Origin of the sequence: Bradyrhizobium sp. NBAIM14 (assembly GCF_020193895.1) — a bacterium.
GTDB lineage: Bacteria > Pseudomonadota > Alphaproteobacteria > Rhizobiales > Xanthobacteraceae > Bradyrhizobium > Bradyrhizobium yuanmingense.
Window position 1 is genome coordinate 1 of sequence record NZ_JADYVQ010000028.1, and the last position, 53663, is coordinate 53663.

General features: G+C 65.4%; 47 protein-coding genes and 2 pseudogenes. 18 read left to right on the forward strand and 31 right to left on the reverse strand.

Annotated features, from left to right (window positions below; genetic code table 11):
- The 6 genes and pseudogenes from I6F28_RS34465 to I6F28_RS34490 all read right to left on the reverse strand — a co-directional run.
- A pseudogene (locus I6F28_RS34465) lies at positions 1-226 on the reverse strand (hypothetical protein); the annotation flags it as partial.
- A gap of 212 nt (positions 227-438) precedes the next feature.
- Positions 439-534: pseudogene (locus I6F28_RS37670) on the reverse strand (sulfite exporter TauE/SafE family protein); the annotation flags it as partial.
- An 89-nt stretch (positions 535-623) separates the two neighbouring features.
- Positions 624-1880, reverse strand: coding sequence for a CCA tRNA nucleotidyltransferase (locus I6F28_RS34475; protein WP_225143181.1), 1257 nt, complete (start codon positions 1878-1880; stop codon positions 624-626).
- A gap of 10 nt (positions 1881-1890) precedes the next feature.
- Entirely contained in the window at positions 1891-2154 is a 264-nt protein-coding gene (locus tag I6F28_RS34480) for a DUF6111 family protein (protein WP_036013774.1), read from the reverse strand.
- Positions 2151-2822 carry a CoA pyrophosphatase gene (locus I6F28_RS34485; RefSeq protein ID WP_057026264.1) on the reverse strand — a complete coding sequence of 224 codons (672 nt, stop codon included), beginning with the start codon at positions 2820-2822 and terminating at the stop codon, positions 2151-2153. The genes I6F28_RS34480 and I6F28_RS34485 overlap by 4 nt, the downstream gene beginning before the upstream one ends.
- Before the next feature lie 2 nt (positions 2823-2824).
- Positions 2825-3436: a DUF1285 domain-containing protein gene (locus I6F28_RS34490; protein ID WP_225143183.1), complete on the reverse strand. Its 612-nt coding sequence runs from the start codon at positions 3434-3436 to the stop codon at positions 2825-2827.
- Between the two features lie 268 nt (positions 3437-3704).
- Here I6F28_RS34490 and I6F28_RS34495 point away from each other — a divergent pair, with 268 nt between their 5' ends.
- From I6F28_RS34495 to I6F28_RS34520, 6 genes are all read left to right on the forward strand, one after another.
- Entirely contained in the window at positions 3705-4703 is a 999-nt protein-coding gene (locus I6F28_RS34495; RefSeq protein ID WP_225143339.1) for an AAA family ATPase, read from the forward strand.
- Positions 4703-5647 carry a DUF58 domain-containing protein gene (locus I6F28_RS34500; protein WP_036013782.1) on the forward strand — a complete coding sequence of 315 codons (945 nt, stop codon included), beginning with the start codon at positions 4703-4705 and terminating at the stop codon, positions 5645-5647. Before I6F28_RS34495 ends, I6F28_RS34500 begins: the two co-directional genes overlap by 1 nt.
- The gene (locus I6F28_RS34505; protein ID WP_225143340.1) at positions 5644-8454 is read left to right on the forward strand and encodes a DUF4159 domain-containing protein; all 2811 of its coding nucleotides are present in this window, start codon (positions 5644-5646) and stop codon (positions 8452-8454) included. The genes I6F28_RS34500 and I6F28_RS34505 overlap by 4 nt, the downstream gene beginning before the upstream one ends.
- A gap of 7 nt (positions 8455-8461) precedes the next feature.
- Positions 8462-10525 carry a hypothetical protein gene (locus I6F28_RS34510; RefSeq protein ID WP_225143342.1) on the forward strand — a complete coding sequence of 688 codons (2064 nt, stop codon included), beginning with the start codon at positions 8462-8464 and terminating at the stop codon, positions 10523-10525.
- Between the two features lie 143 nt (positions 10526-10668).
- Positions 10669-11076 carry a DUF2946 domain-containing protein gene (locus tag I6F28_RS34515; RefSeq protein WP_225143343.1) on the forward strand — a complete coding sequence of 136 codons (408 nt, stop codon included), beginning with the start codon at positions 10669-10671 and terminating at the stop codon, positions 11074-11076.
- 144 nt (positions 11077-11220) lie between these two features.
- Positions 11221-13623, forward strand: a complete 2403-nt coding sequence (locus tag I6F28_RS34520) for a TonB-dependent receptor (RefSeq protein WP_225143345.1) — start codon at positions 11221-11223, stop codon at positions 13621-13623.
- A gap of 279 nt (positions 13624-13902) precedes the next feature.
- On the opposite strand, the gene I6F28_RS34525 is transcribed toward I6F28_RS34520, so the two are convergent.
- From I6F28_RS34525 to I6F28_RS34535, 3 genes are all read right to left on the reverse strand, one after another.
- Positions 13903-14418, reverse strand: coding sequence for a GNAT family N-acetyltransferase (locus I6F28_RS34525; protein ID WP_225143347.1), 516 nt, complete (start codon positions 14416-14418; stop codon positions 13903-13905).
- A 92-nt stretch (positions 14419-14510) separates the two neighbouring features.
- Positions 14511-15452: a glycosyltransferase family 2 protein gene (locus I6F28_RS34530; RefSeq protein ID WP_225143349.1), complete on the reverse strand. Its 942-nt coding sequence runs from the start codon at positions 15450-15452 to the stop codon at positions 14511-14513.
- Between the two features lie 87 nt (positions 15453-15539).
- Positions 15540-16031 (reverse strand): NUDIX domain-containing protein, encoded by a 492-nt coding sequence (locus I6F28_RS34535; protein ID WP_036013806.1) that lies wholly within the window; start codon positions 16029-16031, stop codon positions 15540-15542.
- Between the two features lie 108 nt (positions 16032-16139).
- Between I6F28_RS34535 and I6F28_RS34540 the strand changes: the two genes are divergently transcribed.
- Positions 16140-17024, forward strand: a complete 885-nt coding sequence (locus I6F28_RS34540) for a metallophosphoesterase family protein (protein ID WP_225143366.1) — start codon at positions 16140-16142, stop codon at positions 17022-17024.
- Between the two features lie 106 nt (positions 17025-17130).
- Here I6F28_RS34540 and I6F28_RS34545 read toward each other — a convergent pair whose 3' ends face one another.
- The 3 genes from I6F28_RS34545 to I6F28_RS34555 all read right to left on the reverse strand — a co-directional run bounded on the left by I6F28_RS34545 (position 17131) and on the right by I6F28_RS34555 (position 19785).
- A complete protein-coding gene (locus I6F28_RS34545) occupies positions 17131-17685 on the reverse strand; it encodes a hypothetical protein (protein WP_225143351.1) in 555 nt (184 codons plus the stop codon).
- Positions 17686-17869: 184 nt separating this feature from the next.
- Positions 17870-18079, reverse strand: coding sequence for a DUF4170 domain-containing protein (locus tag I6F28_RS34550; RefSeq protein WP_036013800.1), 210 nt, complete (start codon positions 18077-18079; stop codon positions 17870-17872).
- A gap of 71 nt (positions 18080-18150) precedes the next feature.
- Positions 18151-19785 (reverse strand): isocitrate lyase, encoded by a 1635-nt coding sequence (locus tag I6F28_RS34555; RefSeq protein WP_036037085.1) that lies wholly within the window; start codon positions 19783-19785, stop codon positions 18151-18153.
- 227 nt (positions 19786-20012) lie between these two features.
- Between I6F28_RS34555 and I6F28_RS34560 the strand changes: the two genes are divergently transcribed.
- Positions 20013-21458, forward strand: a complete 1446-nt coding sequence (locus I6F28_RS34560) for a helix-turn-helix domain-containing protein (RefSeq protein ID WP_036013804.1) — start codon at positions 20013-20015, stop codon at positions 21456-21458.
- Between the two features lie 148 nt (positions 21459-21606).
- Here the strand turns inward: I6F28_RS34560 and I6F28_RS34565 are convergent, their stop codons facing one another.
- The gene (locus I6F28_RS34565; protein ID WP_036013813.1) at positions 21607-21900 is read right to left on the reverse strand and encodes a hypothetical protein; all 294 of its coding nucleotides are present in this window, start codon (positions 21898-21900) and stop codon (positions 21607-21609) included.
- Between the two features lie 227 nt (positions 21901-22127).
- Here I6F28_RS34565 and I6F28_RS34570 point away from each other — a divergent pair, with 227 nt between their 5' ends.
- Both I6F28_RS34570 and I6F28_RS34575 read left to right on the forward strand, forming a co-directional pair.
- The gene (locus I6F28_RS34570; protein ID WP_036024809.1) at positions 22128-22928 is read left to right on the forward strand and encodes a hypothetical protein; all 801 of its coding nucleotides are present in this window, start codon (positions 22128-22130) and stop codon (positions 22926-22928) included.
- 165 nt (positions 22929-23093) lie between these two features.
- A complete protein-coding gene (locus I6F28_RS34575) occupies positions 23094-23444 on the forward strand; it encodes a hypothetical protein (protein ID WP_225143353.1) in 351 nt (116 codons plus the stop codon).
- Between the two features lie 418 nt (positions 23445-23862).
- Here the strand turns inward: I6F28_RS34575 and I6F28_RS37675 are convergent, their stop codons facing one another.
- The 3 genes from I6F28_RS37675 to htpX form a co-directional block, all read right to left on the reverse strand.
- Positions 23863-24255 (reverse strand): DUF3551 domain-containing protein, encoded by a 393-nt coding sequence (locus tag I6F28_RS37675; protein ID WP_346656761.1) that lies wholly within the window; start codon positions 24253-24255, stop codon positions 23863-23865.
- 209 nt (positions 24256-24464) lie between these two features.
- Positions 24465-25106, reverse strand: a complete 642-nt coding sequence (locus I6F28_RS34585) for a tetratricopeptide repeat protein (RefSeq protein ID WP_225143354.1) — start codon at positions 25104-25106, stop codon at positions 24465-24467.
- Positions 25107-25241: 135 nt separating this feature from the next.
- Positions 25242-26180, reverse strand: a complete 939-nt coding sequence (htpX, locus tag I6F28_RS34590) for a zinc metalloprotease HtpX (protein WP_036037078.1) — start codon at positions 26178-26180, stop codon at positions 25242-25244.
- Between the two features lie 368 nt (positions 26181-26548).
- Here htpX and I6F28_RS34595 point away from each other — a divergent pair, with 368 nt between their 5' ends.
- Together I6F28_RS34595 and I6F28_RS34600 are read left to right on the forward strand one after the other, a co-directional pair.
- Entirely contained in the window at positions 26549-27814 is a 1266-nt protein-coding gene (locus I6F28_RS34595; protein WP_370129480.1) for an HlyD family secretion protein, read from the forward strand.
- Positions 27811-29751, forward strand: a complete 1941-nt coding sequence (locus tag I6F28_RS34600) for a glycosyltransferase (RefSeq protein ID WP_074448122.1) — start codon at positions 27811-27813, stop codon at positions 29749-29751. Before I6F28_RS34595 ends, I6F28_RS34600 begins: the two co-directional genes overlap by 4 nt.
- A 39-nt stretch (positions 29752-29790) precedes the next feature.
- On the opposite strand, the gene I6F28_RS34605 is transcribed toward I6F28_RS34600, so the two are convergent.
- Entirely contained in the window at positions 29791-32115 is a 2325-nt protein-coding gene (locus I6F28_RS34605) for an AI-2E family transporter (protein WP_225143356.1), read from the reverse strand.
- Between the two features lie 281 nt (positions 32116-32396).
- Here I6F28_RS34605 and I6F28_RS34610 point away from each other — a divergent pair, with 281 nt between their 5' ends.
- The 3 genes from I6F28_RS34610 to I6F28_RS34620 all read left to right on the forward strand — a co-directional run bounded on the left by I6F28_RS34610 (position 32397) and on the right by I6F28_RS34620 (position 35587).
- Positions 32397-33692 carry a lytic murein transglycosylase gene (locus tag I6F28_RS34610; RefSeq protein WP_225143357.1) on the forward strand — a complete coding sequence of 432 codons (1296 nt, stop codon included), beginning with the start codon at positions 32397-32399 and terminating at the stop codon, positions 33690-33692.
- 111 nt (positions 33693-33803) lie between these two features.
- Positions 33804-34307 carry a DUF1993 domain-containing protein gene (locus tag I6F28_RS34615; RefSeq protein WP_036013837.1) on the forward strand — a complete coding sequence of 168 codons (504 nt, stop codon included), beginning with the start codon at positions 33804-33806 and terminating at the stop codon, positions 34305-34307.
- Positions 34308-34486: 179 nt separating this feature from the next.
- Entirely contained in the window at positions 34487-35587 is a 1101-nt protein-coding gene (locus I6F28_RS34620; RefSeq protein WP_225143359.1) for an alkene reductase, read from the forward strand.
- Between the two features lie 238 nt (positions 35588-35825).
- Here I6F28_RS34620 and I6F28_RS34625 read toward each other — a convergent pair whose 3' ends face one another.
- From I6F28_RS34625 to glpD, 7 genes are all read right to left on the reverse strand, one after another.
- A complete protein-coding gene (locus I6F28_RS34625) occupies positions 35826-37568 on the reverse strand; it encodes an ABC transporter substrate-binding protein (protein WP_036013842.1) in 1743 nt (580 codons plus the stop codon).
- A gap of 130 nt (positions 37569-37698) precedes the next feature.
- Positions 37699-38028 (reverse strand): DUF2160 domain-containing protein, encoded by a 330-nt coding sequence (locus I6F28_RS34630; protein ID WP_036013844.1) that lies wholly within the window; start codon positions 38026-38028, stop codon positions 37699-37701.
- A gap of 10 nt (positions 38029-38038) precedes the next feature.
- Positions 38039-38845, reverse strand: a complete 807-nt coding sequence (locus I6F28_RS34635) for a carbohydrate ABC transporter permease (protein WP_036013847.1) — start codon at positions 38843-38845, stop codon at positions 38039-38041.
- On the reverse strand, positions 38845-39819 hold the full coding sequence (locus I6F28_RS34640) for a carbohydrate ABC transporter permease (protein WP_036024799.1): 975 nt from the start codon (positions 39817-39819) through the stop codon (positions 38845-38847). Before I6F28_RS34640 ends, I6F28_RS34635 begins: the two co-directional genes overlap by 1 nt.
- Positions 39819-40904: an ABC transporter ATP-binding protein gene (locus tag I6F28_RS34645; RefSeq protein ID WP_225143206.1), complete on the reverse strand. Its 1086-nt coding sequence runs from the start codon at positions 40902-40904 to the stop codon at positions 39819-39821. Before I6F28_RS34645 ends, I6F28_RS34640 begins: the two co-directional genes overlap by 1 nt.
- Before the next feature lie 12 nt (positions 40905-40916).
- Positions 40917-42056: an ABC transporter ATP-binding protein gene (locus I6F28_RS34650; protein WP_074448120.1), complete on the reverse strand. Its 1140-nt coding sequence runs from the start codon at positions 42054-42056 to the stop codon at positions 40917-40919.
- Complete coding sequence (gene glpD / locus I6F28_RS34655; RefSeq protein ID WP_128262995.1) at positions 42053-43603, reverse strand: glycerol-3-phosphate dehydrogenase; 1551 nt, start codon at positions 43601-43603, stop codon at positions 42053-42055. The genes I6F28_RS34650 and glpD overlap by 4 nt, the downstream gene beginning before the upstream one ends.
- A gap of 228 nt (positions 43604-43831) precedes the next feature.
- On the opposite strand from glpD, the gene I6F28_RS34660 reads away from it, so the two are divergent.
- Positions 43832-44116: a type II toxin-antitoxin system Phd/YefM family antitoxin gene (locus I6F28_RS34660; RefSeq protein WP_225127867.1), complete on the forward strand. Its 285-nt coding sequence runs from the start codon at positions 43832-43834 to the stop codon at positions 44114-44116.
- Positions 44113-44538: a type II toxin-antitoxin system VapC family toxin gene (locus tag I6F28_RS34665; protein WP_225127868.1), complete on the forward strand. Its 426-nt coding sequence runs from the start codon at positions 44113-44115 to the stop codon at positions 44536-44538. Before I6F28_RS34660 ends, I6F28_RS34665 begins: the two co-directional genes overlap by 4 nt.
- Positions 44539-44541: 3 nt before the next feature.
- Here the strand turns inward: I6F28_RS34665 and I6F28_RS34670 are convergent, their stop codons facing one another.
- The gene (locus I6F28_RS34670; protein WP_036013860.1) at positions 44542-45387 is read right to left on the reverse strand and encodes a DeoR/GlpR family DNA-binding transcription regulator; all 846 of its coding nucleotides are present in this window, start codon (positions 45385-45387) and stop codon (positions 44542-44544) included.
- Between the two features lie 106 nt (positions 45388-45493).
- Positions 45494-46180, reverse strand: a complete 687-nt coding sequence (locus tag I6F28_RS34675) for an HAD family hydrolase (RefSeq protein WP_109145018.1) — start codon at positions 46178-46180, stop codon at positions 45494-45496.
- A 152-nt stretch (positions 46181-46332) separates the two neighbouring features.
- Between I6F28_RS34675 and I6F28_RS34680 the strand changes: the two genes are divergently transcribed.
- Positions 46333-46785 (forward strand): nuclear transport factor 2 family protein, encoded by a 453-nt coding sequence (locus I6F28_RS34680; protein ID WP_036013866.1) that lies wholly within the window; start codon positions 46333-46335, stop codon positions 46783-46785.
- Positions 46786-47034: 249 nt separating this feature from the next.
- Here the strand turns inward: I6F28_RS34680 and I6F28_RS34685 are convergent, their stop codons facing one another.
- The 5 genes from I6F28_RS34685 to I6F28_RS34705 form a co-directional block, all read right to left on the reverse strand.
- Positions 47035-47226 (reverse strand): hypothetical protein, encoded by a 192-nt coding sequence (locus I6F28_RS34685; protein WP_128924065.1) that lies wholly within the window; start codon positions 47224-47226, stop codon positions 47035-47037.
- A gap of 232 nt (positions 47227-47458) precedes the next feature.
- Positions 47459-47866, reverse strand: coding sequence for an acyl-CoA thioesterase (locus tag I6F28_RS34690; RefSeq protein ID WP_036013863.1), 408 nt, complete (start codon positions 47864-47866; stop codon positions 47459-47461).
- A 7-nt stretch (positions 47867-47873) separates the two neighbouring features.
- Positions 47874-49970 (reverse strand): 3-hydroxyacyl-CoA dehydrogenase NAD-binding domain-containing protein, encoded by a 2097-nt coding sequence (locus I6F28_RS34695; protein WP_225143361.1) that lies wholly within the window; start codon positions 49968-49970, stop codon positions 47874-47876.
- A gap of 2 nt (positions 49971-49972) precedes the next feature.
- Positions 49973-51256 carry an acetyl-CoA C-acetyltransferase gene (locus tag I6F28_RS34700; protein ID WP_225143363.1) on the reverse strand — a complete coding sequence of 428 codons (1284 nt, stop codon included), beginning with the start codon at positions 51254-51256 and terminating at the stop codon, positions 49973-49975.
- Positions 51256-53523 (reverse strand): acyl-CoA dehydrogenase, encoded by a 2268-nt coding sequence (locus I6F28_RS34705; RefSeq protein WP_225143364.1) that lies wholly within the window; start codon positions 53521-53523, stop codon positions 51256-51258. The genes I6F28_RS34700 and I6F28_RS34705 overlap by 1 nt, the downstream gene beginning before the upstream one ends.
- Positions 53524-53663 lie beyond the last annotated feature (140 nt).

A 53663-nucleotide genomic window follows, 5' to 3' on the forward strand; every position in this document is an offset into this window, starting at 1 on the left:
CCGTCCCGGTTGCGAGCGCGCCGGGATCGAAGGTCGCCGTCGGATCGCTCCAGCCATAACCGCCATGCACGCCGGCGTAAAAACCGGTCCAGCTGAATGCGACCGGCGCGGGCGGCGCCTTGGTGTAGGCCCTGGCAAGATCGGCCGCGGAGGCGGCGTGGGAGAGACACACAGCCGAGGCCAGAAGGGCAGCAGAGACGATGGATTTGGAGACAATGGATTTCATGACTTCCCTCGAACGCTGTGCGCGTGACAAGGCGGCACCGCTTAAGCCAAGGTATAGAGGTGGTCTCGCAATATTGCTGTAGCGTCGGCGACACAGCGTGGAACTGCGGAACACGGTTTGTGCGCGCGAAGTTCGCCTGACGCGACGCCGCCAGATTTTCGCGACATCAGATGCTCCTCAGACGCCAAGAACGCCATTTTCAGCCGGCGTCGTTAGACCACGAGCTGCCTCGCCGCTGCCGAGATCATCACCAGCCCGCCGGTGATCACGGCGGCATCGAGGATCGCGGTGCGGATGTGCACCGGCATCGACGAAGGCCTTGGCGAAGAACGCCGGGCACGGCCATACCGAAGCAGAAGCTGCAGAAGCGAGATATCGGCGAAGCCCGAGACGATGGTCAATCTTTCTGGCCGCCTCTGATGCGGGCCACGGCTTGATCGGCGAGCGTAGCGAGCGCGGCTTCTTCCAGCGGGAAATCCGCTGCGAGCCAAGCGTCTTCAGCGAGCGCCAACACATGGCCGAGCGCAGGTCCTTCGGCGAGACCGCGGGCGATGAAGTCGGCGGCCTTCAGCGGAAATTTCGGCGCGGTCCAGCGCTGCGGCAGCTCGGCAAGCGCGCGCCAGCGTATCGAGGTGACGTCGCCGCCGTTGCGTGCCCAGCCAAGCAATACGCGATCGTGATAGCTCTCGGGCCCGAGCCGGTACAGCAAGCGCCGTGCATTGGCTTCGTCCTTGGTGGCGAGGCGCCACCAGCGGTGCCCCATCGAATCCAGCGCCTTGGCCTCGGCATTGGAGAGCCGCAGGCGCACGGCGAGGCGCTTGGCGTCTTCGGTGACGGCGACCGAGAGCGCGGCCAGGCGCCGCGTGCTGCTGGGCCTGAGGCCGAGTTCGCGCTCGATCGCGATCATCGTGTCCAGGGGACCCGTATAGACGACGCCGCCAGTCAACGCCTGCAGCAATCCGCCCTCGGCCATGGCTCGCACGGCCGCAGCCGCACCGCCGGCGACCAGCAGCTTGACCATCTCCATGCGCACCCGCTCGGCCGACAGGCTGGCCAGGCCCGCGCGTCGGCGGATGCAGGCGAGATAGCCGTCCGGGTCGGGATCGCCGGCGCCGAAGGCGGCATGGATGCGGAAGAAGCGCAGGATGCGTAAGTAATCCTCGGCGATGCGCTGGTCGGGATCGCCGATGAAGCGCACGCGCCGCGCTTTGGCGTCGTTGATGCCGCCGACATAATCGTAAACCACACCGCGTGCATCGACCGACAGGCCGTTCATGGTGAAGTCGCGCCGCTCGGCATCCTTCACCCAGTCGCGGCCGAACGCGACCTTGGCCTTGCGGCCGAAGGTTTCGGTATCCTCGCGCAACGTCGTGACTTCATAGGGGTGGGCATCGATCACCAGCGTAACGGTGCCGTGGTCGATGCCGGTCGGCACGCTCTTGATGCCGGCAGCCTTGGCCCGCCGTATCACCTCGTCGGGCAGCGCCGTGGTCGCGATGTCGATGTCACCCGGCGCAAGGCCGAGCAGCGCGTTGCGCACGGCGCCGCCGACCACACGCGCCTCCTCGCCATCGGTGCCGAGCAGCGCCAGGACGCGCGCGGTGCCGCCTGCGGTCAGCCAGGGCGCATCGGCGAGTAAAGGCTCCGCGCTCATGGACCCGCCCCTACTTTTCCGTGCCCGGCACGAGCTTGCCGTCCTCGATATGGGCGGGGACGTAGGTCGAATCCGGCGGCGCGCCGGAGAACTCCGCCAAGCCGATGAGGCCGGCGATGACCAGCACGATCGCCACCAGCGCAAGACGCGCGACGATCGCGACCGGCCATGAGGAGCGTGCGAACACACCGGACCGCGTCGCCGCCAGGAACAGCGCATAGACGGCAAAGGGGATGAGGAAGATTCCGATCTCGGTCAGAACCGTCCGGATCATGACGAATAGATCCGCTCATACAGCACACGCAGCATGCCCGCCGTCGCCCCCCAGATGTAGCGTTCCGCGAACGGCATCGCGTAGTAGGACCGCGGCGTGCCGCGGAATTCCTTGCTGTGCACCTGGTGGTTCACCGGATTCATCAGGAAGGATAGCGGCACCTCGAAGGCATCATCAACCTCGGAATGGTTGATGCTGAGCGAAAAGCCCGGCCTGACCCTGGCAACCGTCGGCAGGATGCGGAAGCCGAAAGCGGTGCCGTAGAGATCGAGATAGCCGAGCGGCTCGACGAAGTCGCGTGCCAGCCCGACCTCCTCCTCGGCCTCGCGCAGCGCCGCATCGAGCGGCGAGGCATCGATCGCGTCGATCTTGCCGCCGGGAAAGGCGATCTGGCCGGCATGGTCGTTGAGATGCGCCGAGCGCTGCGTCAGCAGGATGGTGGGCTCGGGATGGTCGACCACCGCGATCAGGACCGCTGCGGGACGCACCGGCTGCTCGCGCGCGATGATCTCGAGCATCTTGTCGGTGCCGGGATCGCCCGAGGCGGGGATGATGTTGGGATCATAGAGGCCGGGCGGCACGTCGAAGCCGAGCCTCGCCTTGGAGCGGGCGAAGAAATCCGCAGCGCCAAGCGCGACCGGCTCGTTCGTCAGGATAGGGTTGTTCAAATTCAAAGCGCCGCCCTCACCTGCTCCGCATCGGCCATGGCGAAGAACTCGCCGGCCGACTCGACACCGAACATCGGCTGGCCATCGACCATCCGCTCCTCGCCCATGTCAACCAGATCGTAATAGAGCGCGCGCGTCACCTTGGCCCAGAGGTCGGCACGGACGTGCAGATAGGGCGTCAGCCCGCCATCCTCCGCCTGCTCGAAGCGCAGCCGGTGCGCCGCGTCGCAGGTGACCCAGTCGTCGACATTGGTGCGGAAGTGCAGCACGCGATGGCTGCCCTCGCCGTCCTTCTGCATCTCGACCGCCATGAACGGCGCATCGTCGACGCGGATACCGACCTTCTCCACCGGCGTGACCAGGAAATGCTTGTCGCCCTCGCGCTTGAGAATGGTCGAAAACAGCCGCACCAGGGCGGGACGCCCGATTGGCGTCCCCATGTAGAACCAAGTACCATCGGAGGCGATTCGGATGTCGAGATCGCCGCAAAACGGCGGATTCCACAGATGCACCGGAGGCAGGCCTTTCTTGGCGCCTTCGGCATTGGCAGCGCTTTTGGCGGCGGCAGTCAGTCCCTCGAGACCCCGATCGGCGCTCTGCCCTTGGTTCGCCATGGTTTGCCCTGACTTTGTGATTGGCACGATTGGTGCAGGTCTACGTTGTACTTAGGTGCGCGGTTCCATCCGGAATAGCCCGGTGTGGAGGTCGCCACTTCGTGATGCCGTACATACCCCGAAGCCGATAAGGTGGGGATAGGTTAATTCAACGAATACATGGCTTTCCTGCAAGTCTAGCATGGGGCCCATGATCTGGCGTGATGACCTGACGTGACAGGCTGACGATGCAAGCAAGCCGCGTTGCACAGGCTGAAGGAGCAAGCGAATGGCGGAGAGTGTCGAGAAACTCGAGGACGGGATCGTCCGTTCGGCCGAGCAGGTGTCGAGCCAGGTTCGCGCGGCCAAGGACGCGATCGCCTCGGTCATCTTCGGCCAGGATCGCGTGATCGAGAACACGCTGGTCACCATCCTCTCCGGCGGCCATGCGCTCCTGATCGGCGTGCCCGGCCTTGCCAAGACCAAGCTGGTCGAGACGCTCGGCGTCACGCTCGGTCTCGATGCCAAGCGCATCCAGTTCACGCCCGATTTGATGCCCTCCGACATTCTCGGCGCCGAAGTGCTGGAGGAGAGCACCGCGGGAAGGCGCGCCTTCCGCTTCATTGCCGGTCCCGTGTTCGCGCAGCTCCTGATGGCCGACGAGATCAACCGCGCCTCACCGCGCACGCAATCGGCGTTGTTGCAAGCGATGCAGGAGCAGCACATCACCGTCGCCGGCGCGCGTCACGATCTGCCGAAACCCTTCCACGTGCTCGCGACGCAGAACCCGCTGGAGCAGGAAGGCACCTATCCGCTGCCCGAAGCCCAGCTCGACCGCTTCCTGATGGAGATCGACGTCGACTATCCCGACCGCGATGCCGAGCGCCGCATCCTGTTTGAAACCACGGGCGCGGAGGAGACGCTGGCCAAGGGCGCGATGACGCCGGATGCGCTGATCACCGCGCAGCGCCTGATCCGGCGCCTGCCGGTCGGCGATTCCGTGGTGGAAGCAATTCTCTCGCTGGTGCGCTCGGCCCGCCCGGGTCCGGACTCCGGCGAAGCCGGCAAGTTCATTGCCTGGGGTCCCGGCCCGCGCGCCAGCCAATCCCTGATGCTGGCGGTACGCGCGCGTGCGCTGATCGACGGGCGCCTGGCACCCTCGATCGACGACGTGCTCGACCTTGCCGAGCCCGTGCTGAAGCACCGCATGGCGCTGACGTTCCAGGCGCGCGCCGAAGGCCGCACGATTCCGGACGTGATCCGGCAATTGAAGACACGGATCGGTTGATGGCAGCGGAGAACGGGCGGGCAGCGAAGGAGATATTGGCGATCCGACGTGCCGATGGCGAAAGCCGCACGCTCGCCGCTTCGTTGCCGCGCTTGGTGCTCGAGGCCCGCCGCATCGCCGCCAACGTCATCCACGGCCTGCATGGACGGCGCCGCGCCGGCTCGGGCGAAAACTTCTGGCAGTACCGCCGCTTCGTCTCGGGCGAACCGTCGCAGAACGTCGACTGGCGCCGCTCGGCGCGCGACGACCATCTCTACGTGCGCGAGCTGGAATGGGAAGCCTCGCACACGGTCTGGATCTGGCCGGACCGCTCGCCCTCGATGGCGTTCGCCTCGAAGACCGCGCGCGAGTCCAAGCTCGAGCGGACGCTGATCGTCGCCTTCGCACTGGCCGAGCTGCTCGTCGCCGGCGGCGAGCGCGTCGGCATTCCCGGGCTGATGGCGCCGACCGCAAGCCGCAGCGTCATCGACAGGATGGCGCAGGCGATGCTGCATGACGATGCAGACCGACTGAGCCTGCCGCCATCCTTCGTTCCGGCCGCGCTGGCCGAGATCATCGTGCTGTCGGATTTCTGGTCGCCGATCGCCGAGATCAGGACGACGCTCGCCGGGCTGTCCAGCTCCGGCGCGCACGGCACGATGGTGCAGGTGGTCGATCCCGCCGAGGAATCGTTCCCCTATTCCGGCCGCGTCGAGTTCGTCGAGCCCGAAGGTTTTGGCGTGATCACCGCCGGCCGCGCCGAGAGCTGGGCGCAGGATTACACCGCGCGGCTTGCGCTGCACCGCGACCAGATCCGTGCCGAGACCAACAAGCTCGACTGGCTGTTCACGACGCACGCGACCGACCGCTCCGCCGCCGAACTCTTGCTGTTCCTGCATGCCGGCATGCAGGTGAGCAAGTCCGGCGCACGCACCACGACGATCAAGGCGGGGCCTGCCGCATGATGGGATTGCCGCTCGCCTTCACGCAACCGCTGCTCCTGATCGGCCTCGTCAGCCTGCCCGTGCTGTGGTGGCTCCTGCGCGTGATGCCGCCGCGGCCGCGCCGCATCGAGTTTCCGCCGACGCGGCTGTTGTTCGACATCACGCCGCGCGAAGAGACGCCCTCACGGACGCCGTGGTGGCTGACCGCGCTTCGCCTGCTCGCCGCCGCGCTGGTGATCTTCGCCGCCGCCGGCCCGATCTGGAATCCGCAAACGGGCGTCGCCGGGAGCAAGGCGCCGCTGATGATCATGTTCGACGACGGCTGGAGCGCCGCATCGCACTGGGACGTCAGGATCAGGACCGCCGATGAGCTTATCGCCAATGCCGACAATGACGGCCGCGGCATCGCGCTGGTGCCGCTGTCCGAGCCGAACCGCGACATCACGCTGATGCCGGCGGGTGCGGCGCGCGTCGCGCTGCGGCAGCTGGCGCCAAAGCCCTATTCGATCGACCGCGTCGAGACGCTGGCCGCGGTCGACCGTTTCCTCAAGGTCACCGGCGACTGCGAGATCGCCTGGCTCTCGGACGGCGTCGACACCGGCCGCGGCGAGGACTTCGTGGCCGGCCTCGGCAAGACCATCGGCGACCGCAGCCTGACCGTGTTCGCAGGCGGCACCTCCTCGCCGCTGGCCCTGGTCGCCGCCGAGAACGCCGCAGCGAAGATGACGGTGAAGGTGCTGCGCACCGACAGCGGGATTGCGGTCGGCACGGTACGCGCGCTGGACCAGAAGGCGTCGCCGATCGGCGAAGCGCGCTATTCGTTCGGCCCGCAGGACAAGGAAACCGAGGCGGCGTTCGACCTGCCGGTCGAGCTGCGCAACGACATCACGCGGCTCGAAATCTCCGGCGAGCGCTCGGCCGGCGCGGTGCAGCTGCTCGACAAGCGCTGGCGCCGCCGCGCCATCGGCATCATCTCGGGCGCGACCAGCGAGACCGCGCAGCCACTGCTGGCGCCGACCTTCTATCTCACCCGCGCGCTGGCGCCGTTCGCCGACGTCCGGCTCGCCGACAAGGGCTCGCCGCAGCAGGGCATCACGCAGTTCCTCGACCAGAAGCTGCCGATGATCATCCTCGCCGATGTCGGCACCATCGCCCCCGAGCTGCGCGAACGCCTCAATGCCTGGGTCGACCAGGGCGGCGTGCTGGTGCGGTTCGCTGGGCCCCGGCTGGCACAGGCGGAGGACGACCTCGTGCCGGTCAAGCTGCGCAAGGGCGGCCGCACGCTCGGCGGCAGCCTAACCTGGGAGAAGCCGCAGCATCTCGCCTCCTTCGCCGTCGATGGCCCGTTCGCCGGCGTCGCGGTGCCCAAGGACGTCACCGTGAGCCGCCAGGTGCTGGCCGAGCCCGACGCCGTGCTCGCCACCAAGAGCTGGGCCTCGCTGGAAGACGGCACGCCACTCGTCACCGGCGAACATCGCGGCAAGGGCCTCGTCAGCCTGTTCCACGTCAGCGCCGACATGCGCTGGTCGGATCTGCCGATGTCGGGCACCTTCGTCGAAATGCTGCGGCGGGTGGTCGACATGTCCGGCTACACCGCGAAGCCAGGCGCTGGCGTTGCCGGCGAAGCGACCGCTGAGACCGTGGCGCCGCTGCACATCCTCGACGGATTTGGCGCGTTCGGTCCGCCGCCCGCGACGGCCAAGCCGCTTCCTGCGGATTACCGCGACCGCGCCACATCAGATCATCCGCCCGGCTTCTACGGCCCGGCAGAAGGACCGCTCGCCGTGAACACGCTTGCCAGCGCCGACCGCATCGCCGCCCTGAACACCGCGAGCCTCCGCGCCCGGCACGCCACCTACACCAATGCCGAGCCGCGCGATTTGCGCGGCTGGCTGCTGTCGACGGCGCTCGCGCTGTTCCTGATCGACGCCATCATCATCGCGGTGCTCGGCGGCGGCATTGCCGCGCTGCTGCGCCGCCGCGCCGCGCCCGCGATGATCGTGCTGGTCCTGCTCGCGGGATTCGCGGCGCTCTCGCCGGCGCCGTCGCGCGCCGACGGCGTCACGGACGAGTTCGCGATGAAGTCGGTGTCGCAGACCCGCCTCGCCTATGTCGTCACGGGCAATGCGGATGTCGATTCCATCGTCAAGGCGGGAATGAACGGGCTGACGCTGTTCCTGGCCCAGCGCACGGCGCTCGAGGCCGGTGATCCCGTCGGCGTCGATCCCGCGCGCGACGAGCTCGCGTTCTTCCCGCTGATCTACTGGCCGATCGTGCCGGGCGCGCCGAAGCCGCCGCAGGACGCCATCAACAAGATCGACGTCTACATGAAGCAGGGCGGCACCGTGCTCTTCGACACCCGCGACGCGATCGAGGCGCCGCCCGGCGCCAACGGCGCGGCGCAGACCCCAGCGATGCAGACGCTGCGCGAGATCCTGTCCTCGCTCGACGTGCCCGAGCTCGAGCCGGTGCCGCGCGAGCATGTGCTGACCAAGACCTTCTATCTGCTGCGCGACTTCCCCGGCCGCTTCACTGCCGGCCAGACCTGGGTCGAGACCTTGCCGCGCGAAGACGACGATGAGAGCGCGCAACGGCCGGCACGCGGCGGCGACGGCGTCTCCCCAATCATCATCACCTCGAACGACCTGGCCGGCGCCTGGGCGGTGCGGCCCGACGGACAGGCCATGCTGCCGGTGACCGGCGGCGACCCCCGCCAGCGCGAATTCGCCTACCGCGCCGGCGCCAACATCGTGATGTACACGCTGACCGGCAACTACAAAGCCGACCAGGTGCACGCTCCGGCGCTGATCGAACGGCTGGGGCAATAGGATCGACATGAACTACGGTATCGCGTTCACACCGCTTGTTCCTACCATCGTGCTGTGGCTCGCGCTCGCCGCGATCGTCATTGTCGCGCTCGTGCTGCTGGTGGCGCGCGCGCGCGGGGCCGCGGTGCGCGTGGCCGCGCTGGCGCTGTTCCTGCTGGCGCTCGCCAATCCCTCCTTCACCCGCGAGGACCGCGATCCCCTTACCTCGGTCGCCGCTGTTGTTGTCGACAAGAGCCCGAGCCAGAACTTCGGCAACCGCAATCGCGAAGCTGCGCAAGCGCAGGAGGCGCTGGTCGACAGCCTGAAGAAGATCAAGGGCCTCGAGGTCCGTGTCGTCGAAGCCGGACAGGCCGACGGCGAGACCGACGGCACCAAGCTGTTCGGCGCGCTGGCCTCGGCCTTGGCGGACGTCCCGGTCGACCGCGTCGCCGGCGCGTTCCTGATCACCGACGGCCGCGTCCACGACATTCCCGCGAACGCCGCCGCGCTCGGCTTCCAGGCGCCGGTGCACGCGCTGGTCACGGGCCAGAAGGACGAGCGCGACCGCCGCATCGCGATCACCGCCGCGCCGCGCTTCGGGATCGTCGGGCAGAGCCAGACCATCTCCTACCGCCTCGACGACCAGGGTGTCACCGGCGAGCGCGCCAGGGTCACGGTCCGCCGCGACGGCGAGGTCATCAACGAGCGCACGCTCTCCAGCGGCCAGGCCGCGAGCGTCGACGTCGACATCAAGCATGCCGGGCCGAACATCGTCGAGATCGAGGCCTCGCCGCTCGAACGCGAATTGACGCCGGTGAACAATCGCGCCGTCGTCGCCATCGACGGCGTGCGCGACAAGCTGCGCGTGCTGCTGGTCTCGGGCGAGCCGCATTCGGGCGAGCGCACCTGGCGCAACCTGCTCAAGTCCGACGCCAGCGTCGACCTCGTGCATTTCACCATTCTGCGCCCGCCGGAGAAGCAGGACGGCACGCCGATCAACGAATTGTCGCTGATCGCGTTTCCGACCCGCGAGCTGTTCCAGCAGAAGATCAACGAATTCCAGCTGATCATCTTCGACCGCTATGCCCGCCAGGGCGTGCTGCCGATCCCCTATTTCGAGAACATGGCGCGTTACGTGCGCGCAGGCGGCGCCGTGCTGGTCTCGGCCGGCCCCGACTATGCCTCGAACAGCAGCATCTGGCGCACGCCGCTCGATTCGGTGCTGCCGGCCGAACCGGTCGGCGTCACCGAGAAGCCGTTCTATGCGCATCTGTCCGACCTCGGCAAACGCCATCCCGTCACGCGCGGGCTGGAAGGCTCCGCCAGCGAGCCGCCGCGCTGGAGCCGGTTCTTCCGCACCGTCGATACCCGCAATGCGGTCAACCCGCCCGTCATGACCGGCGTCGACGGCAAGCCGCTGCTGTTCCTGTCGCGCTTCGGCGAGGGCCGCGTCGCGCTCCTGCTGTCCGACCACATCTGGCTGTGGGCGCGCGGCTATGAGGGCGGCGGTCCGCATCTCGACCTGCTGCGGCGGATGTCGCACTGGCTGATGAAGCAGCCTGATCTCGACGAGGAGGCGTTGCGCCTCCAGGTGCAGGGCAAGGACCTCGTCGTGGTGCGTCAGACCATGGCGGACAGCGTCCAGCCCGTCAGCGTGACATCGCCGTCGGGCGTGTCGCAGGATCTGACGCTGAGCGCCGGCGATCCCGGCGAGTGGCGCGCCAGCCTGCCGGCGAGCGAGCTCGGCCTGTGGCAGGCCACCGACGGCACGCTGAAAGCGCTGATCAATGTCGGCCCGACCAATCCGAAGGAATTTTCGGAAGTCACCTCCACGGTCGATACGTTGAAGCCGCTGACACAGGCGACGGGCGGCGATGCCGTGCGCGTGGCTACTAGCTCGAGCGTCGAGCTGCCGCGCATCCTGCCGGTGCGCTCGGTCGGCATGTTCCACGGCGACGGGTGGATGGGTGTGCGGATGCGCGATGCCAGCGTGGTCAAGGGCGTCGGCGTGCTGCCGATCTTCTCCGGCCTGATCGGCCTGCTGCTGCTGCTCGGCGCATTTGCGGCGACCTGGGTGCGCGAGGGGCGGTAGTTGCCCGAACGACACATCGGCTTGGCGGCTTGCATGCGCCGATCCCCCCGCCGTTGACATCGGTGAACCGGTCGGGCGATGTTATACTATAACATCGCGGCGTCCTGGGATTGACGCCTCGGTGTGGGGGTGGCGTTTTCCAGATGAAGTGGTTCCGGTCGAATAGCAGGCACGGCGCCCGGCTCGCGTTGTTCGCGATGCTGGTGCAGCTCGCGCTGACGTTCGGCCACAGCCATTGGTTCGCGCAGGCCGCGCCTTTTGCTCAATCATCGGTCCAGCACATCGAAGGCGGCGCCAAGGACGTTGCAGCAACCGACGGCGCCGCCGTCGAGAAGCAATCGCCCTCAAGTCCCGAGCGCGAGCATTCGCGCGACGAGAGTTGCGCCATCTGCGCCATCATTGCGATGGCGGGCACGATCGTGTCGGCGACGCCGCCCGTGCTGTTGCTGCCGCAGGCGATCGAGCTGCTCCGGCGCAGCCTCGACGCCGAGTTCGCTCATCTGACATCGGCCCGCACGGCGTTCCAGCCGCGCGCCCCTCCTGCGTCCTGACTCCAACGCTTGATCACACCCAGCCTCGCCGCACATCGGCAAGTGCCTGGGAGAAGTTGAAGTCGAATTCCGTCGCGTCGCGACGGCAGGCCGCCTCCGATCAGCAGAGCATCATCCGGACGGCGCCTGAGTGGAATCAGGACCATGTCATTTCAATTGCGACGCGCGCAGCGCCTTGGCGGAGCAAGCCTGCTCCTGCTCGGCGCCGCCGCCACATCCGCGTTCGCCCAGGACTCGGCACAACGACCGGCACAACAGCCGGCACAAGACAAATCGTCGACCGAGCTCCCCGCCATCACCGTAACGGCGCCAAGCCCGATCGTACGCAGAGCAGTGGTGCCGACCCGCAACGCAGGCCGCGGCACGCGGACCGCGCGGGTGCGCAGCCGCGAGCAGGCAGCTGAAGCGGCACCGGCAGCTCCCGTGCCCGCCGCGCCTCAGCAAGGCGTGCTGCCTGTTGTGACCGATCAATTTGCGACCGTCACCGTGGTGCCGAACGAGGAGATTCGGCGCAACGGCGGCGGCACGCTCGGCGATCTCCTGTTCTCCAAGCCCGGCATCACCGGCTCTGAATACGCACCCGGCGCATCCAGCCGCCCGATCATTCGCGGGCTCGACACCAACCGGGTCGGCATTATCGAGAACGGAACAGGCAGCAACGGCGCGTCCGATCTCGGCGAGGATCACTTCGTGCCGATTGATCCGCTGGCAGCCACCCAGGTCGAGGTCATCCGCGGACCGGCGACGCTGCGCTACGGCTCCACCGCGATCGGTGGCGTGGTCAGCGCAACCAACAATCGAATTCCGGATGCCTTGCCGTCCTGCACGGCGCCCTTTCCGACTTACGGACTCCCGACCAAGGCGCCGCTGGCAAACGTGGGATCGCCGGGCTGCATCACCGCGGAAACGCGGACGGCCGTAACTTCGGTCGATCGCGGGACCGAAGGTGCCGTGCTGCTCGATGCCGGCGGCGGCAACTTTGCCTTCCACGCCGATGCCTTTGGCCGCAAGGCCGGCGACTACAACATCCCGAGCTATCCGTTCTTGACGGACCCGACGCTGCCGTTCAACGGACGCCAGCCGAATTCGGCATCGCAGGCCTACGGCGGATCTGTCGGCGGCTCCTACATCTTCGACGGCGGCTACGTGGGCGCGGCGATCACGCAGCACAACGCGCTCTATCACATTCCCGGTATCGAGGGCAGCGAGTTCCTGACGCGGATCGACGGACGACAAACAAAGTTCACGACAAAAGGCGAGTATCGGCCGGATGCGGCGGCGATCGATGCGATCCGGTTCTGGGCCAGCGCCACCGACTATAAGCACGATGAGGTCGGGCTCGCCGACTCTGCCGACCTCGGCTCCCTCGGCGTGAGACAAACCTTCACCAACAAGGAACAGGAAGGCCGCGTCGAGGTGCAGCTTGCGCCGTTCGACGTCCGCTTTGCTGCGCTGACCACCGCTGTGGGCGTCCAGGCGTCGCACCAGAAGCTGACCGCGCCGAGTCCGGACGATCCAGGCAGCCCGATCAACGGACTGTTCGATCCGAACAAGAACACAAAGGTCGCCGGGTACATCTTCAATGAGTTCAAGTTCAGCGAAGCTACCAAGGCCCAGATCGCCGGGCGCGTCGAGAGCGCAAGGTTGAGCGGCACGGCGCCGGCCTTCGTCCCCGATGTGTTCGACCTCGCCGTCGATCCGGCCGCGATCGGCCCCGCAACAGCGGTCAACCGCAACTTCACGCCGGTGAGCGGGAGCATCGGCCTGATCCACAACCTTCCTTGGGATCTGGTCGCCAGCGTCACCGGCCAATATGTCGAGCGTGCGCCGAAACCGGCGGAATTGTTCTCGCGCGGCGGCCACGATGCCACCACCACGTTCGACATAGGCAATCCCAATCTCGGCATCGAGACCGCCAAGTCGGTCGAGGCGGGACTGCGACGGGCAGTGGGGCCGCTTCGCTTCGAAATCACCGGCTACTACACCAAGTTCAACGGCTTTATCTACCGGCGCCTGACCGGCAACACGTGTGAGGACGGCGTTTGCCAGCTTGGCGCTGGCCTCGAACTGAATCAGGCGGTCTATTCGCAGCGCGACGCGACATTCCGGGGCGGCGAATTCCAGTTCCAGTACGACGTGATGCCGGTCTGGAACGGGATCTGGGGCATCGAGGGTCAATACGACATCGTGCGCGCGACCTTCGACGACGGCACTAACGTGCCACGCATTCCGCCCCAGCGGCTGGGCGGTGGTGTGTACTATCGCGACGCCGAATGGTTTGCCCGGATCAACCTGCTGCACGCGTTCGCGCAAAACGACATCGCACCGATCGCGGAGACGCCGACGCCCGGCTACAACCTGCTAAGGGCCGAGGTCAGCTACAAAACGCAGCTCGATCAACGTTGGTTCGGCGCGCGCGAGATGCATGTCGGGCTCGTCGGCAACAACCTGTTGAACGAGAATATCCGCAATGCCGTCTCCTTCAATAAGGACCAGGTGCTGTTGCCCGGCATCGGCGTCAGGGCGTTCGCGAACTTCAAGTTCTAGGTAACGACACGCGCCGTCATTGCGAGGAGCCCTTGCGACGAAGCAATCCAGACCGCCTCCGCGGAAAGACTCAGGATTGCTTCGCTGCGCTCGCAATGACGGAGTATGACGCGCGCAGCCGCGCGTCTTCTCGACGGTCTCTTAGCCGGATGAGATACGAGCAGTGTCGTAGCCCGGATGGAGCGTAGCGTAATCCGGGGTTCTCTCGTTGCGGAAGACCTTCCCGGATTGCGCTGCGCTCCATCCGGGCTACGGCGTTTCCAACGACGCGCGCCGCTCCTATGTCCGCGCTTTGCTCCAGTCCGGGCCGACCGCGCCCGACACGCCCTCGAAGGCGCCGTCGACGAGCTCGAACACCAGGATGCGCGCGGCATCGACGGGACCCGGCATGGTGACGCGGCCCTTGGCGACCTGCTTGAAGCCGACGCGGCTGTAGTAGGGCTCGTCGCCGACCAGCAGCACGAGGCGGTGGCCTTTTTCCCTGGCGTCCTTCAGCGCGCGCTCCATCAACTGACGGCCGATGCCGCGATCGCGGAACGGCGGCTCGACGGTGAGCGGCCCGAGCAGCAGCGCCGGCGTTTGGCCGATCAGAATCGGCAATTGCCTGACGGAGCCGACCAGGAGCGTGCCGATACGGGCCGTGAAGGACAGTTCGAGCAGATGGTCGACGTGCTCGCGGATCCGGTAGGCGCTCAGCACGAAGCGGCCGGGGCCGAAGGTGCGTTCGTGCAGCCGCTCGATCGCCTGAGCGTCGCCGGCGGCTTCGGGAAGAATGGTCAGTGAGAGATCGTTCATGTCAATTCGCGGAGTAGCACTTGCGCCTGCGAAGGTCCATGGGCGGCGGCGGTGCCCCGTTTACCTCCCGGCGGGCGAAGTGCAAGCCTGGCTCAACCTGCGTTCCGTTTCGACGCCGGCTGGGACAGATAGGCCAGCATCTTCATCTCCCGCCGCCCTCGCGTCACCGTATCGAGCACGAGCCCTGACGACACCGACAGCAAGGCCATGATCATCAGGCCCATCGACAGCACGGCAGTGGGCAGGCGCGGCACGAGGCCGGTTTCGATGAAGGTGATCACGATCGGAATCGCGAAGATGATCGACGCCAGCGCCAGCAGGATTCCGATCACCGTGAAGAAGCGCAACGGCCGCTCGCTGCGATAGAGCTTCAGCATGGTGCCGAGGATGCGAAAGCCGTCGCGCCAGGTGTTGAGCTTGGAGAACGAGCCTTCGGGGCGCGCATAATAGGGCGTCTCGACCTCGGCAACCGGCAGCGACAATTCCAGCGCATAGACCGCAAGCTCGGTCTCGATCTCGAAGCCGTCGGAGAGGACGGGAAAGGATTTGACGAAGCGGCGCGAGAACACCCGGTAGCCGGACAGGAGGTCCTTGAAAGCGTGGCCGAAGGTGTCGGACAGGAAGCCGGTCAGCATGCGGTTGCCGGTGCGGTGGCCGAGCCGGTAGGCAGCCTGGACCTGATCGACGCGAAGCCCGACCACCATGTCGAGATGCTCGTCGAGCAGCTTGTCGATCATGATGGGTGCGCTCGGCGCATCGTAGGTGGCATCGCCATCGACCAGCACATAGACGTCGGCCTCGACGTCCGCGAACATGCGGCGCACGACGTGGCCCTTGCCCTGTCGGCGCTCGCTGCGCACGATCGCACCGGCTTCGCGCGCGACCGCGGCGGTCCGGTCGCGCGAATTGTTGTCGTAGACGTAGATCTCCGCCGCGGGCAGCGCCTTGCGGAAATCGGCAACGACGGTCGCGACCGCGGCCTCCTCGTTGTAGCAGGGCACCAGCACCGCGATGCGAAGTTGCGTTGAGCTCATCAGGGCAGCACTCCGAGGCTTGTCGGCTCGCGCCCGAGCGGCGTGGCCTGCCGTGCGCGTCGAGCGGGTTACTAGCACAAGCCGCCCTCAGCGCCACGTCGCAATAACGGGCCTGCCATCGAGCACTTCGGCGATTCGCAGCCGCGTGCCGGGCGTGGTGCCCTCGGGCAATGCGGCATTGTCGAAGAACCCGCATTCGACGATCTCGCGGTTGGGCTCAGGGACGCGGTCCTGCCTGAACTGCCTGACCACGTAGACCGCGACGTGGTCGCGGCGGGAGACGTGGCTGTTGAGGAAGACGCCGTGCAGGATCGCCTCGCCGGTCAGATCGATGTCGCCCTCCTCCTTGAGCTCGCGCCGCAACGCCTCTTCCATGGTCTCGCCGAAATCGACGCCGCCGCCAGGCAAATACCAGCCGCTGACGTAGCTATGCCTGACCAGGAAGACGCGATTGTCGGCATCCAGCACCACGGCACGGACGCCGAGCGTCATGCCGCGGACGAGCAGGAAATAGCCGTGCAAGAACCGCCGCAGCAGCGGCTCGGCCTTCCGTCGGGCTCGGTTCAGACGTTCTCCCATCAGGCTCCTTGACGCCCCCTGTTTCAGGCCCTGCTTGCGCGGGGCGCGCGACCTTGCCATTACAGCGGAGCAATAGCGAGGCATTCGCGCGCCATGACTCCCTTCACGCTGGCTCCCTTCACGCTCGCCCACCTGTCCGATCCGCATCTGGCGCCTTTGCCGAAGCCGCGGCTGATCGAGCTCGCGGGCAAGCGCGCGTTCGGCTATGTCAACTGGACGCGCAACCGCCACAAGTACCAGCGCCGCGAGGTGCTCGACGCGCTCGTCGCCGACATGAAGGCGCAGGCGCCCGACCACATCGCAGTGACGGGCGATCTCGTCAACCTGGCGCTTGAGGCGGAGTTCGCACCGGCGCTGGCCTGGCTCGAAAGCGTCGGCCCGCCCGACCGCGTGACCGCGATCCCCGGCAATCACGACGCCTATGTCAGCGCGACGCGTCATCGCTTCGGCGAGACGTTCCTGCACTACATCGCCGCGGACACACCCGGCGGCGCAGCCTTCCCAGCGGTGCGCCGGCGCGGGCCGCTTGCCCTGATCAGCCTGTCCACGGCGGTGCCGACCCTGCCGCTGATGGCGACCGGCACGCTCGGGCGCGATCAGCTCGCCGCGCTTGCGGAGGTGCTCGAGCGGCTCGCCGCGGAAGACGTCTTCCGCGTGCTGCTGGTGCATCATCCGCTGAAGTCCAGCGCGCGGGCGAAGCGGATGACGGACGCGCCGGAATTGCTGGGACTGTTGAAGCGCCACGGCGTCGAGCTGGTCCTGCACGGGCACGACCACATTCATTCGACGATGTGGTTCGAGGGTCCGAACGGCAACATTCCCGCGCTCGGCGTGCCGTCGGCCTCCGCGCTGGCGCACGGACGTTATCCGGCGGCGGCGTACAATCTGTTCACCATCGAGAAGGACAATGCCGGCTGGCGCTGCGAGCAGACGGTGCGAAGCCTCGGAGCTGGATTTCAGATCGGACAGATCAAGCATGTGCGGTTGATTTAGTCCCCGGTCGTCATTGCGAGCGCAGCGAAGCAATCCAGGAATCTCCGCGGAGGCAGTCTGGATTGCTTCGTCGCAAGGGCTCCTCGCAATGACGGCGGAGAGAGCCTCACCAGTTCCGCAAGACTGCCAGCACTGCAAGTCCGAACAGCGCGGCCGCGCCCAGCACGAAGCCGAACACGAACGGCCACAGGCGCGAGCGGCGCGGCGGCGCGGCGGCCGGGGCCTGCGGTTCGGGCGCGACCACCATCGCCCGCTCGCGCTCGACCATGCGGCGCGCGACATAGCCGGTGACGGCCTCGACGATCACGGCGGTGTCGTGCGATTCGGCGAGCACGATGCGGCCGAAGCGGGTGTCCTGGACGAAGCGGTACATCCGCTTGTCGCGGCCCATCACGATGTGGGCGACGACGTCGATCCACAGCCGCGGCGTATCGCCCTGGCTGATGCCGCGGTCGAACAGGTCGATCTGATTAGGCACCTGCGCGAACAGGGGATCGAGCGCGTCGTTGAGGATCTCGAGCCGTGCCACCTCGGCGTCGCGCAAATCGACGACGACGCCGGTGCGGTCGGCCGCCTCGATCCGCGCGCGCAGCAGCGCATCGCGCAGCCGCACCGGGCGCGGCTGGCCGGGATCGGTCCCGCTGGTCTCGGGCTCTGACATTGTCGGCCTCGTCCTCGACTTATCCCCATTAACCTATCAGCAACCAAACCCTCCGCAAAGGCCTACAATTCCAGAGACTTACGGCGCCCACAGCCGTTTCACCTGTGCCAAAAACAGACGATCCCACCCAGGCAGGGCCTGGATGGGACCATCCGTCCTTGGACGTCTTCTTAAGTCGGGGCGATCAGGCCGAGACCCGCGAGGGCTCTTCCACGATCGAGAAGCGGACGCCGGCCTTGTGACGGCTTTCTTCCGAGACTTCCTTCCAGCACTCTTCGGCTTCCTTGCGGGTCTTGAACGGACCTTTGACCTGGGCCGAGCCTTCCACGAGCTTGTGGAAGTTCATCGAACCGAACTCGCCGCCGATCACCCAGAAATTGCTGCCTTTGGTCATTGTCAGTCTCCTGTTGAGGTGCGTGACCGGCCTGGACTCCAACCTGGCTTCCAGATCGGTCCGATCCGCCGTTAGCCGAACTGGTTCATCGTGTTGTGGACGCCGCCCGCCTTCAGCGCAGCTTCGCCCGCGAAGTACTCCTTGTGGTCGTCGCCGATGTCGGAGCCGGCCATGTTCTGGTGCTTCACGCAGGCGATGCCCTGACGGATCTCGGCGCGCTGGACGTTCTTGACGTAGCCCAGCATGCCCTGCTCGCCGAAATACTCGCGGGCGAGATTGTCGGTCGAGAGCGCGGCCGTGTGATAGGTCGGCAGCGTGATCAGGTGGTGGAAGATGCCGGCGCGCTTGGCCGAATCCGCCTGGAAGGTACGGATGCGCTCGTCGGCTTCCTTCGCCAGCGGCGTGTCGTCGTACTCCGCCTTCATCAGCTCGGCACGGTTGTACTTGCTGACGTCCTGGCCCGCTTCCTTCATCGCGTCGTAGACCTGCCAACGGAAGTTGAGGGTCCAGTTGAACGACGGCGAGTTGTTGTAGGCGAGCTTGGCGTTCGGCACCACCTTGCGGATGCGGTCGACCATGCTGGCGATCTGCTCGATATGCGGCTTCTCGGTCTCGATCCAGAGCAGGTCGGCGCCGTTCTGCAGCGAGGTGATGCAATCGAGCACGCAGCGGTCTGCACCGGTGCCGGGGCGGAACTGGTAGAGGTTGGAGGGCAGCCGCTTCGGACGCATCAGCTTGCCGTTGCGGTTGATGATGACGTCGCCGTTCTTGGCGTTCTCCGCGGTGATTTCCTCGCAATCGAGGAAGCTGTTGTACTGGTCGCCGATGTCGCCGGGCTTGTGGCTAACCGCGATCTGCTGCGTCAGGCCGGCGCCGAGCGAGTCGGTGCGGGTCACGACGATGCCGTCTTCGACGCCGAGCTCGAGGAAGGCGTGGCGGCAGGCACGGATCTTCGCCAGGAAGACGTCATGCGGCACGGTGACCTTGCCGTCCTGATGGCCGCACTGCTTCTCGTCCGAGACTTGGTTCTCGATCTGCAGCGCGCAGGCGCCCGCCTCGATCATCTTCTTGGCGAGCAGATAGGTCGCCTCCGCGTTGCCGAAGCCGGCGTCGATGTCGGCGATGACGGGGACGACGTGGGTCTGGAAGTTGTCGATCTTCTCGATCAGCTCCTTCTCGCGGTTCTTGTCGCCTTCCTTGCGCGCCTTGTCGAGCAGACGGAAGATGTCGTTGAGCTCGCGCGAATCGGCCTGACGCAGGAAGGTGTAGAGCTCCTCGATCAGCGCCGGCACCGCGGTCTTCTCGTGCATGGACTGATCGGGCAGCGGACCGAATTCGGAGCGCAGCGCCGCGATCATCCAGCCGGAGAGATAGAGATAGGTGCGGTCGGTCTTGCCGCCGAAGTGCTTCTTGACCGAGATCAGCTTCTGCTGGGCGATGAAGCCGTGCCAGCAGCCCAGCGACTGGGTGTACTTGGTGGGATCCTTGTCATAGGCGGCCATGTCGGCGCGCATCACGGCCGCGGTGTAGCGGGCGATGTCGAGGCCGGTCTTGAAACGGTTCTGCAGGCGCATGCGCGCGACGGCCTCGGCCGACACGCCGTTCCAGGTCGGCTGGGTCTCGAGGAGCGCCTGAGCCGCCTTGACCTCGTCCTGATACGAGGACGGACCCTGGAGGGTGCTGATACCGCGGGGCTGGTAATTCATGTGCCTGATCCTTTCGCTGACGATGGCGAGCAGCCATCGACATTCTTGACAATGCATTGCGAGATGCGTGTCAGAAGCTAAACGCGAAAAGGAAAAGTTCGTACAGATGGCTTGTTTTTTATTGGTGATGTCATGTAACATCTGAACGTGTAATACATGTCACTTTGTAAAATTTGTAAATAATAGGTCAACTGTTCTGACCTTGATTGAGTCTGGAGATCTGAGACATGCCCGCCGATTCCGGCAAGAAACTCTTCGTCGGCCCGCGCTTCCGGCGAATCCGGCAGCAATTGGGGCTGTCGCAGACCCAGATCGCCGAGGGGCTCGGGATCTCGCCCAGCTATGTCAACCTGATCGAGCGCAACCAGCGCCCGGTCACGGCGCAGATCCTGCTGCGGCTGGCCGAGACCTATGACCTTGACCTGCGCGATCTCGCCACCGCGGACGAGGACCGCTTCTTCGCCGAGCTGAACGAGATCTTCTCCGATCCCCTGTTTCGGCAGATCGACGTGCCCAAGCAGGAGCTGCGCGACCTCGCCGAGCTCTGCCCCGGCGTCACCCATGCGCTGCAGCGGCTCTACGCGGCCTATACCGAGGCGCGTCAGGGCGAGACGCTGGCCGCGGCGCAGATGGCCGACCGCGACGTCGGCACGCGCTTTGAAGCCAATCCGGTCGAGCGCGTGCGCGAGCTGATCGAGGCCAACCGCAACTATTTTCCGGAGCTGGAGCAGGCGGCGGAAAATCTGCGCGACGAGTTGAACGAGCCCGCCGAAGGGCTGTATGCCGCGCTGATAACGCGCTTGCGCGAGAAGCACTCGATCCAGACCCGCATCATGCCGGTCGACGTGATGCGCGAGACGCTCCGCCGATTCGACCGCCACCGCCGGCAGCTGCTGATCTCGGAGCTGGTCGATCCGCCCGGCCGCGCATTCCAGCTCGCCTTCCAGCTGGGCCTGGCGGAATGCGCGCAGGCGCTGGAGACCATCATCGGCCGGGCCGGCCCGCTGGACGATGCGCCGCGGCGGCTGTTCCGGATCACGCTCGGCAACTACTTCGCCGCCGCCGTGATGATGCCCTACCCGGCGTTCCTCGCGGCCGCCGAAGCGCTGAACTACGACATCCACGTGCTGGCACAGCGCTTCAATTCCGGCTTCGAGCAGGTCTGCCACCGCCTCACCACGCTGCAGCGGCCGAACGCACGCGGCATTCCGTTCTTCCTCTTGCGCGTCGACAATGCCGGCAACGTCTCCAAGCGTTTCTCCTCCGGCACCTTCCCGTTCTCGAAATTCGGCGGCACGTGTCCGCTCTGGAATGTGCATTCGACCTTCGACACGCCGGATCGCCTGCTCAAGCAGGTGATCGAGCTGCCCGACGGCACGCGCTATTTCTCGATCGCGCAGATGGTGCGCCGCCCCGTGGCGCCGCATCCGCTGCCGCAGCCGCGCTTTGCCATCGGCCTCGGCTGCGAGATCCGCCACGCCGCCCGCCTGACCTACGCCACCGGCATGGACCTGGAGAAGGCCGAGGGCACCCCGATCGGCGTCAACTGCCGCCTCTGCGAGCGCGAGAACTGCGCCCAGCGCGCCGAGCCGCCGATCACACGCACGTTGATCCTGGACGAGACGACGCGGCGGGTGTCGAGCTTTGCGTTCTCGAATGCAAGGGAGTTGTGAGGCACACACTCTCTCTTCCGTCATGGCCGGGCTTGACCCGGCCATCCACGCGCTTCCGCGTACGCAGAAAGACGTGGATGCCCGGGTCAAGCCCGGGCATGCCGACCAAGTGTGTGGTCGCCGCTCCGGTCATCAATAGCGTGCGCCCTCACGCCAGCGTATGCACAATCACCGGTCCCGCCACGGCGCGGGCGTCGCCGGCGAGCAGCGGGCCGAGATCCTTCTCGATCCAGGCGATGGCGCGCTTGTTCGCTTCCTCGGCCTGCTCGAACTTGTCGAAGATCGAGATCGCGGTGACCGTGTCGTCGCCGCCATAGACGACGTAATAGGCGCGGAAACCGTCGACGTCGCTGATGATGGGAACGGCGCCGTCCTTGATGCGGCGCGTCAGCTCTTCCGCGCTCCCGCTTTTTGCCTTGGCCTGACGGATGGCGGCATACATGGCATCCTCCCCTTCCGGCTATGATGTGAGGGCCTCGAGCCCGGGCGGATGTTACGCCGAAGCGCGCAGCCGATCCACGCTTGGTTAACCCGCCCCTAATCCGCCCGCGCGATCTGCAACCAACGGTTAAGCACGCCTCAACATCAGTGCCTTAGTCTCGCCGCACTCACTTTTCGCAAACAAGGGCGGCCTAATCTGCCGGGCGAAGTGACATCAGGGGGTTCATCATGCGCATTGCGTTGCTGCTGACCGCAACCATCGTCGGCGCGCTATTCGCCAGTCCAACCATCGCCGGGTCGCTCGATGCCGGCGCGGCGCAGCCGCTGCCGCCGGGCTTCCAGAGCTACCGCGGCTACATGTTCGACATCTCCGAGAACCGCGACCGCAAGGATGTCGACAAGCTCACCGAGAACCTGAAGAGCCAGATCGACGTCGTCGAAGGCGTCGGCCTCTCCCCGCGCGTGCTGCGCTTCTTCCACACCGTTCCGATCGTCGCGAGCGAACTCGCCTGCCTCGACGAAGGCGCCGCCACCGCCTGCTACGGCCGGGTCACGCCGGACATGCAGCGCACCGCGCCCCGGACCCTGACGGTCTGGGACCCCGCCAAGCAGCGCTGGACCAATCCTAATGCCGTCGACCTCGCGGTCGATTCGGGCCTCGGCGTGATCATGCTGCGGCCGGACATGATGCGCTACGAGAAGGAGGCCGTGCTGCTGCACGAGATGCTGCACGCCTTCCACGCGCGGCTGCTGCCGGACGGCTACGCCAACAAGGGCGTGATCACCTACTACGCCCTCGCCAAGTCCAAGGACCTCTTGCCCAAGGAATCCTATGCGATGAAGAATCCCATGGAGTTCTTTGCGGTGACCGCCAGCATCTTCCTGGCCGGCAAGAGCGAATTCCACGATCCGAAGTCGCGCGAGGCGCTCAAGGAGAAGATGCCGGACTATTACAAATATCTCGTCGGCGTGTTCGGCTTCGACCCCGAGCCGGCGGCCTCGAACGGCCCGGTCGCCTCGCTGAAATGAGCGGACGGCGCCAAGCCAAGCCAAAGAGCCGCGCGAACAGCGCGGCTTTTTTGTTTCGCGCGCTCGGTAAGCTGCGGATGACGCACAGCCGGGAATTGCCAAGCCGGGGTCCGATCTGCATAGTCCCGCCCGCATCGATACCGTTTTCGAAGGGGATGAGAGACCATGGCGGAAGCCGACCTGGATGTCGTGATCCGGCAATTGGCCAGACAGCTGCATACGGGCCTGATGACCCGTGCCAAGGAGCGGCGGGATCGCTTCAACAGCCTTGCGGCCAAGGCCAAGGGCAAGGAGACTGGCGAGCGCTTCAAGATCATGGCCAAGGCCACCATGGAGCAGGCGACTGCAGCCGCCAAGCGCCTGCAGATGTCCGCCGATAACGTCGCCGACAGCTACGCGCGGTCGATGCGCCTCGCCGCCAGCACGCCTGTTACGGTGAAAGCGGAGAAGAAGGCAAAGGACGAGAAGCCGGCGAAGAAGGCCGCAAAGAAAGCCAAAGCGAAAAAGAAGACGTAGTCGTTGCACCCAGGGCTATCGCATATGACTTGCGGCGGCGGCCTGCGCACGCGCCTCGTCCTTCGAGACGGCGCTGACGCGCCTCCTCAGGATGAGGCTAATCAGCATCGGTGCGCGTTGAAACTGCTGCCGCGCATTCCGCCCTCATCCTGAGGAGCCCGCCAAAGCGGGCGTCTCGAAGGATGGCCGCAAGGAAAAACTCCCAAATGCGATAGCCCTGCCGTTGAACCGATCGCCGCTACGGGATTGGCGATCTGGAGGCTCGCCGGCCTGTCTCCCAATTATCTCCGGCTTGATCGGATCGCCGCGTTGCGCGTTTGCGACGCGCTCCCTCGCGGCCGCCGCAATCGGGCCGGCCGCGACGTCAACGATTCCTCCGCCCCAGGCATGGGCTGGTCGAACAGTCGAGCGACATCCCTCACATGTATTGCCTCACACTTTGGAGAAAGCGCTCTTTCTCGCCAGGCGCGTAACCTTGGGACGCCCCATAATAGGGTTCATTGAAGTGATTATAGGGTACCGCCCGGTACTGGACCGGCGCCCTCGGTGGCGCGTAGGTCTGGCGATGATGCCGCCGAGCGTTTCCTCTCGCCGGAGGACCGGCGTAGTAGGGATTGAGGACGCACATCTGGCCGTTTGCCGACGCCCTGCATTGGTCCATCGTCGTGAAGCTGCATCGGTAGTATGGCGTCATTCCGCGAGAAATGACGTTCAAGCAAACGGGATAAGCCGGGTCATATTTTTGGGCCCGAGCCTGCCCCGCTGTCAGAGCGATACTCAGGGTCAGAATCGTCAAAGCCCATTTGCACATTGGAAGCTCCTCCAGGGGCGCACGACATGGATGCACTCTGGACCCTGCCAGTATTGATCCAACTCAATACTAGTTGAATTGGTTCATACGCGCAGCAGACAGCCGCGACAGTCTCGCTTTCCGCATCTCTCACCGATCTCGCCGCTATGCGGCAAGCCACCTGTCCTAAAGACGTGAGAGGGTGCCGCCGCAAATGCCGCGCCAGATCCTCATCTTCGCGGCGCGGCCACCAGTGTCGGCTCGGCGCTGGCGAGTTCCGCGAGCTTGGCGCGCGCGGCCTCTCGCGCGCGACCGTCCTTGCCGGCGGGCAGCGCCAGCGCGGCCTCGAAATCGGCGCGGGCGTCGTCCGTCTGGCCGCGGGCGAGGAACGCAAGGCCGCGGTCGAGACGGGCCTGCGCATCGGTGGGGTCGAGGCGGACCGCCGTGCTGTAGCTCAGGATGGCGCGGTCGAGATCGCCCATTGCGGCGAGCGCGAGACCGCGCTGGTGATAAGGTGCCGCGCGCTTGGGATCGTGCGCGATCGCCTCGTCGTAATCCGCAATGGCAAGCTCGAGGTCGCCATTCTGCCGGCGCGCCAGCGCCCGGTCGCGATAGAGCGAAGCGCGGTTGGGATTGAGGTGAATGGCCTCGTCGAAATCGGCGATCGCCCGCTTGAAGTCGCCGTGACGCAGCGCGATCCGTCCACGTCCCGCATAGGCGAAGGCGATCAGCGAGCCGCGCAGCGGCGAGAAGCCGATCACGGCCGAGCAGATGTCGGGATCATCCTCGTCGCCGCAATTGACGACCATGTGCGTGGACAAGCCGACGAGCACGCAAAGGACGATCAGCAATGGTACGGCAATTCTGGTCATCTTCGACGGTGGCCGGCAGCGCGTCAGCCACCCATCCCCTTTCGAAGGAATGGTCACGCCGAGGAGTTAACACTGGTCGCGGACCCCCCTGTGTGCGCCAGATCACAAAGCCAGACGCAATCCTTGCCGGCTCCGTCAGCCCCAGGGACTACGACGTGAGGAGGAGCGGCCCCACGGCCCGCGCGGTGGATAGTTCTCGTTGGCGCCGACCGACGGCGCCGCGCGCGCGCCGAGCTCGGCCGCCAGTTGCTGGAGCGCGGCGACGCGGTTCTGCGTCGACGGGTGGGTGGCGAACAGGTTGTCCACCCCATGGCCCGACAGCGGATTGATGATGAACATGTGCGCGGTCGCAGGGTTTCGCTCGGCCTCGTAGTTCGGGACCTGGTGCGCAGCGCCCTCGATCTTCACCAGCGCAGAGGCCAGCCACATCGGCTGTCCCACGATGCGCGCACCGAGATTGTCGGCGGCATATTCGCGGGTCCGGCTGATCGCCATCTGCACCAGCATGGCACCGAGCGGAGCGAGGATCATCAACAGGATCGAGCCGATGATGCCCGGACCGCTGTTGTTGTCGCGATTGCCGCCAAAGAACATGCCGAACTGCGCCAGCATCGAGATCGCACCGGCGATGGTCGCGGTGATCGTCATCAGCAGCGTGTCGTGATGCTTGATGTGCGCGAGCTCGTGCGCAATCACACCGGCGAGCTCCTCGCGGCTGAGCTGGTTCATCAGACCGGTGGTGACGGCGACCGCGGCGTTTTCCGGATTGCGGCCGGTGGCGAACGCGTTGGGCTGGATCTCATCCATCACGAACACGCGCGGCATCGGCAGGCCGGCACGGCCCGCAAGCTCGGCGACGAGGCCGACCAGCTCCGGCGCGGTCGAACGATCGACCTCATGGGCGCCGTACATCGACAGCACCATGCGGTCGGAGTTCCAGTAGGTGAAGAGGTTGGTTGCGGCGGCAATGACGAGCGCGATCATGGCGCCCGAGGCGCCTCCGATCAGATAGCCGACGCCCATGAACAGGGCGGTCAGGCCAGCGAGCAGCATTGCGGTACGAAAATAGTTCATGGCCGTCTCCTGGGGCGGCCGCGGGCGAACCTCTGGCCGGCACCTTCGAAGTATGAATGCGGCCGCCGGCTGCAAGGTTCGTGCGTCGTGGAGCCGCAGACGCTAGCGGCGCCAGCCAGCCTTTCCGCCGCCACTAAAGCTTGACCGGGATTTGCGCAAAAACACACGCAGAGGCTTAGCAACCTGGAAAGCGCAATTTCCGCATAACTCGCGGTAACCGGGCACGCGGCATTGGCCTTGTGCATTGACCGGGTTCCCGTTGGCCTCCCGTCAGCAAGGTGACCGCCATGGTAGACCGCTCGAGCGCCGCCTCCGTCGCCCCCTCATCCGCCCCCTCTCCTCACGACGCCAGAACTGATGCGAAGGGTTTGCAAGACTCCCTGCACGAGCACCTCTTCACCAATGACGAGTCCGACCATGCTTCCACGACGCAGAGCGGGCAAGAATCGGGGCGCCGCTGGCCGTATCTGCGGCGCGGCGCCAAGGTCGCGATCGGGCTCGCCATCGTCGCCGTGTTCGGCTGGCTGCCGCTGCGGGCGATCTGGGAAAATTCGAGCGTCGAAGCCGTGCTGAATTCCCGCCTCGTCACCTTGCGGACTCCGATCGGTGGCCGCGTCGCAGCCGCCCAGCGCGTCACTGACCAGGCCAAGCTCGAAGCCGGGACCGTCGTCCTGCGCGTCTTCAACTCGCGCGGCGATCGCACCCGGCTCGACGATCTCCGGCGGCAGAAATCGCGCCTGGAGAATGAACGGCCGAGCCTTGCGGCGAAGCTCGCTTCGGCGCAGGCGGCACAAAAGGATCTGGCGCGGCAGGCCGCGCTATTTCGCGACGGACGCGTGCTCCAGCTCGAGGCCCGCATCGCGGAGATCCAGACCTCGATCGAGGCTGCGGCGGCGCGGCGGGACGAGGCCAGTGCCGCCGTCGAGCGCGCCTCCTCGCTGGCAAAATCGGGCAATGTCTCGACCGTCGAACTGGCACGTCTGACGCGCGAGCTCTCGGTGTCGCAACAGACCGAGCTCGGTGCGCGCAAGCGGCTGGACGCGGCCAAGGTCGAGCTCGCCGCGGCACGGAACGGATCCTTCCTCGGCGACAGCTACAACGACCGGCCGAGCTCGGTTCAGCGCGAGGAAGAGATGCGCCAGCGTGCCGGCGACCTCGAGGCCGATCTCGCGCGCACCGACACGGAGATCGCCTGGCTCGCCAACGAGATCATCGTCGAGGAGGTTCGGTTCGCGGATCTCACCGAAGCCAACATTACGACACCCGTCGCAGGCCGCGTCTGGGAAATGATGACATCGCCGGGCGAGGACGTGCAGGCAGGCCAGCCGTTGCTCAAAGTGCTCGATTGCAGCGGCGCCGTGATCACCGCCAATGTCACCGAGAACGTCTACAACCGCCTGCAGCTCGGCGACCACGCGACGTTCGAGCCCAATGACGGCGGCGAGCCGATCTCCGGCACCGTGGTCAACCTGACCGGCGCTGCCGGCGCGCCGGCCAATCTCGCCATCAATCCGGATGCGCTGAGCAAGGAGCCCTATCGTGTGACCGTGGCCTCGCGCGATGCCGCAGCTCGCGCCTGCACGGTCGGCCGCACCGGCCGCGTGGTGTTTGCGCGGCACGAGACCGCACCGTGACGGCGGCGCTGACGCCCGGCCTGATCGCGCTCGGCGCCTTCATGGCGATCGTACCGCTGCTGAGGCGCGACAGCACGATGGCACGCTCGTTCCTGGCCATTGTCTCGGTGACCTTGCTGCTGCGCTATCTCTATTGGCGGATCATGTCGACGCTTCCGCCGCCGCGCCTGACCGTCGATGCCGTGATCGGCTACCCCTTCATGCTGCTGGAGGCCGCCTCGCTCGTCGCGGTCGCGTTGTCGCTGCTGTTCCTGAGCCGGACGCGCGACCGCACCGGCGCAGCGAAGGTCGACGGCCGCACCACCGATCCGGGCGCACCGCTGATCGACGTCTTCATCTGCACCTACAACGAGGAACGAGGGATCCTCGAGCGTACGATCATCGGCGCGACGGGCATGGACTACGGCAATTACCGCGTCTGGGTGCTCGACGACGGAAGACGGCCCTGGCTGCGGCGGCTGTCCGGCGAGCTCGGCTGCCACTATCTGACGCGGCCCGACAACCAGCACGCCAAAGCAGGCAACATCAATCACGCACTGAGGCATGTCGGGGCGCTGCCGGAGCGGCCGCAGTTCGTCGCCATTCTCGATGCGGACTTCGTGCCGCGGCCCGATTTCCTTGCGCGCACCGTCTCGCTCATGGACGATGCGTCGGTCGGCGTGGTCCAGACCCCGCAGCACTTCATCAATCCCGACCCGATCCAGACCAACCTCGCCGCGACCGACGTCTGGCCCGACGAGCAGCGCTTCTTCTTCGACATCCTGCTGCCGGCCAAGGACGCCTGGGGCGTCGCGTTCTGCTGCGGCACCTCCTCCCTCATCCGCTATTCCGGACTGATGCGGATCGGCGGCTTTCCGACCGATTCGGTGACGGAGGACTATCTCGTCACGCTGCGCCTCAAGGAACGCGGACTCAATACGATCTATCTCAACGAGCGCCTGACGATCGGGCTCGCGCCGGAAGGGCTGAAGGAATACATCACCCAGCGCGCCCGCTGGTGCCTCGGCTTGATGCAGATCGTGCGCGGCCGCAGCGGACCGCTCTCGCGGGACTCGAAGCTGCCCTTCATCGACCGCCTCTCGCTGGCCGACGCCTTCATGAGCTGGTCCGCGGTCTACACCTCGAAAGTGGCGGGCCTTGTGGTGCCCTGGCTGTTCCTGCTGTTCGGCATCCAGGCGGTGCGGGCTGATCTGAGCGAGCTGTTGCGGGTCTTTCTGCCCTTCTATGTCTGGAACGGCCTCAGCATGGCCTGGCTTTCGCGCGGCCGCTCGCTCGCAATGATGACGGATGTCTCCCAACTGATTGCCGCGCCTGCCGTGCTCAAGGCGGTGGCGACCGGCCTGTTGAAGCCGAAGGGACACAAGTTCAAGGTCACCGCGAAAGGCGGCGACCGCGACCGACGCTTCGTCGAATGGCCGCTGCTGCGCATCTACGGCTGCGCACTTTTCATCACGCTCGCATCCATCGCTTATGCCTTCATCCTGCAGCAGCGCGGCGAGAACATCGCCTATGGCGGACTGGCGCTGGCCTGGAGCTTCTACAACGCGTTCATCCTCACCGTGGTCTGCTTCGTCTGCATCGAGCAGCCGCGCAAGCGCAAGGCGGAGCGCTTCAATCGCAACGAGCCGGTGCTGCTGCGCCAGGACGGCAGGTCGCATCTGGCGCGGCTCGCCGATATCTCCATCACCGGTGCGCGGCTAATCGATCCCGATCCGCCGGCGCCTGGGAGCACGATCGAGTGCCAGATCTACGGCCGCTCGATCGCGGCCATCGTGGTGCGGCGGACCATTGATGGATTTGCCGTGCGGTTCGCGGAAGGCATGGACACGCGCGTGCATGCAATCAGGGCGTTCTATGCCGGCGAGTATGTTCGGGCCTATCGGGGCGTCAGGGCGCTCCCGGTCGGTAAGGCGCTGCTGATGCGGCTGTTCGGCTAGCGCCACCCACTGGTAGCGGCAAGGTCCGCTTACTCGCCGCTAGGGGGCGGGATGCACCTCTCTCGAGCTATCCGACTCGACGCCTGTGGCCACTCGAGCGCTCTGGATATCGATCATCAATTGCTTCGCCATCTCCTGCAGGCGGTCACGATCCCGGTCGGTGAACTCCCGCGGCTGAGTATCGATGACACAAAGGCAGCCTACAACATGACCGGATGAAGTCCGGAGCGGGACCCCCGCGTAGAAGCGAATGCCTCGCTCCAGCACATGCGGATCGTCGGCGAAGCGCGGGTCTTCGGTCACATCCTCCGAAACCAGCATATCGCCTGCAGCGATCACATGCGCGTCGAGGGAGCCCTCGTGATTGCTCGGCAGACCTGCTTGAACTTCTTGGGCGCGGGCTTCAGCGGCGGTTAGCTGAATATGATCGACCAATGTCACCAGCGCGATCGGAACGTTGAACGCTTGCGCGACCTTTCTGGACGCCTCATCCAGGTCCTGGCGTTTCGAGGCGTTCAAGCCAAGTCCGCGCAGCGCGGCGAGCTGCGCACGTTCGGCGTCGGCCGTGAGCTGGGGCGGATCGCCGAGAGCTGCCGCGCGACCGACCCATGCTTCAACCTGCTCAACGCATGCTTGAAGAGAGGCGAATGCCGCGTCGGCCCCCATCTGGGTGTTGAGCTCTCCCGTCTGTTCCGTTCCGGCGATCAAATTCCAGCAGCAGGCGGCAAGCTTCACCTGTGGAGCCCGACGGCGCAGGCGACGAAAGACATAGCGGGCGTAGACCTGCGGCTGCGGGTGAAAGTAGGACAGGCACACCACGTCGACCCCCTGGAGATCGAGTTGCTCCAATGCTCCCCGACTGACCGCGATCGGCGGCAAGACCTTGGCGCCGATGGTGCGTTCCTCGAGCACCTGCGCGAGCATCTCCGCCGCTGCATGATCGAGCTCCGTGCGTCCAGCGAGACAGAGGACGCATGGTCGCTGCGCAGTGTGATTTCCCTCGTCCACTGCATTCGCTTTTTCGCGGATATGGTCATCAACCTCCCGGACAACCGAAATAGCCGTATCCGCAACAAGACGCCGGTAATTGGTGTCGATGCCGCTGCGCTGACGATCATTCTCCGCCAGGCGCAGCGCCGGAATTCCGACGTTGTCGTACAGCTCGCGCGAGGAACACTCGTCGACATAGTTCTCGGCGAACTCAACCGCCTCCTCCAGGTTGCCGGCCAATAGGCGCTGGTAGAGTTGCTCCTCCGGCGCGAGCACAGGGTCGCTGCCGAGCAGAACGCCCAAGAACTCCAACTGCGGGACGTAGCGCCCCATGACGACGAGGCAGACGGTCAAAGGTGTCGCCAGAAACAGCCCGACGGGTCCCCACAGCATCGTCCAAAAGATCGCGGCGATGATAATTGCGAGGGACGACAGCCCGGTGCTGGATCCGTAAAGCCAAGGCTCGACAACATTGTTGCTGACGAGTTCAGCCGTAACGAACAAACCGACGACCCAGAACAGCATCGTCCAGCCTGGATCGACGGCGATGGCCAGGGCAACGGGAAATATAGCAGCCAGGAAAGGACCGAGGTAGGGAATGAATCGAAGTACCGCTGCGAGCAAGCCCCAAAGAATCGCGTTCGGCACGCCAACAAAGTAGAGTGCAACACCGATCGGCACGCCGTAAGTCAGATTGACAACAAGCTGCATCAGCAGATAGCGGCTGACCCGCGAGGCAGCATCGTTGATGGCCTGAGTACTCTTCTGAAGGTCACCGGCTCCGGCTAACTTGATGAATCGGTCGCGCAGGTCTTCGCGCTCGAGCAGCACGAAGATCACGAAAATGACGACCAGCCCGGAAGTCGCAAGCGGCGCCAGCAATGGACCTATGACCGATCGAATGAGCTCCAGCGGTCTCGGCTGTGGCGGCTCCACCCGCACGGTGACAGGCTCCCGACTCTCACTGCCGGTGCCAAGCCGGGAGGATGCAGCCGCCGACTTTTTCTCATCTCCCGAGATCTCTCTGCCGAGATCCTGCATCGTCGTGGTAACGGCGTCGACGACCCCACCGCCCGGCGCGGAGCTTTGCAACGAGCGGATCTTCTCGGTGATGGTGGTCTGATAATTGGGAAGGTTGCTGGCGAGTTGGACCAGTTGGCGCCCAACGACCAAGGCGACCCCTGCGACGACGATGAAGGCAATGGAAACGGCAATTAGCACCGCTGCAATGCGGGGCACTTTCCAACGTCTCAGCCAATTGACCAAGGGCGTGAGAACGAAGCTCAGCAGGATCGCAAGGGCAAAAGGAACGAAGATTTCCCGGCCGAGATAGAGGGCTCCGATGGCTAGGACGATGCCGCCGGCCGTGAGCATGGGCGAGGTTGCGGCTCGCACGGCCGGTGTTCGTTGCGTCGACGCCGGAGGCAACTCGGCCACAGAACGAGCCTTTCCGTAACGGTTTCGACAGGTCAACCCCGATTCGGCGGGATTGATCCAACCGAGCCGATCGCTTGATTTCTGAATACATGCCCCTGCGCACCAAGGCGGGCGACCTATCGTCCTCCAGATCAGGTGCAGGGTGGGGATGGCCTGGGGCGGCCGCTTCCCCTAAACTTCGGCCGAATCCACGCCTGCCCTTCCCCGCCGGAACCCCCATGGTCCAGACCCGATTTCCGATCGCGGCCCTCGCGCTTATCGCATGCACGGCCACGGCATCCGCCCAAATGCTTCCGCCTCCTGCCAAGCCCGCAGTGCCGAAGGCCCCCTCGCCGCGCGCCGCCTCGTGCCACAATGGCGCGAGCTTCGATCGCTTCCTGACCGAGGTGAAGCAACAGGCGGTGGCCGCCGGCGTGTCGCAGCGCACGATCGCGGAGGCATCGCCCTATCTCGTCTACGACCAGGGCATCGTCAACCGCGACCGCGGCCAGCGCGTGTTCGGACAGCTCTTCACCGAATTCGCCGGCCGCATGGCCGCGGCCTATCGCATGCAGAACGGGCAGCAGCACATCAAGCAATACGCCGCGGCGTTTGCGCGCGCGGAAAAGGAATACGGCGTGCCGCCCGCGGTGATCGCCGCGTTCTGGGGCCTCGAGAGCGATTTCGGCGCCAACATGGGCAATTTGCCGACGCTGAAATCGCTGGTGTCGCTCGCCTATGATTGCCGCCGTTCGGAGATGTTCGTGAACGAGACCATCGCGGCGCTGAAGATCATCGACCGCGGCGATCTGCATCCCGACGAGATGATCGGCTCCTGGGCCGGCGAGCTCGGCCAGACCCAATTCCTGCCCGTGCACTACGTCAACTACGCGGTCGACTTTGACGGCGACGGACGGCGCGATCTGTTGCGCTCGCCGGCCGACGTGATCGGCTCGACCGCGAACTACATCGCAAACGGATTGAAGTGGCGGCGCGGCGAGCCGTGGCTGGAGGAGATCAAGGTGCCGCCGAACCTGCCGTGGGAAAAGACCGATCTCACGGTACGCGAGCCGCGCTCGACATGGGCGCAACTCGGCGTCACCTATCCCGACGGCCGGCCCTTGCCGAACGACAATCTCGCAGCCTCCGTGCTGCTGCCGATGGGGCGCTTCGGGCCGGCCTTCATGGCCTATCCGAATTTCGCGGCTTACACCGAGTGGAACAACTCGCTGATCTACGCGACCACCGCGGGCTATCTCGCCTCGCGCATCGCCGGGGCGGCGCCGATGCGCAAGCCGGCTGCGCCGGTCGCGCAGTTGCCGTTCAACGAGCTCAAGGAATTGCAGCAGCTGCTGGTGCGCGCCGGCTTCAACGTCGGCAAGGTCGACGGTGTGCTGGGGCAGCAGAGCCGCGCCGCGGTGAAGGCGACGCAGATCAAGTACGGCCTGCCGGCGGATTCCTGGCCGACCGCCGAGCTGCTTGCGCGCATGCGCGGCGGCACGGCGCAGGTCCTGCCCCAGACGACGGTGCGGTAGAACTTTCGCATCGCACAAGCGGCTTTCCGCGATTGCAATTTTCCATGAGGCTCCCATGTGAGTGGCTCAGGTTTCCTCCTGAGATTTCCCACCATTTGAAGCGAGCATCACATGTCCTTCTACGACGCCGTCGTCCCCGCTTATTTGCAGATGCTGAACAGCGTGACCGGGCTGCTCACCAAAGCTGAGGCGCATTGCGCGGCCAGGAAGATCGATCCCAGCGTCCTGCTCGGCTCGCGCCTCTTCCCGGACATGCTGCCGCTGTCGCGGCAGATCCAGCTGGTCAGCGACTATCCGACCAGAGGCTGTGCGCGGCTGACGCATAGCGAGGTCCCCTCGACGCCCGACACCGAAACCAGCTTTGCGGAGTTGAAGCAGCGGCTGGCGAAAACGATCGACTATGTCAAATCCTTCAAGCCCGAGCAGTTTGAGGGCGCCGACGCCAAGGACGTCACCTTTCCGATCGGCCCCGGCAAGACCATCACCATGACGGGACAGCAATTCCTGAGCTCGTTCTCGCTGCCGAACCTCTATTTCCACGCCGCGATCGCCCACGGCATCTTGCGTCACAACGGCGTTGAGATCGGCAAGCGCGATTTCCTCGGCGCGAACTGATTTGTGAAATCGCACGGCCGCGACAGTGGGATTTCGCTGTCGCAGCCGACATTGCACACGAATTATGCTACGCGCGCCCTGCCGCGTAGCTCGCCTGCACTTTGCGTATGGCTCATCCCTTGCGCCCGATGTCGCGATGCACAATTGTTCGAGACCTCTCACCGCCCGGAAGCATTCCCATGAGCCGTTCGACCAAATTGTTTGAGACCTACAAGCTCGGCCCGATCACGCTGGCCAACCGTCTGGTCATGGCGCCGCTGACGCGCAACCGTGCCGTACCCGGCACCTTCGTGCCCGGTCCGCTCGCCGCCGAATATTACGCCCAGCGTGCATCCGCGGGCCTGCTGATCACCGAGGCGAGCCAGGTCTCGCAACAAGGTCAGGGCTACCAGGACACGCCCGGCATCTATAGCAAGGAGCAGGTCGCCGGCTGGCGCAAGGTCACCGACAAGGTGCATGAACGCGGCGGCAAGATCTTCATCCAGCTCTGGCATGTCGGCCGCATCTCGCATGTCGATCTGCAGGCGAATGGCGCAGCCCCGGTGGCACCGAGCGCGATCCGAGCCAAGGGCAAGACCTTCGTCAACGGCGGCTTCGCCGACGTCTCCGAGCCGCGCGCCCTCGAGCTCTCCGAGATTCCCGGGATCATCGACGACTTCAAGCGCGCCACGAAGAACGCGCTGGAAGCCGGCTTCGACGGCGTCGAGATCCACGGCGCCAACGGCTATCTGCTCGAGCAGTTCGCCAAGGACGGCGCCAACAAGCGCACTGATGCCTATGGCGGCTCGATCGAGAACCGCGCGAAGCTGATGCTGGAGGTCTCCAAGGCCGTCGTCGCCGAGGCCGGCGCCGGGCGCACCGGCATCCGCATCTCGCCGGTGACGCCGGCCAACGACATCTCGGATTCCAACCCGCAGGCCCTGTACGATCACATCGTCGACGGCCTCAGCGCGTTGAAGCTGGTCTATCTCCACGTGGTCGAGGGCGCCACCGGCGGGCCGCGCGACATCGCGCCGTTCGACTATGCATCGTTGCGCAACCGCTTCTCGGGCGCCTACGTCGCCAACAATGGCTACGATTTCGACCTCGCCAGCAAAGTGCTGGAGGCGAACGCCGCCGACCTCATCGCCTTCGGCAAGCCGTTCATCTCCAACCCCGACCTGGTCGAACGCTTGAAGGCGGGTGCGGCGCTGAACGACTGGGACAAGAACACCTTCTACGGCGGTGGTGCGAAGGGCTACACGGATTACCCGACGCTGGCGGCCGAGCCGGCGGAGTAGGTTCTTCTCCACACATGACGCTGGTCATGCCCCGCGAAGGCGGGGCATCCAGTACGCCGCGGCTTCTCGGTTCAACCACGACCGTCTCTGGAATAATGGATTGCCCGCCCCTGTGCGCAATTGCGCACTAGGCGGGCAATGACACCGAGGGTGTGAAAAACCCTCGCACCACAACGACAAAACAAAAAGGCCGGGATCGCTCCCGGCCTTTCGTGTTTGATATCGCTCTAAGCGCCGCTTACTTCACTTCCGCGCGCTTGGGCGGAGTGGCGGGCCACGACTTGATCAGGGTGTCGTAGTCCACTGTCTCGCCCTTCGGCTTCTCGTTGGCGAGCTTGCGCTGCGGCGCGATGGTGCCGTCCTTCTGAGCCTTGGCGAACCAGTACTCGGCCGACTCCTTCTTGTGCAGCTTCGGACCGCAGGCGCCCTGCACGCCGGACTTCTCCAGACGCTCCAGCACGGAGTCCTGGGCCGCCGCGAGAGCATCCATCGCCTGCTGCGGCGTCTTCGCACCGGACGACGCATCGCCGATGTTCTGCCACCACAGCTGCGCGAGCTTCGGATAGTCGGGCACGTTGTTGCCGGTCGGGGTCCACTGCACGCGCGCGGGCGAGCGGTAGAACTCGATCAGGCCGCCGAGCTTCGGCGCACGCTCGGTGAACGACTTGTCCCAGATGTCGGATTCACGGATGAAGGTGAGACCGACATGGCTCTTCTTCAGGCTCACCGACTTGGAGACGATGAACTGGAGATAGAGCCAGGCTGCCTTGCGGCGATCCGGCGGAGTCGACTTCAGCAGCGTGGCGGAGCCAGCGTCCTGGTAGCCGAGCTTCATGCCTTCCTTCCAATAGGAGCCGTGCGGCGACGGAGCCATACGCCACTTCGGCGTACCGTCCGCATTCACCACCGGCAGACCCGGCTTCACCATGTCGGCAGTGAAGGCGGTGTACCAGAACATCTGCTGGGCGATGTTGCCCTGCGACGGCACGGGGCCGGACTCGGAGAAGGTCATGCCCTGCGCCTGCGGCGGGGCGTACTTCTTCATCCAGTCGAGATACTTCGTGATCGAGTAGACTGCGGCCGGACCATTGGTGTCGCCGCCACGCTCCACCGAAGAGCCGACCGGGCGGCAGCCCTCCATCCGGATGCCCCATTCGTCGACCGGCAGACCGTTCGGAATGCCCTTGTCACCGTTGCCGGCCATCGACAGCCAAGCGTCGGTGAAGCGCCATCCGAGCGAGGGGTCCTTCTTGCCATAGTCCATATGGCCGTAGACCTTGACGCCGTTGATCTCCTTGATGTCGTTGGTGAAGAACTCGGCGATGTCTTCATAAGCCGACCAGTTCACGGGCACGCCGAGCTCGTAGCCATACTTGGCCTTGAACTTGGCCTTGTAGTCGGCATTGGTGAACCAGTCGTAGCGGAACCAGTAGAGGTTCGCGAACTGCTGGTCGGGCAGCTGATAGAGCTTGCCGTCCGGCCCGGTGCCGAACGACTTGCCGATGAAGTCGTTGACGTCGAGCATGGGGTTGGTGACGTCCTTGCCCTCGCCGGTCATGTAGTCCGACAGCGCAATGGTCTGGCCGTAGCGGAAATGCGTGCCGATCAGGTCGGAGTCGTTGATCCAGCCGTCATAGACGTTCTTGCCCGACTGCATCTGGGTCTGCAACTTCTCGACGACGTCACCTTCCTGGATGAGATCGTGCTTGAGCTTGATGCCGGTGAGCTCGGAGAATGCCTTGGCGAGCGTCTGCGCCTCGTATTCATGAGTCGTGATCGTCTCGGAGACGACGTTGATCTCCATGCCCTTGAACGGCTCGGCGGCCTTGGCGAACCACTCCAGCTCCTTCTTCTGGTCCTCCTTCGACAACGTCGAAGGCGTGAATTCCGCGATCCATTTCTGGATCACGGCCTCGTCGGCGGCGCGAACCGGCGCCGAGACGGCGAACGACACCGCGATGATCGCAGCGGCGCTGGACATGGTCAGAAAACTATTCTTGGTCAATGGACCTTTCCTTCTCCTAAACTGTCGCATGTTGTTCCTCCGTTGCAGCGACAAACTTTTATACAGGCCCGGGTTGGTCCCGGATCTGGCCGTCCCTTCGCAAGCTTCAGACCGTGCGGAAAATGAGCGCGGCCGTGACCAGCGAAATTCCTGATGCGAGCCACAGGCTCGAGATTTCAAACCCCTCCTCGCCGATAGGCAGCGTAGCGATCGCGTCGGTGCCGACGAGGCCGATCCAGGCGAGGTGGATGACGGCGGCCGCGATCAGCGAGATGAACAGTCGATCGCCGCGCGTGGTCGGGATGCGCAGCACGCCGACACGCTCGGCCTCGGGATAGACCGCGGCGAGCCAGGTCATCACGAGAAGCGTGCAGGCGAGCGCGGCGAAGAAGATCGCGGTCGGCAGCGTCCAGGCCATCCATGCGATGGATTCCATTGATGCCTCCTCAGACGCGGCCGAGCGCGAAACCGCGCGCGATGTAGTTGCGGACGAACCAGATCACCAGCGCGCCCGGAATAATGGTGAGCACCCCGGCGGCGGCGAGCAGGCCCCAATCCATGCCGGCCGCCGACACCGTACGCGTCATGATCGCTGCGATCGGCTTGGCATGCACCGACGTCAGCGTGCGCGCGAGCAAGAGCTCGACCCAGGAGAACATGAAGCAGAAGAAGGCGGCGACGCCGATGCCGCTCGCGATCAGCGGCACCAGGATCTTGATGAAGAAGCGCGGGAAGGAATAGCCGTCGAGGAACGCGGTCTCGTCGATCTCGCGCGGCACGCCGGAGACGAAGCCTTCGAGGATCCACACCGCGAGCGGCACGTTGAAGATGCAGTGCGCGAGCGCGACGGCCCAGGGGGTGTCGAACAGGCCGATCGCCGAATAGAGATTGAAGAACGGCAGCGCATAGACCGCCGCCGGCGCCATGCGGTTCGACAACAGCCAGAAGAATAAATGCTTGTCACCGAGGAAACGGTAGCGGGAGAAGGCGTAAGCCGCCGGCAGCGCCACGGCGATCGAGATGATGGTGTTGAGGACGACGTATTCGAGCGAATTGATGTAGCCCGAATACCAGCTCTCGTCGGTGAAGATGCGCTTGTAGTGCTGCAGCGTCGGAGTGTGCGGCCACAGCGTCATCGTCGAGACGATCTCGCTGTTGGTCTTGAAGCTCATGTTGACGAGCCAGTAGATCGGCAGCAGCAGGAAGATCAGGAACAGCCCCATGATGAGGCGACGGCCGGGGATCGAATGCATCAGGCCACTCCTTCCCTTGGCTCGAGTGCGGGCACGGGCTTGAGCGCGGCCGCGGGCTTGGGCTCCGCCGCCGGCTCGCTCGAAGCCTGGACTTTGCGTTCGACACCGGCATTGGTCATGACGGTGTAGAAGATCCAGCAGACGATCAGGATGATGAGGTTGTAGACCAGCGACAGCGCCGCGGCCTTGCCGAGGTCGAACTGGCCGAGCGCAATCTTGACCAGCTCGATCGACACGAAGGTGGTGGAATTGCCGGGCCCGCCACCGGTGACGACGAACGGCTCGGTGTAGATCATGAAGCTGTCCATGAAGCGCAGCAGCACCGCGATCAAGAGCACGCGGTTCATCTTCGGCAGCTGGATCGCCTTGAACACGGCCCAGCGCGAGGCGCCGTCGATCTGCGCGGCCTGGTAATAGGCTTCGGGAATCGACTTCAGGCCGGCATAGCACAGCAGCGCGACGAGGCTGGTCCAGTGCCAGACGTCCATCACGATGACCGTGAACCAGGCATCGACGTCGTTGGAGACGTAATTGTAATCGAAGCCCATGGCATTGAGGACGTAGCCGAGCAGGCCGATGTCGGGACGCCCGAAGATCTGCCAGATGGTGCCGACCACGTTCCAGGGGATCAGCAGCGGCAGCGCGAGAATGACGAGGCAGGCTGCGACGGTCCAGCCCTCGCGCGGCATCGACAACGCGACGACGATGCCGAGCGGCACCTCGATGGCCAGGATGACGAGCGAGAAGAACAGGTTGCGGCCGAGCGAGGCGAGGAAGCGGCCGCCGAGGTCGGTGGAGGGATCGAGCAGCTCCTTGAACCAGCCCACGCCGTTCCAGAAGAACTGGTTGTTGCCGAAGGTGTCCTGCATCGAATAGTTCACCACCGTCATCAGCGGCAGCACCGCCGAGAAGGCGACGACCAGGAACACCGGCAGCACCAGGAACCAGGCTTTTTGGTTGACGGTCTTGTCCATCAGGCGGCTCCCTCCACCAGAAGGCTGTCGGCATAGACGTGGACGTGCGACGGATCGAATTTCAGCCCGGCGGTACCGTCCGCGCTGGTGAAGCCGCCAGGAGCGCGCGCCGCGAGCTTGGCATCGCCGACGCGCACGCGCGCGAAGCGGATGCGGCCGAGGTCGTCGATGCGATCGATCCTGGCGGTGAGCAGGCCAGGTGCGGGCGCGACCACCTCGACGAATTCGGGACGAACGCCGATCTCGATCTTCGCCCCGGCAGGCAGATTGTCGTAGCTGCGGTTCAGCGCGATGACGTGGCCGTCGATCCTGGCCTCGCGCCCCCTCACCTCGGCCGGCAGGATGTTCATGCCGGGCGAACCGATGAAATAACCGACGAAAGTATGCGCCGGCTTGTCGAACAGCTCGGCCGGCGTGCCGCTCTGCACGACGCGACCGTCATGCATGACCACGACGGTGTCGGCGAAGGTCAGCGCCTCGGTCTGGTCATGGGTGACATAGATCATCGTGAGGTCGAGCTCGCGATGCAGCGCCTTCAGCTTGGAGCGGAGCTGCCATTTCAGCTCGGGATCGATCACCGTCAGCGGCTCGTCGAACAGCACGGCGGCAACGTCGTTGCGCACGAGACCGCGGCCGAGCGAGATCTTCTGCTTGGCGTCGGCGGTCAGGCGCGTGGCCTTGCGGTTCAGATAGGGCTCGAGATCGAGCAGGCGACCGATCTCGGCGACGCGCCTGTCAATGTCGGCCTTCGGTACGCCGCGATTCTTCAGCGGAAACGCCAGATTCTCCCCCACCGTCATGGTGTCGTAGATCACCGGAAACTGGAACACCTGCGCGATGTTGCGCTTCTGGGTTGACAGCGGTGTGATGTCCTTGCCGTCGAACAGGATCTTCCCCCGCGACGGCGTGATGATGCCGGAGATGACGTTCAGAAGCGTGGTCTTGCCGCAGCCGGAGGGGCCGAGCAGCGCATAGGCGCCGCCCTGCCGCCAGGTCATGGTGACAGGCTTGAGCGCAAAGCTCTCCTGCGGCGCATCGTTGCCGCCGTAGGAATGGGCGAGATCGACGAGGTCAATGCGGGCCATGGCGCATCTCCCTCAAGCTTTTTTCTTTGACGCGTTTTCTTCACGCGAGCCGCTAGGCACTTCGCTTGAAAACGCTATGGAGCCCGGTGCCGCGACCAGACGGTCGGCAGCATCGAAGACGAAGACATCATTGGGATCGAGCACGGCATCGAGCATCTGGCCCGGCTCGAACTCGTGCACGCCGTGCAGCACCGCCACCCAGTTCGATCCGTCGCGGGTCAGATGCACGAAGCTCTCCGAACCCGTGATCTCGGTCACCGTGACAGTGGCGTGGAAGGCGTGACGGTCGGCCTCGCCATTGGCAAGCCCGAGCTGATGGGCACGAAAGCCGACGCGATAGAAGCCGTCGGGCAGACCGGCATAAAGCCCGGACGCGGGCGCTGCACTCCCGCCCGCATATTGGACCATGCCGTTCCCCTTCTCGAGGCCCACGAGATTCAGCGGCGGATCCGAAAACACCTGCGCAACGCGCAAGGTCTGCGGCCGGCGATAGACATTGGTGGTCTCACCCATCTGCAGCGCCTGGCCCTCCCACATGCACACCGTGTTGCCGCCGAGCAGCAGCGCCTCGGTCGGCTCGGTTGTGGCATAGACGAAGATCGCGCCGGAGGCCTCGAAGATGCGCGGCAGCTCCGCCCGCAGCTCCTCGCGCAGCTTGTAGTCGAGATTGGCGAGCGGCTCGTCGAGCAGCACGAGGTCGGCGCCCTTGACCAGCGCGCGTGCGATCGCGGTGCGCTGCTGCTGGCCGCCGGAGAGCTGGAGCGGCGTGCGCTTCAGGAACGGCTCGAGCCGCAGCAGCTTTGCGGCCTCGGCGACGCGCGCCTCGATCTCGTCGCGCGGCTTGCCCTGCACGCGCAGGGGCGAGGCGATGTTCTCGTAGACCGTGAGCGAGGGGTAGTTGATGAACTGCTGGTACACCATCGCGACCGAGCGCTGGCGCACGTCGGCGCCGGTGACGTCCTTGCCGTTGACGAACACCTTGCCCGTGGTCGGCTTGTCGAGGCCGGCGAGCAACCGCATGATCGAGGTCTTGCCTGACAGCGTCGGCCCGAGCAGCACGTTGAGCGTACCGCTCTCGAGCGTCAGCGAGACGTCACGGATGTGCGGCACGCCTTCCACGGTCCGGGTCACGTGATCGAGTGTCACGGTCATGAGCGTCCTCCCGTTTCCAGCAGGGGACTTTGCGCCACGGCATGGCTCCTGATCCAGTCGTCGAGGGTCGCGATCTCGTCGGCAGATAGTCGCAGGCCGAGCTTGGAACGGCGCCAGACCACGTCGTCGGCGGTGACGGCCCATTCGTTGGCCATGAGATAGCGGACCTCGCGCTCGGTCAGCGTGGCGCCAAAGGCCTGGCCGAGATCCGCAGCCGATTTTGCATCGCCGAGCAGCTTGATGGCACGGGTGCCATAGGCGCGCGCCAGGCGCCGCGCATGCTCATGGCTGAGGAAGGGATAGCCGCGCTGCAGCTCGGCGATCAGGCCGTCGATGTCGGATACGTTCATGTCACCGCCCGGCAGCGGCCATTTGCCGGTCCAGCCCTCGCGCGCTTTCGCACTGCGCAAGTAAGGCGCAAGGCGCTCCAGGGCCTCTTCGGCGAGCCTGCGATAGGTCGTGATCTTGCCGCCATAGATCGACAGCAGCGGCACGCCGCCGGGCGTGTCGAGCTCGAACACGTAGTCGCGCGTCGCGGCCTTGGCCTCGCTGGCGCCGTCGTCATAGAGCGGACGCACGCCGGAATAGGTCCAGACCACGTCGGCGGGCGCGACGGGCTTGGCCAGATATTCGCTGGCCGCCTTGCAGAGATACTCGATCTCTTCAGTCGTCGCCTTCACCTTGGCAGGATCGCCGTCATAGTCGCGGTCGGTGGTGCCGATCAGGGTGAAGTCATCCTGGTACGGGATCACGAAGATGATGCGGCCATCGGCATTCTGGAACATGTAGGCGCGGTCGTGGTCGTAGAGCTTCTTCACGACGATGTGCGAGCCCTGCACCAGGCGCACCTTGGCTTTCGCATTCACGCCGGCGCCGCGGCCGAGCACGTCCTCGACCCAGGGTCCGCCAGCATTGATCAGCGCCTTGGCCTGGATCTGCGAGCGCGCGCCGGTCAGCGTATCGACCATGCTGACGGTCCAGACGCCGTCCGACTGGCGAATCTCGGTGGCGCGGGTTCGGGTGCGGATCTCGGCGCCCTTGTCGGCGGCATCGCGCGCATTGAGCACGACGAGGCGGGCGTCGTCGACGAAACAGTCCGAATATTCGAAGGCGCGGCTGTAGCGGTTCGGGATCAGCGGCTTGCCGACCTCATCGCGCTTGAGATCGACCGAGCGGGTCGCCGGCAACAGGTGACGGCCGCCGATGTGATCATAGAGGAAGAGGCCGAGGCGCAGCAGCCAGGCCGGGCGCAGGCCGGCGTGATGCGGCAGAACGAATCGCAGGGGCCGGATGATGTGGGGCGCTATGCCCCAGAGGATCTCGCGCTCGATCAGGGCCTCGCGGACCAGCCGAAACTCGTAATATTCGAGATAGCGCAGGCCGCCATGCACGAGCTTGGTCGACCACGACGATGTCCCGCTCGCCAGATCGTTCATTTCGCACAGGAAAACGGTATTGCCGCGGCCCACCGCGTCGCGCGCGATGCCGCAGCCGTTAACACCGCCTCCGATGATGGCGAGATCGAAAATACGCTCCAACAGACGCATCCCCCGGCGACCGCCCGTTCCATCGAGCGGCTACTTTCGCTTTTGATTAGATCATACCGAAAAACGAAAGCAAGATGAAAGAGAGGCGAAAGGAAGCGAAAGCGGAAGTTTCTTGGTGAGCAAGAGGAGTTCATGTTGGGCAGCGCCACGGCGATTTGGGAGGCACCAGCACCTTGATTGGTCAGCGTCGAGCGATTATAGTCATACTAGTCAAAATGGTTTATCCCTATGGTCAATCGTAACGTTGAACCCGACCCGCTTCCAACGAATGACAGCTGGACGTTGGCCAATGCCAAGGCGCGACTGTCCGAGGTGATCGATCGCGCCCAGGCTGGCCCGCAGGTCATCACCCGTCACGGCAAGCCGAATGCCGTCATCGTTTCCGTCGAGGAATGGGCGCGCAAGACAGCGCGCAAGGGCACCCTGGCCGAATTCCTGCTGGCCTCGCCATTACGCGGCGTTGACCTTGAACTCGACCGGCTGCACGACACGCCACGCGACGAAGTGCCATGAACCTTTTGCTGGATACCAACGTGCTTTCGGAAGTTCAGCGGCCCGCGCCTTCGCCAAAAGTTGTGGCATGGCTGGATAGGATCGATGAGGACCGTGCGTTCATCAGCGTCGCCTCGATCGCCGAGCTTCGCCGTGGCATCGCATTGCTTGAGGATGGTCGCCGACGCACCGCGCTGGCCGTCTGGCTTGCCCACGATTTGCCTGCGCGGTTTGCCGAGCGCGTCCTGCCGATCGACCAAACAGTGGCCGAGCGTTCGGGTGACCTCATGGCGCAGAGCCGCAAGAGCGGCGTCGCATTGTCCGTCATGGACGGCTTCTTTGCGGCGACTGCGCTGGTCAACGATCTCACACTCGTCACACGCAACGTGAAGGATTTTGCGGCCTTCGGCGTTCCGCTGCTCAACCCCTGGGACGACGCTTAGCCTCTATCTCAGCCGCACCACTGGTGCGGCTTCCGGTGCGGCATCCTGCACCTCGGCCGACGCATCGTCGACCTCCGCGCCCTTCGGCATCGCCTCGACCACCTCGATGCCCTTGCTGTGGCAGATGGTGGCGAGGCGCTCGGGCAGCTCCTGGTCGGTGACGAAGGTCTGGATCTGGGTGATGTGGGCGATGCGCACCGGCGCGCTGCGGCGAAGTTTTGTGGAATCGGCGACCAGCATGACGCTGCGGGCATTGGCGATGATGGCCTGCGCCACCTGCACCTCGCGGTAGTCGAAGTCGAGCAGCGCGCCCTCCTCGTCGATCGCCGAGGCGCCGATGATGGCATAGTCGACCTTGAACTGTCCGATCAGCTGCGTCGCGGTCGAGCCGACCACGGCGCCATCGGCGCGCCGCACCGTGCCGCCGGCGACCACCACCTCGATGCGCGGATGGCGGTAGAGCAGCATGGCGACATTGAGGTTGTTGGTGATGACGAGCAGATCCTCATGCGAGGTCAGCGCGCTCGCCACCTCCTCCGTCGTGGTGCCGATGTTGATGAAGAGCGAGCAGCCGTTCGGGATCAGCGAGGCGGCGGCAGCGCCAATCGCCTTCTTCTCGTCGGCGGCGACGAAGCGGCGCGCCTCATAGGCGAGGTTTTCCACGCCCGAGGCGATGATGGCGCCGCCATGGATGCGGGTCAGCGAACGCCGCTCACAGAGATCGTTGAGATCCTTGCGGATGGTCTGCGCCGACACCTCGAAGCGGCGCGCCAGCTCCTCGACCATGACGCGGCCGGAGGCGCGCGCGATGTTGAGGATTTCGGCTTGGCGATGGGTCAATCCGGTCACGGCAAAGGCCTCAAATCAGAATGATGCATGGTGCGGCGGTTCGCGCCTGCGGTCAATGCGGACGCCGATCACGGTTGACGGATGAAGGTCCTCACCCCGCCATTTCTCACCATGCCATGGCACTTGCAAGACGTGCGAGCAGCGTCGGGTCGTCGAACGCGCTGGCGGAGGCGACCGCGCCTGCTCCAACCAGGTCAGCATGGCTGAGGCTGGTGCGGATGCCGACAGTCGGAATGCCGGCGGCCGTTGCGGACTGCACGCCGGTGCGGGAGTCCTCGAATGCGATCGAGGCTCGCGGGCTCGCGCCGACGAAACGCAGCCCCTCCTGATAGGGCAGCGGATGCGGCTTGCCGTGCGGCAGCTCGGCGCCGATCACCAGCGCCTTGAAACGATGCGTGATGCCGAGTCCTGAGAGCAGCAGCTCGGCGTTGAGACGCGGCGCGTTGGTCACCGCAACCATGGGAATGCCGGCGCCATCGGCGCGGTCGAGCAGCGCCATCAGGCCCGGCAGCGGCGCGATCTGCCCGGCCACCAGCGTGCGGAAGACCTCCTCCTTCTCTTCGAGGATGAGGGCGCGCCGCTCCGGCGCCTCGTGGGGCAGAAAGCGATCGCCGATGGCGACATTGGCGAAGCCCTGCAGCTCGAGGGAGAAACGTGCGTGATCGAAGACGTGTCCATGCGGGCCGAGCACCTGGTTGAAAGCCTTCAAGTGCAACGGATCGGTGTCGGCGAGCGTGCCGTCGATGTCGAACAACAGCGCCCGGCCCATTCCATCGTGTTTGGTCTCGATCATTTCCGTACTTTCCCAAATGCGCGGCGCATCGATGCGGAAGGCGTATCAATACGGCCTCGATCGCGCAATGACGCATCCACATGAGGCAGGTGACACTCGACAAAGTCGCGTGCGACTGCAACACTGATTGCAAGATCAAAAAGGAGGAAACGATGACGATCAACCGACGGGATCTGGCTCTCTCGACGCTCGCCGTGTCCGCGCTTGCGTTCGCCACGCCGGCGCTCGCCGCTTCGGCAGACGAGGACGCCGTGGCGAAGAGGGTCGAGGCCTTCCGCCTCGCCCAGATCGCGGCCGATCCCAAGGCGCTCGGCGCGCTCTGCGCGGAGGAACTGAGCTACAGCCATTCCAGCGGCAAGGTCGAAGACAAGGCGGCGTTCATCGCCAACGCCACCGACGGCAAATCGAAGTTTCTGTCCATCGAATACAAGGATCCCACCATCAAGGTCGTCGGCCCCGCAGCGATCGTGCGTTTCCACTGGCTGGGCGAGCAGGAGATGGCGGCCGATGGGAAAAAAGTATCGACCAACCTTCACATCCTGATGAACTGGCAGAAGCAAGGCGACGAGTGGAAGCTGTTGTCGCGGGCGGCGACGAAGTTGTGATCACGTCTTTCCCCTCTCCCCTTGCGGGAGAGGGTGGCTTCGCAAAGCGAAGCCGGGTGAGGGGTATCTATCCGCGGATCTAACTCTCTATTGAATTCGCGGAGCCAACCCCTTATCCGGCGCTTCGCGCCACCTTCTCCCGCATCCGCCTTCGCCAAGGCTTCGGCGGACATGAGGGGAGAAGGAAGAAGGCAGCAACATCAAGGGCGGCAAAAAATTCCGACCACGCCTCGCGGGCCGGAATGACAGTTACGCCGCCTCCTTCACCTCGCCATTCACCAGCCTGCGCGCGGCGCGCTCGGCTTCGCGGGCGTTGCGGAATAGCTGGCCTTCGAGACGGTTGAAGCGGTGCGATGAGGCGAAGAAGCAGTAGCCTCCAGAAGAACGAACGACGATACCTGCGGTCTGCGAATCGACTTCGATGATGTAGCTGTCCGGCATAGTCCGTGGCTTCCTCAGTGCGGGCAAACAACGGCGCTCCTGCCCAAAGGTTCCCAAGGGCATTGCGGCGTTTCCACCCCGAATCGACACGCAATTGAGTACGCCGGGACCTCATCCGTTTTATGACTGGTTCTTGACTGGTTCTTGGCGAAGCCGCGACGATGTGACTTGCTCGTGCCGCGTTCTGCGGCGCTGCAAGGCCTCGCAATATGGGACAGTGCGTCGCGCGCGATTACGTCGCGATCGGCGGATCGTTTCGCTGGATCGCCTGGGGACGGCCGTGGTCGTCGATCGAGACGTAGGTGAAATGACCGTCGGTGACGAGGAACGGATGCAACTCCTTGCGCCGCAATGCCCAGGCCTCGAGATGCACGGTCAGCGAGGTGCGCCCGACGCGCACGAGATTGGCGTAGACCGAGACGAGATCGCCGACATAGACCGCTTTGCGAAAATTCATCGCCTCGATCGCGACCGTCACGGTGCGCGACCGCGCGACCTTCGAGGCGAACACGCCGCCGCCGACGTCCATCTGGCTGAGCAGCCAGCCGCCGAAGATGTCGCCATTGGCATTGGTGTCGGCCGGCATCGCCAGCGTGCGGATGCAGAGATCCCCGCTCGGTCCGGCCGCTTGTTCGCTCATATGGCTCTCACTTGAAATTGTCCCAGCCCCGATCGGGCGCGAAGCGCGCGCCGAATCGTTCCGCCAGCGCGCGCAGAGTGGATACGATGTTCTCCACGCCGCGCGTGCGCGCATAATTCAGCGGGCCACCGCGGAAGGGTGCATAACCGGTGCCGAAGATCATGGCGCCGTCGACGGCATCGGCATCGTCGACAATGCCCTCGCGAAGCGCCGCGACGCAGACATTGGACATCGGCAACACCAGGCGGTCGATCATCTGGTCGGTGACCCGCGGTCCGGTCTCCGGCAACGCTACTTTCTCCGCCTTGCCGTCCTTCCAGGTGTAAAAGCCCTTGCCGGTCTTGCGGCCGAGCTCGCTCTTGGCGACCTTCTCGCGCAGCCAGGCCGGCGTCGGCGGCAGGAGATCGCCGAACTTGGTGCGCAGCATGTCGCCGACGTCGAGGCAGATGTCGAGCCCGACCTGATCGGCCAGCTCGATCGGACCCATCGGCATGCCGAACTGCACGGCCGCTTCATCGATCAGGCGCTGGTCGATCTTCTCGTCCAGCATCACCATCGCTTCCAGCATGTAAGGCGTCAGCGCGCGGTTGACGAGGAAACCCGGCGAGCTCTTTACAGGAAGCGGCAGACGGTCGATCGCGCCGACGAAGGCGAGCGCCTCTTTCAGCACGTGTGCATCGTTGCCGTCATGGCTGACAACCTCGACCAATTGCAGCCGCGACACCGGGTTGAAGAAATGCAGGCCGACCAGCCGCTCCGGCCGCGCCAGCGTGGTGCGCAGATCCTGCAGCGGAATGCTGGACGTGTTCGTCGCAAGGATGGCTCCGGGCTTCATCCGCGGCTCGAGTCCGGCATAGACCTTCTGTTTCAGCTCCAGCTTTTCCGGCACCGCCTCGATAATGAGGTCGGCGTTGCGGACGCCCTCGCCGTCCATGTCGGGGATCAGGCGATCGAGCGCGTCGCGCACGTCGGTGGGCTTGCGGATGATCTTGCCGTAGAGGTCGGCCGCGCGCTTGACCGCGCCTGCGATCGGCTCCGGCTTCATGTCGGCGAGCGACACGCGAACGCCCTGCCCCGCACACCAGGCCGCGATGTCGCCGCCCATCGCGCCGGCGCCGATGACGTGGATATGCTTCACCGTGCTGCCGGCGCCTGCCGCCTTCTTCATCTGCTCGCGCAGGAAGAAGACCCGGATCAGATTCTGCGCGGTCGGCGTCACCATCAGCTTGGCAAACGAGGCCTGTTCGGCCTTCAGCATCGCGGCCTTGCTGCCGCCATGTGCTTCCCAGAGATCGATCAGCGCATAGGGCGCTGGATAATGCTCGCGCGATGCGGCCTTCGCGGCCTCCGCTCGCATGCGCTTGGCCAGCAGGCCGCGCACCGGCCCGAGATTGGCGGCACGCATCAGCAGACCAGGCTTGGCCCGCTTCAGACGGCCGAACAGCGCATCCTTCACCGCGCCCTGGACATGCCGCTCCTGCGTCACGGTGTCGACGAGGCCGAGCGATCTGGCTCGGCGCGCATCGATGGTGCGCCCGGTCAGCATCAGCGCCATCGACTGCGTCGGATTGACGAGCGCAGTGAAACGCGCGGTGCCGCCAAGGCCGGGATGCAGGCCGAGCATCACCTCCGGGAAGCCGAAACGCGCCCCATCGATGGCGATGCGCGCCTGGCAGGCCAGCGCCACCTCGAGCCCGCCGCCGAGACAGAAACCGTGGATGACCGCGACCGTCGGCAGCCTCAAGGCTTCCAGATGGTCGACCACCGCATGCGCGGCGCGGATGCGCGTCTCCACCATGCCGGGATCGTTGGCACCGCGGAATTCATTGACGTCGGCGCCGGCAATGAAGCCGGACGGCTTTGCCGAGCGGATGACGAGACCGGCGGGGCGCTCGGTCTCGATCGCCGCGAGCACGGCGTCGAACTCCTCCATCACGTCGGAGGACAGGGTGTTGGCGCTGGCATCAGCGCGGTCGAGCAGCAGCCAGGCGACGCCGTCTTCATCTCGCGTCAGCTTGAAGTGCTTGTAGGGACCATCCGGCGCAGGGCGCGGCCCGAGCTCCAGCACGCGGTCGGCGAGCACGGTCATGATCTTGGAATCCATGGTCATACCGCCTCGATCAGCATGGCGCCGCCGAGCCCGCCGCCGATGCATTCGGTGGCAATTCCGCGCCGCGTGCCGAGCCGCTTCATCGCGTTGACGAGATGCAGCACGATGCGATTGCCGGAGGTGCCGACGGGATGGCCGAGCGAGATCGCGCCGCCGTCGACGTTCAGCCGCTCGCGGTCGATCTCGCCGGCCGCGCCGTCGAGCCGCAATATTTCGCGGCAGAACTTGTCGTCATTCCAGGCGGCGAGACAGCCGAGCACCTGCGTTGCGAAGGCCTCGTTCAGCTCCCAGGTCTCGACGTCCTTGAGGGTGAGGTCGTTGCGCTTCAGCAGCGGCGTCACCGACATCACCGGACCGAGCCCCATGATGCTGGGGTCGAGCGCGGCCCAATGGCTGTCGACGATCGCAGCTTTCGGCGTCAGCTTGTGCTTTGCAACGGCAGCGTCAGAGGCGAGGATCACCCAGGAGGCACCGTCGGTGATCTGGGAGGAATTGCCGGCGGTAACCTGGCCCCACGGGCGCTCGAACACCGGCCGAAGCTTGGCGAGCGTCTCCGCCGTGGAGTCCGGACGCACGCCATCGTCGTGGTCGAAGAACTTGCCGTCGCGGGAAAACGCGGTTTCGACCTCGCCCTTCAGATAACCCGCGCTTTGCGCATGCGCGAGCCGGCGATGGCTGTCGGCCGCGTAGGCATCCGACTGCGCGCGCGTGATGCCGAAGAGATGGCCGACGACCTCGGCTGTCTGGCCCATGTTCAGCTCGGTGACGGGATCGGTCAGGCCGCGCTCGAGGCCGATGATCGGCTTGAGATCGCGCGGCCTCAGCTTGAACGCCGAGGCGAGCTTCGCGGCCATGCCCTTTGCGGTGGCAAGGCCGGCGAACCAGCGCACGCCGGAATTCGGCCAGACCAGCGGCGCGTGGCTGAGCGCCTCGGTGCCGCCGGCCAAAACCATGCCGGCATGGCCTTCGCGGATATAGCGGTAGGCGGTGTCGATCGACTGCATGCCCGAGCCGCAATTGATCTGCACGGTGAAGGCGACCATGTCCTCGCCCATGCCGAGCCGGAGCGCGGCGACGCGGGCCGGGTTCATCTCGTCCGCGATCACGTTGACGCAGCCGAGGATGACCTGGTCGAAGCTATCGGGCGAGAACGGCTGGCGCGCCAGCAGCGGTCGGCCGCATTGCACGGCGAGATCGACCGGCGTGAACGGCCCTGGCCCCGAACGCGCCTTCAGGAACGGCGTCCGGCTGCCGTCGACGATGAATACCGGTCGTGCCATCAGCTCGCCGCCCTCTGCTCACCGAGTTCCTGGAAGAACTGATGCACATTGACGGTTTTCTTGTAAATCGGCGACAGCGCCTCCGGCGCAAAATCGTCGACCTCTATCACTTTTGTGACGGCTTCGCGGGCAGCGGCGAGTTGCTCGCCCTCGGCTTGCGTGATTACGCCCTTGGTCACCGCCTCCTTCCAGTCGCGGATATGCGCAGCACGCATGCGCCTGGCGATCGCATCCGTCGCCGCGACCAGCTTGAACGCGCGCTCCAGCCGGGCAAAGCCGCCGTCGTCGTCGACATGGGCCAGATCCGGCGTGAGGCGCGCGCGTGCCGCCGACGGCTCCAGCACGATGGCAGCGCATTGGTGCACGATGCGGTCGGACGGGCCGAGCACGCGGGCGCCGAACGGCTGCACCACGAGCCTGAGGAAGCCGGCGACGAAGCGGTTCGGCAGATTGGCCAGGATTTCGGCGAGCCGGTTCTCGATGGTTTTGAACCCGGTCGCCATGCACCATTCCAGCGCGGCAAAATCCTCCTTCTGCCGCCCCTCGTCCTGCCAGCGCTTCAGCGCGGCCGAGAGCAGATAGAGCTCGGACAGGATGTCGCCGAAGCGGGCCGACAGCATTTCCTTGCGCTTGAGCGCGCCGCCGAGCGTCAGCAGCGCCATGTCGGCGCAGAGCGCAAAAGCCGCCGAGTAGCGCGAGAGCTGGCGATAGAAGGGCGTGGCATCGCCCGCATCGGGCACTGGGGCGAATGCGCCAAAGGTCCAGCTGCGACCCATGGCGCGGAAGAGTGTCCTGAAGCTGTGGCCGACATGCTTCCAGAACGCCTTGTCGAACGCGCCGAGGCCGCGCTCGCGATCGGTATCTGCGAGCGCGTTCATCTCGTCGAGCAGGTAAGGATGGGCGCGGATGGCTCCTTGTCCGAACACGATGAGATTGCGGGTCAGGATGTTGGCGCCTTCGACGGTGATGCCGACCGGCACGGCGCGGTGGAGATTGCCGAGATAGTTTTGCGGACCGTCGATCACGGCCTTGCCGCCATGGATGTCCATGGCGTCGTCGACCGCGGTGCGCATCCGCTCAGTCGCGTGCAGCTTCATGATGCCGGAGATGACGGCGGGATGGATGCCGGCGTTCAGTGCCGCGCAGGTGAGCCGGCGCGCGGCGTCGAGCTGGTAGGCGGTCGCGACGATGCGGGCGAGCGGCTCCTCGACGCCTTCGAACTTGGAGATCGAGATGCCGAACTGCTCGCGGATGCGCGCATAGGCGCCGGTGGTGCGCGCGGCATAGGCGGCCCCGGCCGCCGACAGCGACGGCAGCGAGATGCCGCGGCCGGCGGCGAGCGCCGTCATCAGCATCTTCCAGCCCTGCCCCAGCCGCTCCTTGCCGCCGATGACGTAGTCGAGCGGGATGAAGACGTCCCGGCCCCAATTCGGGCCGTTCTGAAAGACCTGCATGGAGGGCAGATGACGCTGCCCGATCTCGACGCCGGGCAGGTTCGTCGGGATCAGCGCCACGGTGATGCCGAGCTCTTCCCGGCTGCCCACGAGATGATCGGGATCATAGGCCTTGAAGGCGAGACCGAGCAACGTCGCGACGGGACCGAGCGTAATGTAGCGCTTGTGCCAGTTGAGGCGGAGGCCGACCACCTCGCGACCCTCGAATTCGCCCCTGCAGATGATGCCGGTGTCGACCATCGAGGCGGCGTCGGAGCCGGCTTCCGGGCTGGTGAGGCCGAAGCAGGGAATCTCGCGGCCGTCGGCGAGGCGCGGCAGCCAGCGCTGCTGCTGCTCTGTGGTGCCGAAGCGCATCAGGAGCTCGCCCGGGCCGAGCGAGTTCGGCACCATCACGGTGACCGCGGCCGCGATCGAGCGGGTCGAGATCTTGCGCACCACTTCCGAATGCGCGTAGGGCGAGAAGCCGAGGCCGCCGTACTCCTTCGGAATGATCATGCCGAAGAATTTCTCGCGCTTGACGAAGTGCCAGACGTCCGGCGGCAGGTCGCGCGACTCCCAAAAGATCTTCCACTCATCGAGCATGGCGCAGAGCTCGTCGACGGGGCCATTGAGGAAGGCCCGCTCCTCGTCCGTCAGCGTCGCCTGCGGGACCTTCAGCAGCTTCGACCAGTCGGGGTTGCCGGTGAAGAGATCGGCATCCCACCAGACGTCCCCCGCCTCCAGCGCCTCGCGCTCGGTGTCGGACATCGCCGGCAGCACGCCGCGCGCCCATGAGAAGATCGGCTTTGTGATGGTGTCGCGGCGGAAGCTCATGGCTGACCTCATGCATCGGCGCGGTTTTCGGGCATTTTAGCGGAAAGTGGCTGGCGGAGGCGAGCATCTCGCCTGCAACATTGACGCGGCCGGGCGGCCGCCCGAGCCATAACGGCGGGGGCGGGGGTGCAGTTCCGGGA

Bases quoted from the DNA above. Each gene is read 5' to 3' on its own strand.
- I6F28_RS34475 (WP_225143181.1), bottom strand. From the start codon at position 1,880: ATGAGCGCGGAGCCTTTACTCGCCGATGCGCCCTGGCTGACCGCAGGC.
- I6F28_RS34480 (WP_036013774.1), bottom strand. From the start codon at position 2,154: ATGATCCGGACGGTTCTGACCGAGATCGGAATCTTCCTCATCCCCTTT.
- I6F28_RS34490 (WP_225143183.1), bottom strand. From the start codon at position 3,436: ATGGCGAACCAAGGGCAGAGCGCCGATCGGGGTCTCGAGGGACTGACT.
- I6F28_RS34495 (WP_225143339.1), top strand. From the start codon at position 3,705: ATGGCGGAGAGTGTCGAGAAACTCGAGGACGGGATCGTCCGTTCGGCC.
- I6F28_RS34500 (WP_036013782.1), top strand. From the start codon at position 4,703: ATGGCAGCGGAGAACGGGCGGGCAGCGAAGGAGATATTGGCGATCCGA.
- I6F28_RS34505 (WP_225143340.1), top strand. From the start codon at position 5,644: ATGATGGGATTGCCGCTCGCCTTCACGCAACCGCTGCTCCTGATCGGC.
- I6F28_RS34510 (WP_225143342.1), top strand. From the start codon at position 8,462: ATGAACTACGGTATCGCGTTCACACCGCTTGTTCCTACCATCGTGCTG.
- I6F28_RS34515 (WP_225143343.1), top strand. From the start codon at position 10,669: ATGAAGTGGTTCCGGTCGAATAGCAGGCACGGCGCCCGGCTCGCGTTG.
- I6F28_RS34520 (WP_225143345.1), top strand. From the start codon at position 11,221: ATGTCATTTCAATTGCGACGCGCGCAGCGCCTTGGCGGAGCAAGCCTG.
- I6F28_RS34525 (WP_225143347.1), bottom strand. From the start codon at position 14,418: ATGAACGATCTCTCACTGACCATTCTTCCCGAAGCCGCCGGCGACGCT.
- I6F28_RS34530 (WP_225143349.1), bottom strand. From the start codon at position 15,452: ATGAGCTCAACGCAACTTCGCATCGCGGTGCTGGTGCCCTGCTACAAC.
- I6F28_RS34535 (WP_036013806.1), bottom strand. From the start codon at position 16,031: ATGGGAGAACGTCTGAACCGAGCCCGACGGAAGGCCGAGCCGCTGCTG.
- I6F28_RS34545 (WP_225143351.1), bottom strand. From the start codon at position 17,685: ATGTCAGAGCCCGAGACCAGCGGGACCGATCCCGGCCAGCCGCGCCCG.
- I6F28_RS34550 (WP_036013800.1), bottom strand. From the start codon at position 18,079: ATGACCAAAGGCAGCAATTTCTGGGTGATCGGCGGCGAGTTCGGTTCG.
- I6F28_RS34555 (WP_036037085.1), bottom strand. From the start codon at position 19,785: ATGAATTACCAGCCCCGCGGTATCAGCACCCTCCAGGGTCCGTCCTCG.
- I6F28_RS34560 (WP_036013804.1), top strand. From the start codon at position 20,013: ATGCCCGCCGATTCCGGCAAGAAACTCTTCGTCGGCCCGCGCTTCCGG.
- I6F28_RS34565 (WP_036013813.1), bottom strand. From the start codon at position 21,900: ATGTATGCCGCCATCCGTCAGGCCAAGGCAAAAAGCGGGAGCGCGGAA.
- I6F28_RS34570 (WP_036024809.1), top strand. From the start codon at position 22,128: ATGCGCATTGCGTTGCTGCTGACCGCAACCATCGTCGGCGCGCTATTC.
- I6F28_RS34575 (WP_225143353.1), top strand. From the start codon at position 23,094: ATGGCGGAAGCCGACCTGGATGTCGTGATCCGGCAATTGGCCAGACAG.
- I6F28_RS37675 (WP_346656761.1), bottom strand. From the start codon at position 24,255: ATGTGCAAATGGGCTTTGACGATTCTGACCCTGAGTATCGCTCTGACA.
- I6F28_RS34585 (WP_225143354.1), bottom strand. From the start codon at position 25,106: ATGACCAGAATTGCCGTACCATTGCTGATCGTCCTTTGCGTGCTCGTC.
- htpX (WP_036037078.1), bottom strand. From the start codon at position 26,180: ATGAACTATTTTCGTACCGCAATGCTGCTCGCTGGCCTGACCGCCCTG.
- I6F28_RS34605 (WP_225143356.1), bottom strand. From the start codon at position 32,115: ATGCTCACGGCCGGCGGCATCGTCCTAGCCATCGGAGCCCTCTATCTC.
- I6F28_RS34610 (WP_225143357.1), top strand. From the start codon at position 32,397: ATGGTCCAGACCCGATTTCCGATCGCGGCCCTCGCGCTTATCGCATGC.
- I6F28_RS34615 (WP_036013837.1), top strand. From the start codon at position 33,804: ATGTCCTTCTACGACGCCGTCGTCCCCGCTTATTTGCAGATGCTGAAC.
- I6F28_RS34620 (WP_225143359.1), top strand. From the start codon at position 34,487: ATGAGCCGTTCGACCAAATTGTTTGAGACCTACAAGCTCGGCCCGATC.
- I6F28_RS34625 (WP_036013842.1), bottom strand. From the start codon at position 37,568: ATGTCCAGCGCCGCTGCGATCATCGCGGTGTCGTTCGCCGTCTCGGCG.
- I6F28_RS34630 (WP_036013844.1), bottom strand. From the start codon at position 38,028: ATGGAATCCATCGCATGGATGGCCTGGACGCTGCCGACCGCGATCTTC.
- I6F28_RS34635 (WP_036013847.1), bottom strand. From the start codon at position 38,845: ATGCATTCGATCCCCGGCCGTCGCCTCATCATGGGGCTGTTCCTGATC.
- I6F28_RS34640 (WP_036024799.1), bottom strand. From the start codon at position 39,819: ATGGACAAGACCGTCAACCAAAAAGCCTGGTTCCTGGTGCTGCCGGTG.
- I6F28_RS34645 (WP_225143206.1), bottom strand. From the start codon at position 40,904: ATGGCCCGCATTGACCTCGTCGATCTCGCCCATTCCTACGGCGGCAAC.
- I6F28_RS34650 (WP_074448120.1), bottom strand. From the start codon at position 42,056: ATGACCGTGACACTCGATCACGTGACCCGGACCGTGGAAGGCGTGCCG.
- glpD (WP_128262995.1), bottom strand. From the start codon at position 43,603: ATGCGTCTGTTGGAGCGTATTTTCGATCTCGCCATCATCGGAGGCGGT.
- I6F28_RS34660 (WP_225127867.1), top strand. From the start codon at position 43,832: ATGGTCAATCGTAACGTTGAACCCGACCCGCTTCCAACGAATGACAGC.
- I6F28_RS34665 (WP_225127868.1), top strand. From the start codon at position 44,113: ATGAACCTTTTGCTGGATACCAACGTGCTTTCGGAAGTTCAGCGGCCC.
- I6F28_RS34675 (WP_109145018.1), bottom strand. From the start codon at position 46,180: ATGATCGAGACCAAACACGATGGAATGGGCCGGGCGCTGTTGTTCGAC.
- I6F28_RS34680 (WP_036013866.1), top strand. From the start codon at position 46,333: ATGACGATCAACCGACGGGATCTGGCTCTCTCGACGCTCGCCGTGTCC.
- I6F28_RS34685 (WP_128924065.1), bottom strand. From the start codon at position 47,226: ATGCCGGACAGCTACATCATCGAAGTCGATTCGCAGACCGCAGGTATC.
- I6F28_RS34690 (WP_036013863.1), bottom strand. From the start codon at position 47,866: ATGAGCGAACAAGCGGCCGGACCGAGCGGGGATCTCTGCATCCGCACG.
- I6F28_RS34695 (WP_225143361.1), bottom strand. From the start codon at position 49,970: ATGGATTCCAAGATCATGACCGTGCTCGCCGACCGCGTGCTGGAGCTC.
- I6F28_RS34700 (WP_225143363.1), bottom strand. From the start codon at position 51,256: ATGGCACGACCGGTATTCATCGTCGACGGCAGCCGGACGCCGTTCCTG.
- I6F28_RS34705 (WP_225143364.1), bottom strand. From the start codon at position 53,523: ATGAGCTTCCGCCGCGACACCATCACAAAGCCGATCTTCTCATGGGCG.